The 57,671-nt window shown below is 47.6% G+C and carries 50 protein-coding genes and 1 pseudogene; 39 read left to right on the top strand and 12 right to left on the bottom strand.

The features are described 5' to 3' along the window. Window positions 1–340 precede the first annotated feature (340 nt). The 3 genes from E0698_RS14315 (at window position 341) to crcB (E0698_RS14325) (ending at window position 2,507) form a co-directional block, all read left to right on the top strand. Window positions 341–1,651, top strand: a complete 1,311-nt coding sequence (locus tag E0698_RS14315; protein WP_149093694.1) for a replication-associated recombination protein A — start codon at window positions 341–343, stop codon at window positions 1,649–1,651. A 101-nt stretch (window positions 1,652–1,752) separates the two neighbouring features. Beyond that, complete coding sequence (gene crcB / locus E0698_RS14320) at window positions 1,753–2,154, top strand: fluoride efflux transporter CrcB (RefSeq protein WP_192511986.1); 402 nt, start codon at window positions 1,753–1,755, stop codon at window positions 2,152–2,154. After that, window positions 2,151–2,507, top strand: coding sequence for a fluoride efflux transporter CrcB (gene crcB, locus E0698_RS14325; RefSeq protein ID WP_192511987.1), 357 nt, complete (start codon window positions 2,151–2,153; stop codon window positions 2,505–2,507). Before crcB (E0698_RS14320) ends, crcB (E0698_RS14325) begins: the two co-directional genes overlap by 4 nt. A gap of 116 nt (window positions 2,508–2,623) precedes the next feature. Here crcB (E0698_RS14325) and E0698_RS14330 read toward each other — a convergent pair whose 3' ends face one another. Beyond that, window positions 2,624–3,454, bottom strand: coding sequence for a PPK2 family polyphosphate kinase (locus tag E0698_RS14330; protein WP_192511988.1), 831 nt, complete (start codon window positions 3,452–3,454; stop codon window positions 2,624–2,626). A 1,292-nt stretch (window positions 3,455–4,746) separates the two neighbouring features. Here E0698_RS14330 and E0698_RS14335 point away from each other — a divergent pair. Then, entirely contained in the window at window positions 4,747–5,325 is a 579-nt protein-coding gene (locus E0698_RS14335) for a hypothetical protein (protein ID WP_223264366.1), read from the top strand. Window positions 5,326–5,361: 36 nt separating this feature from the next. Further along, window positions 5,362–5,982, top strand: coding sequence for a hypothetical protein (locus E0698_RS14340; RefSeq protein ID WP_192511989.1), 621 nt, complete (start codon window positions 5,362–5,364; stop codon window positions 5,980–5,982). A gap of 51 nt (window positions 5,983–6,033) precedes the next feature. Here the strand turns inward: E0698_RS14340 and E0698_RS14345 are convergent, their stop codons facing one another. After that, window positions 6,034–6,456, bottom strand: a complete 423-nt coding sequence (locus tag E0698_RS14345; protein ID WP_192511990.1) for a hypothetical protein — start codon at window positions 6,454–6,456, stop codon at window positions 6,034–6,036. Between the two features lie 777 nt (window positions 6,457–7,233). Here E0698_RS14345 and E0698_RS14350 point away from each other — a divergent pair. From E0698_RS14350 to E0698_RS14360, 3 genes and pseudogenes are all read left to right on the top strand, one after another. After that, window positions 7,234–8,652, top strand: coding sequence for a helix-turn-helix domain-containing protein (locus tag E0698_RS14350; protein WP_192511991.1), 1,419 nt, complete (start codon window positions 7,234–7,236; stop codon window positions 8,650–8,652). 517 nt (window positions 8,653–9,169) lie between these two features. Beyond that, window positions 9,170–9,710, top strand: a pseudogene (locus E0698_RS14355) (WXG100 family type VII secretion target); the annotation flags it as partial. Beyond that, the gene (locus E0698_RS14360) at window positions 9,706–9,927 is read left to right on the top strand and encodes a hypothetical protein (RefSeq protein ID WP_044648694.1); all 222 of its coding nucleotides are present in this window, start codon (window positions 9,706–9,708) and stop codon (window positions 9,925–9,927) included. The pseudogene E0698_RS14355 and the gene E0698_RS14360, both read left to right, overlap by 5 nt. A gap of 307 nt (window positions 9,928–10,234) precedes the next feature. Here the strand turns inward: E0698_RS14360 and mnmA are convergent, their stop codons facing one another. Beyond that, window positions 10,235–11,362 carry a tRNA 2-thiouridine(34) synthase MnmA gene (gene mnmA, locus E0698_RS14365; RefSeq protein WP_273042319.1) on the bottom strand — a complete coding sequence of 376 codons (1,128 nt, stop codon included), beginning with the start codon at window positions 11,360–11,362 and terminating at the stop codon, window positions 10,235–10,237. Window positions 11,363–11,660: 298 nt separating this feature from the next. Between mnmA and cymR the strand changes: the two genes are divergently transcribed. The 4 genes from cymR (at window position 11,661) to E0698_RS14385 (ending at window position 14,122) form a co-directional block, all read left to right on the top strand. Beyond that, window positions 11,661–12,080 carry a cysteine metabolism transcriptional regulator CymR gene (gene cymR / locus E0698_RS14370; RefSeq protein WP_014282941.1) on the top strand — a complete coding sequence of 140 codons (420 nt, stop codon included), beginning with the start codon at window positions 11,661–11,663 and terminating at the stop codon, window positions 12,078–12,080. Between the two features lie 11 nt (window positions 12,081–12,091). Further along, a complete protein-coding gene (locus E0698_RS14375; protein ID WP_192511992.1) occupies window positions 12,092–13,243 on the top strand; it encodes a cysteine desulfurase family protein in 1,152 nt (383 codons plus the stop codon). Window positions 13,244–13,377: 134 nt separating this feature from the next. Beyond that, window positions 13,378–13,899: a PRC-barrel domain-containing protein gene (locus tag E0698_RS14380; RefSeq protein WP_192511993.1), complete on the top strand. Its 522-nt coding sequence runs from the start codon at window positions 13,378–13,380 to the stop codon at window positions 13,897–13,899. A gap of 10 nt (window positions 13,900–13,909) precedes the next feature. Continuing rightward, window positions 13,910–14,122, top strand: a complete 213-nt coding sequence (locus E0698_RS14385) for a hypothetical protein (RefSeq protein WP_025682187.1) — start codon at window positions 13,910–13,912, stop codon at window positions 14,120–14,122. 220 nt (window positions 14,123–14,342) lie between these two features. Here E0698_RS14385 and E0698_RS14390 read toward each other — a convergent pair whose 3' ends face one another. After that, on the bottom strand, window positions 14,343–16,316 hold the full coding sequence (locus tag E0698_RS14390; RefSeq protein WP_192511994.1) for a methyl-accepting chemotaxis protein: 1,974 nt from the start codon (window positions 16,314–16,316) through the stop codon (window positions 14,343–14,345). Window positions 16,317–16,525: 209 nt separating this feature from the next. Here E0698_RS14390 and E0698_RS14395 point away from each other — a divergent pair, with 209 nt between their 5' ends. Beyond that, window positions 16,526–17,593 (top strand): AI-2E family transporter, encoded by a 1,068-nt coding sequence (locus tag E0698_RS14395; protein WP_192511995.1) that lies wholly within the window; start codon window positions 16,526–16,528, stop codon window positions 17,591–17,593. Window positions 17,594–17,665: 72 nt separating this feature from the next. Here the strand turns inward: E0698_RS14395 and E0698_RS27330 are convergent, their stop codons facing one another. Further along, a complete protein-coding gene (locus tag E0698_RS27330; protein ID WP_273042326.1) occupies window positions 17,666–17,797 on the bottom strand; it encodes a hypothetical protein in 132 nt (43 codons plus the stop codon). A 139-nt stretch (window positions 17,798–17,936) separates the two neighbouring features. On the opposite strand from E0698_RS27330, the gene alaS reads away from it, so the two are divergent. The 11 genes from alaS (at window position 17,937) to E0698_RS14450 (ending at window position 30,342) form a co-directional block, all read left to right on the top strand. Then, complete coding sequence (alaS, locus tag E0698_RS14400; protein ID WP_192511996.1) at window positions 17,937–20,570, top strand: alanine--tRNA ligase; 2,634 nt, start codon at window positions 17,937–17,939, stop codon at window positions 20,568–20,570. 136 nt (window positions 20,571–20,706) lie between these two features. Further along, entirely contained in the window at window positions 20,707–20,967 is a 261-nt protein-coding gene (locus E0698_RS14405; RefSeq protein ID WP_007431624.1) for an IreB family regulatory phosphoprotein, read from the top strand. A 9-nt stretch (window positions 20,968–20,976) separates the two neighbouring features. Then, a complete protein-coding gene (gene ruvX, locus E0698_RS14410; protein ID WP_014282932.1) occupies window positions 20,977–21,393 on the top strand; it encodes a Holliday junction resolvase RuvX in 417 nt (138 codons plus the stop codon). A 13-nt stretch (window positions 21,394–21,406) separates the two neighbouring features. Then, a complete protein-coding gene (locus E0698_RS14415; protein WP_134913170.1) occupies window positions 21,407–21,709 on the top strand; it encodes a DUF1292 domain-containing protein in 303 nt (100 codons plus the stop codon). Then, window positions 21,706–22,011, top strand: coding sequence for a DUF1292 domain-containing protein (locus tag E0698_RS14420; RefSeq protein ID WP_014282931.1), 306 nt, complete (start codon window positions 21,706–21,708; stop codon window positions 22,009–22,011). Before E0698_RS14415 ends, E0698_RS14420 begins: the two co-directional genes overlap by 4 nt. A gap of 95 nt (window positions 22,012–22,106) precedes the next feature. Next, a complete protein-coding gene (mltG, locus tag E0698_RS14425; RefSeq protein ID WP_192512058.1) occupies window positions 22,107–23,135 on the top strand; it encodes an endolytic transglycosylase MltG in 1,029 nt (342 codons plus the stop codon). Between the two features lie 11 nt (window positions 23,136–23,146). Then, window positions 23,147–24,076 (top strand): peptidase U32 family protein, encoded by a 930-nt coding sequence (locus E0698_RS14430; RefSeq protein WP_044648687.1) that lies wholly within the window; start codon window positions 23,147–23,149, stop codon window positions 24,074–24,076. A 32-nt stretch (window positions 24,077–24,108) separates the two neighbouring features. Continuing rightward, a complete protein-coding gene (locus tag E0698_RS14435; RefSeq protein WP_192511997.1) occupies window positions 24,109–25,440 on the top strand; it encodes a peptidase U32 family protein in 1,332 nt (443 codons plus the stop codon). A gap of 223 nt (window positions 25,441–25,663) precedes the next feature. Next, a complete protein-coding gene (locus E0698_RS14440; RefSeq protein ID WP_192511998.1) occupies window positions 25,664–27,913 on the top strand; it encodes a methyl-accepting chemotaxis protein in 2,250 nt (749 codons plus the stop codon). Window positions 27,914–28,282: 369 nt separating this feature from the next. Then, window positions 28,283–28,384 (top strand): sporulation protein YjcZ, encoded by a 102-nt coding sequence (locus tag E0698_RS14445; protein WP_082067271.1) that lies wholly within the window; start codon window positions 28,283–28,285, stop codon window positions 28,382–28,384. A 149-nt stretch (window positions 28,385–28,533) separates the two neighbouring features. Then, a complete protein-coding gene (locus E0698_RS14450) occupies window positions 28,534–30,342 on the top strand; it encodes a peptidoglycan D,D-transpeptidase FtsI family protein (RefSeq protein WP_192511999.1) in 1,809 nt (602 codons plus the stop codon). On the opposite strand, the gene E0698_RS14455 is transcribed toward E0698_RS14450, so the two are convergent. Then, entirely contained in the window at window positions 30,297–31,451 is a 1,155-nt protein-coding gene (locus E0698_RS14455) for an AI-2E family transporter (RefSeq protein WP_192512000.1), read from the bottom strand. The genes E0698_RS14450 and E0698_RS14455 overlap by 46 nt on opposite strands. A 268-nt stretch (window positions 31,452–31,719) precedes the next feature. On the opposite strand from E0698_RS14455, the gene E0698_RS14460 reads away from it, so the two are divergent. After that, the gene (locus E0698_RS14460) at window positions 31,720–33,168 is read left to right on the top strand and encodes a YkoP family protein (RefSeq protein WP_192512001.1); all 1,449 of its coding nucleotides are present in this window, start codon (window positions 31,720–31,722) and stop codon (window positions 33,166–33,168) included. An 89-nt stretch (window positions 33,169–33,257) separates the two neighbouring features. On the opposite strand, the gene ilvD is transcribed toward E0698_RS14460, so the two are convergent. The 3 genes from ilvD to E0698_RS14475 form a co-directional block, all read right to left on the bottom strand. Continuing rightward, window positions 33,258–34,946, bottom strand: a complete 1,689-nt coding sequence (gene ilvD / locus E0698_RS14465) for a dihydroxy-acid dehydratase (RefSeq protein WP_044648168.1) — start codon at window positions 34,944–34,946, stop codon at window positions 33,258–33,260. A 236-nt stretch (window positions 34,947–35,182) separates the two neighbouring features. Further along, a complete protein-coding gene (locus tag E0698_RS14470; RefSeq protein WP_014282920.1) occupies window positions 35,183–35,431 on the bottom strand; it encodes a KGG domain-containing protein in 249 nt (82 codons plus the stop codon). Between the two features lie 175 nt (window positions 35,432–35,606). Further along, entirely contained in the window at window positions 35,607–36,641 is a 1,035-nt protein-coding gene (locus tag E0698_RS14475) for an acyltransferase family protein (RefSeq protein ID WP_134913175.1), read from the bottom strand. A gap of 316 nt (window positions 36,642–36,957) precedes the next feature. Here E0698_RS14475 and E0698_RS14480 point away from each other — a divergent pair, with 316 nt between their 5' ends. From E0698_RS14480 to mgrA, 4 genes are all read left to right on the top strand, one after another. Beyond that, the gene (locus tag E0698_RS14480; RefSeq protein ID WP_192512059.1) at window positions 36,958–37,764 is read left to right on the top strand and encodes an alpha/beta fold hydrolase; all 807 of its coding nucleotides are present in this window, start codon (window positions 36,958–36,960) and stop codon (window positions 37,762–37,764) included. Window positions 37,765–37,780: 16 nt separating this feature from the next. After that, on the top strand, window positions 37,781–38,560 hold the full coding sequence (locus E0698_RS14485; protein WP_192512002.1) for an HAD family hydrolase: 780 nt from the start codon (window positions 37,781–37,783) through the stop codon (window positions 38,558–38,560). Beyond that, complete coding sequence (locus E0698_RS14490; RefSeq protein ID WP_192512003.1) at window positions 38,548–39,291, top strand: NAD-dependent protein deacylase; 744 nt, start codon at window positions 38,548–38,550, stop codon at window positions 39,289–39,291. The genes E0698_RS14485 and E0698_RS14490 overlap by 13 nt, the downstream gene beginning before the upstream one ends. An 83-nt stretch (window positions 39,292–39,374) precedes the next feature. Further along, the gene (gene mgrA, locus E0698_RS14495; RefSeq protein WP_192512004.1) at window positions 39,375–40,394 is read left to right on the top strand and encodes an L-glyceraldehyde 3-phosphate reductase; all 1,020 of its coding nucleotides are present in this window, start codon (window positions 39,375–39,377) and stop codon (window positions 40,392–40,394) included. Between the two features lie 196 nt (window positions 40,395–40,590). Here the strand turns inward: mgrA and E0698_RS14500 are convergent, their stop codons facing one another. After that, window positions 40,591–41,457 carry an AraC family transcriptional regulator gene (locus E0698_RS14500; RefSeq protein WP_192512005.1) on the bottom strand — a complete coding sequence of 289 codons (867 nt, stop codon included), beginning with the start codon at window positions 41,455–41,457 and terminating at the stop codon, window positions 40,591–40,593. A 219-nt stretch (window positions 41,458–41,676) separates the two neighbouring features. Here E0698_RS14500 and E0698_RS14505 point away from each other — a divergent pair, with 219 nt between their 5' ends. The 10 genes from E0698_RS14505 to ptsP all read left to right on the top strand — a co-directional run bounded on the left by E0698_RS14505 (window position 41,677) and on the right by ptsP (window position 54,593). Continuing rightward, on the top strand, window positions 41,677–42,855 hold the full coding sequence (locus tag E0698_RS14505; RefSeq protein ID WP_192512006.1) for a galactokinase: 1,179 nt from the start codon (window positions 41,677–41,679) through the stop codon (window positions 42,853–42,855). Between the two features lies 1 nt (window position 42,856). Then, window positions 42,857–43,846 (top strand): UDP-glucose 4-epimerase GalE, encoded by a 990-nt coding sequence (gene galE / locus E0698_RS14510; RefSeq protein WP_044648160.1) that lies wholly within the window; start codon window positions 42,857–42,859, stop codon window positions 43,844–43,846. Between the two features lie 18 nt (window positions 43,847–43,864). After that, window positions 43,865–45,508 carry a UDP-glucose--hexose-1-phosphate uridylyltransferase gene (locus E0698_RS14515; protein ID WP_192512007.1) on the top strand — a complete coding sequence of 548 codons (1,644 nt, stop codon included), beginning with the start codon at window positions 43,865–43,867 and terminating at the stop codon, window positions 45,506–45,508. Window positions 45,509–45,693: 185 nt separating this feature from the next. Then, a complete protein-coding gene (locus E0698_RS14520; protein ID WP_134913184.1) occupies window positions 45,694–46,857 on the top strand; it encodes an iron-containing alcohol dehydrogenase in 1,164 nt (387 codons plus the stop codon). 182 nt (window positions 46,858–47,039) lie between these two features. Continuing rightward, window positions 47,040–47,555: an NfeD family protein gene (locus tag E0698_RS14525; RefSeq protein WP_192512008.1), complete on the top strand. Its 516-nt coding sequence runs from the start codon at window positions 47,040–47,042 to the stop codon at window positions 47,553–47,555. 48 nt (window positions 47,556–47,603) lie between these two features. Continuing rightward, window positions 47,604–49,139 carry a flotillin family protein gene (locus E0698_RS14530; RefSeq protein WP_149093950.1) on the top strand — a complete coding sequence of 512 codons (1,536 nt, stop codon included), beginning with the start codon at window positions 47,604–47,606 and terminating at the stop codon, window positions 49,137–49,139. Window positions 49,140–49,332: 193 nt separating this feature from the next. Beyond that, entirely contained in the window at window positions 49,333–50,190 is an 858-nt protein-coding gene (gene glcT, locus E0698_RS14535; protein ID WP_192512009.1) for a glucose PTS transporter transcription antiterminator GlcT, read from the top strand. Between the two features lie 256 nt (window positions 50,191–50,446). Next, window positions 50,447–52,492 (top strand): glucose-specific PTS transporter subunit IIBC, encoded by a 2,046-nt coding sequence (ptsG, locus tag E0698_RS14540; protein WP_192512010.1) that lies wholly within the window; start codon window positions 50,447–50,449, stop codon window positions 52,490–52,492. A 120-nt stretch (window positions 52,493–52,612) separates the two neighbouring features. Next, on the top strand, window positions 52,613–52,888 hold the full coding sequence (locus tag E0698_RS14545) for an HPr family phosphocarrier protein (RefSeq protein WP_025682214.1): 276 nt from the start codon (window positions 52,613–52,615) through the stop codon (window positions 52,886–52,888). Next, window positions 52,881–54,593: a phosphoenolpyruvate--protein phosphotransferase gene (ptsP, locus tag E0698_RS14550; RefSeq protein ID WP_134913186.1), complete on the top strand. Its 1,713-nt coding sequence runs from the start codon at window positions 52,881–52,883 to the stop codon at window positions 54,591–54,593. Before E0698_RS14545 ends, ptsP begins: the two co-directional genes overlap by 8 nt. 117 nt (window positions 54,594–54,710) lie before the next feature. Here the strand turns inward: ptsP and gcvPB are convergent, their stop codons facing one another. Continuing rightward, a complete protein-coding gene (gcvPB, locus tag E0698_RS14555) occupies window positions 54,711–56,237 on the bottom strand; it encodes an aminomethyl-transferring glycine dehydrogenase subunit GcvPB (RefSeq protein ID WP_443146913.1) in 1,527 nt (508 codons plus the stop codon). Then, the gene (gene gcvPA / locus E0698_RS14560; RefSeq protein WP_192512011.1) at window positions 56,234–57,589 is read right to left on the bottom strand and encodes an aminomethyl-transferring glycine dehydrogenase subunit GcvPA; all 1,356 of its coding nucleotides are present in this window, start codon (window positions 57,587–57,589) and stop codon (window positions 56,234–56,236) included. The genes gcvPB and gcvPA overlap by 4 nt, the downstream gene beginning before the upstream one ends. Window positions 57,590–57,671 lie beyond the last annotated feature (82 nt).

Below are 57,671 nucleotides of genomic sequence, written 5' to 3' on the forward strand. Positions count from 1 at the left end.
AACTTGAACACATCATTCATTAGATTATCCTTTTTGCTTAATGGGGTCCACATGTTCCATCCCGTCCTCTTCCTATTTATTACTAGACAGTATGGACACTTTCTCTATTAAACAGACATCTAACATTCACTTTAGCGAAGAAGCTAAATATATAGCTATGCCGTGACCGTGCTATCTGCAACTTGTCTGCGGGTATGGTAGAATAAAAGGCGGTTCATACCGTTTTTAGGATAATAGATCGCTTGAAATTTCAAGGTTTCAACCGCATGAGCGAACACGATGTATATGGACCCCGCAGGGGTAGAGTGTTCCCTCATATCACCATAAGGAAGTGAATGAAATGGACTTATTTTCATATTCCCAAGAGTCGACGCCAAGCAATCGGTTGCTTGCTGACCGGCTGCGTCCGACTTCGCTGGATGAATATATTGGACAGGAGCATGTGGTCGGTCCGGGCAAACTGCTGCGAAGAGCAATAGAGGCAGACCAGGTTTCTTCCATCCTCCTGTACGGGCCGCCGGGATGTGGCAAGACGACGCTGGCGCATATTATTTCACAACACACGCAAGGCGAATTTGTTCGCCTGAATGCAGTGGAAGCGTCAGTGAAGGACGTGAGGGAAGTCATTGACCGCGCACAAACGAATAAATCTATGTATGGCAAAAAAACGATCCTGTTTCTCGATGAGGTACATCGTTTCAACAGTTCGCGTCAGGATGCATTGTTGCCTGCGGTGGAAAAGGGTACGATCGTGTTTATCGGCGCCACAACCGAAAATCCCTTTCACTACGTAAACGGTGCCTTGCTGAGCCGCTCTACGTTATTTCAGCTCGAATCGCTGACGCAGGAGCATTCGCTGGCAGCCATGCGCCGCGCCTTGGGCGATGCGGACAAGGGGCTCGGCTATATGCAGCTTCAGGTGGACGAAGCTGCGCTGGATCACATCGCGTCCATGGCGAACGGCGATATCCGTCGAGCCCTGAACGCGCTGGAACTGGCGGCGCTCACGACGCCTCCGCTGGCAGACGGCACGATTCACGTGACGCTGGAAGTCGCGGAGGAATCCATTCGCCGCCCGATTGTCAAGGCAGACGAGTCCACGCAGTATGACGTGTTGTCCGCCTTTCACAAAAGCATTCGCGGCTCCAGCGACGCAGCTCTGTTCTGGTTTCTCTACGCCGTAGAGAAGCTAGGCATGGACCCGATGACCTTCCTCCGCCGCCTCATCGCGGCGAGCAGCGAGGATATTGGCCTGGCAAATCCGCAGGCGATGGTGCAGGCAGTGAGTGCGCTTGAAGCCTATCGCAATAACGGCTGGCCGGAGGCCAAGCTGAACATCGCGCAGGCTATTTTGTTCGCCGTGGAGAGTCCGAAATCGAATGCCGTATATACGGCAATTTCACGGGCAATGTCGGCTATGGACGACATCAAATCTGCTGAGGTGCCGCTGCATTTGCGAGATGCACATTACAAAGGCTCGGAGAAGCTCGGTCATGTCGGCTATCAATATCCGCACAATTATCCGAACCATTATGTGAAACAGCAATATTTGCCTGATTCGATAGCAGACCGGACCTTTTACCAGGCTACAGAGCAGGGGAATGAATCGAAAATCAGACAAAACCAGCAGTGGCGGGATTCACAGTCGTAAAATATATGTAGCAGACGGATATACGTAGTGTGTAAGATCAGGTTCAGCCGCTGTTATGGTTACACCATGAATACTGCAAGAGTGAAAAAGGGGATATAAAGATGAAAGACGTGCTATTCGTCGGGGCAGGTGGAGCACTCGGAACCTCTGCCCGTTACGGCGTACAAACATTGCTGCCTGCGGCAGGGGCCGATTTTCCACTTGGCGTACTGTTCATTAATTGGATCGGCTGTCTGTTTCTCGGCTGGTTTTTCACCGTAACCTTACGGTCGTGGCGGATCAAGCCTCGCTGGCGACTTGCCATCGGAATAGGCTTTACTGGGGGCTTTACAACCTTTTCCACCTTTGCAGTGGATGCCGTGCGTATGACGGTTCATGATCGTGCGCTTACGGCTGTGTTGTATCTGTTGCTCAGTGTATGTGGAGGTCTGTTTTTGACATGGACAGGTATTCGTCTGGGCACGAAAATGACGCAAGCTGCCCCCAAGGAGGGAAGCTTATGATCTGGTGGGCGGCGACAGGTGGAATGGTCGGTACATTAGCGAGATACGGGCTTGGCATGTGGGTTGGAAAAAGGTTTGGCACCGCATTTCCGTGGGGAACGTGGATCATTAACATCAGTGGTTCATTGCTGCTCGGCTGGCTGTACGGCGAATTTACGCAGCATAATCTGTCTCCTGTACTCTGGATGCTACTGGGAACAGGCTTTTGTGGTGGCTATACCACCTTTTCAACATTCGGGTATGAATCTCTCCAACTGATCGAACGTAGAGAATATCGGCGTACGGCTGTCTATGTGCTTTCTTCGGTGGTGGTAGGGGTTGTAGCTGCGGCTGTTGGGTATGGGGTTAGTTGACGCAATAAAGCCTCCAAAATCCCTACCCTGGCATTTTCAGCCATGAGTAAGGCTTTGAAAGCTTTTTTTATTTGGTATGTTAACAAACACATGATAGAGTACTTGCGCCTGCGAAGCTATTTTTTATCCCGTTCTTTATACAGCTCAGGCAAAAGGGATTCCAGTTCCGGTCTTGGTTCAGGATCGGACAGCTTCATTTCCTCCAGCGTTTGGACGGCAATGCGCAGCACGGTATAATCCCTGTACCAACGGTTATCTGAAGGAACGACATACCACGGAGCCTGCTTGGTTGCGCTTAGCTCCAGCACGTCCTCATAGTATTGAGTATATTGCTTCCAAAATTTACGTTCCTGCAAATCACTCGGATCAAGTTTCCAGTTTTTATGTGGCTTTTCAATCCGGTCGATTAGCTTCTCCAACTGGAATTGTTTTGAAATATGTAAAAAGATTTTGACGACCTTTACACCGCTATCCAGCAGCAGTTGTTCAAAATGTTTGATATGTTTAATATTTCGTTTGGCCTGCTTGTCGGATATCTGACCGTGAACACGTGTAATCAGTACATCCTCATAATAAGAACGGTTGAACGCCGCGATATATCCCCGCCCCGGAGTTACGCTGTGGGCACGCCACAGGAAGTCGTGACTTAATTCTTCGGCTGTAGGCGATTTAAAACTGTGGACAGTCACCCCCGCCGGATTGAGGTTGGAAAATACTTGCTTGATGACGCCATCTTTTCCGCTGCAATCCATACCCTGAAATACAAATAAAACCGCCTGCTTCTTTTCCGTAAATAGTTTGCTTTGTAGTTCCGCGAAACGTTCCTTCAATTGATCTGTTTCCTGCTGAATTTCTTCTTTATTTTTGATATCCTTCGTATCCTTGGGGTTCCATTCTTTTAAAGAAACTTTTTTACCCGGTGTCAGCATTCCTAATGAATCAGACATAGAGGCACGCTCCTTTTCAATTGAAGTATGATATCTTGTCTACATCATATACCCAAATGGGGGTGTTATCAAAATTTCCTTATGTATCAGTGTTTTTTCTTAGTCTAAACGGCTACCTTTTCGACTTTCTGGTCACACTTTTGGTCACAGAATTTTTCTTCAATTTCTAGTGGATCAGATACTTCTTTTTACTCAGTAAATTATTCTATCTTTCTTTTCATCAGCCTTGTAATTGTGTATGGGAAAACTTGCTTTCCAATATTTGTGCAGCAGACTAAATCATTGTCCACATCTTTTTACAACTTTAGGTCTATCTACTTCTTTAACGGGCTTTCCATTCTTTACTTTCTTTTTTATACGATTTATTACTCCTTTTATGTCTGTAGAGGTCAATTCGCCAAGTGTTTTGTCTTTTAGAAAAGGTGAAATATGTGTGGAGTACCAGGCCGATAAGATTTGGCAGTGAGTCTAGTCAAGATGAAGAAAGCTTGATCTACAGAGATTGATACATAAGAAATCGGTTGTAGGCTTTTAACAACTTGTTATAACCCTTGATGTTGCAGAGTTTAACACTACGTTAAACTGTTGGACACAACGTCCAACTTTAGCGTGTCACTTGGTGACATGATTATCTGACATTGAAATTTTAATGGTAGACAAATCTGGCTATGCAAAGCTGCGCCGTAAGAATAAGGAGTTGGATTTACTGATTAGGTGTGCTCAAGTTGAATACACTTGGATATCCCAAAACGGGAAATTAGAAGTAATAAATCGTCAATCTAAATTAGACTCATTGACATTTCAAATGTCGCGTTTCACGATAATCAAAACTCAGTAATTGACGGAGATAAAGATTTGACATGGTAAAGACTTACTCTTGCTGAGATAGGTAGACTGGAGTAACTCTTCTCCATATCATTAATTAGAAGTAAGCGATCTAAACCTGAAATTTTTATGAAGCCTTAAGCTTCAAAAAGCGTATATTGAGCCTGAAGCAGAGCTATAAACTTACATTTCAAGTAGGAATAAAGAATCAAATTGATGTCGGATTATGAAATGTTTTGTTTAAATGGTAGATTGTTGTAAGGGTAAACTGTATATTAATAGTGGAAATGTACAAATAAAAGGGAGGATTGAGTTGAAAACAAAATAAAATCTCAATGACTCTAGTTGTAGTGTCTTTAAAACTGGTGATGCGTTTGGACTTAGTAGTGTAGCAAGTGCTGCCAATGATTTAGTGGTTTTCTGTTGCGTCAGGAATGATAATAAGATTTCCAAATTTCCTAAAAGGGGTGCTAACCTTGAAAAGACTATTAGCTTCCAAGAAAAAACTTTTTTCCATGGTCGGAATATTATCTATTGCCGTGATTTCTATTAGTTCCACTTCTTTTGCAACTAGCTTTACCGGAGGGAGAAGCTCAGCCAATTTTAATGCATATTATGATTCCTCTGTTTCTACGAATGGCTATACCAGTGCCTATGATACCGCACGTTCTGATTGGAGCGCTGCGTCTGGATCAGTAAACATCGGTAAAACTACATCGACGAGTGGGACTCCAGACAAATATTATGTTGGTTCTACAGCTACTTCTGGTTTATTGGGAGTAACGACTCCTTATAACACATCTGGTGGTGTAGCAGGTGTAAGCGATAGATGGGCATTTGCTACTGTGGCAATTTATCATAATCAGATGGAGGCTTACGGTATGAATTCCGCACAAAAAACCTCCAACGCAACCCATGAGATTGGCCATACGTTATCTCAAGCGCATCCATCAACTTCTAGTAGCTCTGTTATGAAACAAGGTATTCAGTCTATCGGTGTTCAAGCATATGACAAGCAATCCTTAATTGCCAAGTGGGGAAACTAATTAGCGTAATAACTAATTTAGGGAAGGGGCACTATTATGACTTTTAATAAAAAAATAAAGTTGGGTATTTCTGTATTAGCGGTAGGGGGACTGATTGCTTCAGGGAGTCTTTTTTTTACATCCACGAATGCTTCTCCAAAATTTTCAGAATTAAATACTCCAAAAATCTCGTTAGAAGCTTCTTATATTGAATACGGAACGGCAGACGAGTTGGACTCCAATGCAGAACTTATTGTGATAGGGACTCCTTTACAGGGTTTTGACGATCGTCAACATATCGTTACGAGCTTTGATGATGGCACTATACAAGACTTTTACACACTTACTAATGTAAAAATTGACAAGGTAATTAAGTCACCCGAAGGTGTAGCACTGAACGCAGAAGAACCTTTGTCTATAGTCGAACCGATTTCTTATATTAAAGATGCTGGGGGCAAGAAAAAAATAGCTTATGAGGATTATACTGAATTGAAGCAAAATGAAAAAAGTATTATTTTTCTCAAGAAAAATACACAAGGACAGTATAGCGTAATCAATATGGATCTCGGAAAGTTTGCTATTGAACCTTCTTCTCAATCCCCTAGTATTTCGGGGGAAAAACAAGATTCAAAAGAAAAATTCCGAAAATCAGTATTGGAAAAATATGATTTGAAATAAAATCAAAAAAAGGTCTGTTCTTTATTTAAACAAAAGAACAGACCTTTTTAGCTAATCTTTAATTCTCTCAAGTAATTTATTTATCGAATTTGTGGAGTTGACTGATATCTTGTACGCAGTATGAGTATCGTCCTTATTCACATACATAGCATTGCTGGTTGGATCGTTATTGTTAATCCATAAATAATAGGAATCTTTTGTTCCATCTTTTTGGAATGTAACTTCGTAATTTGGAGAATCCGTATTAACTGTACCTGATATCTTTTCTGATTCCTTAATTGCATTGATAAATATAATAGTGTCCGAAGTATCATTAAATGTAGCAATTACATCTTTTTTTGTTTGTTGTTGCAGTGTTGCGTCCTTCTGTAGTTTGTAGACTATTATTTTCTCCTGCCCCTTCCCGCTTTGAGAAATAACTATTTTTTCAGCGTTAGAGCTACAAGCTGTTATTAACAACAACACGATAATCAAAAACAATATTCCATTCTTCCGCATAATAGAACAAATCCCCTTTCTGAATTTTACTCTATAGACGATCCGAATTGGTGAAATGTTTCAGTTTGTAGAATAATTTTGTTTTAATGTATAAAAATAGATAATAGTGTGGGAAGAATTTTGACCGACCTCGCTATCAGGTAATGCGGTTAATGATTCGTGAGGGTGATTTTGGATAATGAAACTTTGTTTGATAGTCGCAAATTCAAAACAATGGGTGATTTAGGAAAGCTTCTCGAGGATCAATTCCTAAGTATGCTTGCTTATGTAGCTGCACAGGAAAGGTTGAAAAATAAACAACGACAAAGTTAAGGAATAGAGGTAGCCAAAGCAGCAGGGGTGAAATTTGGTCGTCCTAAGCAGGAAATCACGCCTGATTTTGTTAGGGTGTATGACAAATGGAAATCTGGAGTAATCAAGGCTGTGGAGGCAATGGAAGAATAGCACTTCCACTCCCATACTTAGGTTGTTTTTTGATTCGATACAATACGCAGATTGAAGGAAAGTTGTTGAGCTGTCCTCTGATTTTCCACCATAAACGATACATAAGCAAAATGTGGGTACTCTTAATCAAGAAATCTTTGTAAACAATCCGAAAAGGTATCTAAAGTAAATAACTGAAAGGTATATGATTTTATTCCAAAATACGGTACAATCAATAAGGATACCAAATCTTCATCTTCTAGTTTATTAACCACATGTTAATTAAAGTGGAATCATATGACGAGTTCACGCTGAAAGGGTGGTTTATCCATGGAAATCACACCTACGATACGGGCAGAATTAGACAGATACCTAAAACAAGAGGGTTTGAGCATAGCACAATTCGGGAATCTTTCAGGCATTAATAGGGGGATAGTAAGTGGTATTGTGACAGGAAATAAGTCTATGTCTGTTAACCAGCTTGACCGAATTACTGAGGCCATGGGTTTACCAGAAGGCTACTTTTACGACTTATTTGTAGAAAACTACATCATCGACATTCCCCCGAATATGAGACGAATCGAGCCATTTTTGTATCGCAGTGCGGAGTTGAACAAGCTGGATGCGATCCGTCGAGTGATGGGAGCCATCATGGACAATCTACTCTATTCGCTCAAACTATTTGACATTGCAGAAGCACTATTTGCACAGGGTCGGCATGCTGCTGCGTTGTTACTCTATGAGGGGATTGCAGAAGCGGAAAAGTACCAGCACTCCGAAAGATTGGCAGTCTGTCAATATCGTATATTCACGATTCAGATTGGAGACGATCAAAGCCGAAACCTCAGGGGATCTGCGATATTTGAAGCTTTTGTAGAGCGCCTGGATGAAATAGACCAGCTTGATGCATTAAAGGATTTGGCAAACGTGTACAGGTCCTTGCGTAAATGGGACAAGGTTGACGAAATGGCAAGGAAAATGAGAGGAAAAGCGGAAGTCCAATATTCAATGAAGCATCAGCAAAAGAATCGAAAGAACAGGGAGCATGAAAAGGAAACCAGGGGACCGTTATTTGGATATATTGCTTATGCTGACTTATTGTGTGCCAGTGTTTGTGAAGCCCAAGGCGATTATCAGCAAGCTCTACAATATACATACGCCTACGCAGACTTGGATTGGGTCAAAGAGACTGACGAGGATACAAAACACTGGGTAAATTTATTCAAAGATTGGGCAGAAGGTAATACGTATGTAAATAAGCTCCTGTCTGGAGATACGAGTGTGCTTCCAGAGTACGTTGAATATATATTTGTGACATCAATGGCCAACAATAATGAGAAGCTCTCAAAGCTGTTGAACGTTATGATAGCAGCTAACCGATATGGAATAGATGTGGATGATGTCCTTTTACGTTTTGAAACGGACATTAATTCTTTTTCTCATCTCCCAGCTTCTACAGATATATATACCCAACAAGTGATACCGGACTATTTTGCATGGTTTGGTTACGAAATGGCTCATTACTATTTACATCGAGGTGTGTACAATGATGGTTTTAAATATTTGATGAATGCAATGGTAAAAGCGAATATACTAAATAACGAGACATATTTTATAAATTGTATGGGCTTATTTTTACATTTTCAGGATTATGCGGTTCCTGAAACTAAAGCAGGGTTTTTTAATCTTATTGAAAAGGTGTGGTTAAGTAATGTTAAAAAAAATGGTACTGCTAATCGTTGCGAGTAGCTTTTTGTTTTTTGTAGCCGTACCCGCTCAGACGCACAATCATGATCAGGGTATTCAGACCCTTGTACAGATTGGTGGATTTTAAACGTGTAACAAATTAATAAGAGTTCGTTCAAAAATGCACTCCTAAAATGGGCTGTTGGAGAGAACCAACAGGTTCAGCCAATGAAATTTTGGGGTGCATTTTTTATATATGAGTAATCAATATACAAATGAAAAGGCAACCCCAAATAATTTTGGTTTGGTAAAGACTCAAACTGACATTGCCCAAAAGTTAAATATTAATACCTGAATTACAGAATATGCTTGAAGAACAAGATTTGAAAGCGACGACTGCTATATCCTAACTTAGGCATCATCTAACAGCAATACACACTACTTTAGACATAGTAAATCTGTTTATATCAGTTCATTTGTCACATAATATAAAAGGTAATTTCAGGATATTAGATGAATATCCGTAAACATCTCCTTCTGATAAGATTACTTCCATCTAAATTAAAGTGGGCGTGATCAAATGGGCAGAATATTGGTTCCACCTAACAAGCTGATGCAAGTGGCTGACCAGTTCTTGCAAGGAAAACGGCAAATGGGACATATGTGTGACCAACTGAATCGGCAAATGATGTTCGTCCAAGGTGGATGGGAAAAAGTCGTACTGGATGTGCCGGGAAATGGCACACCTATTAAAAGGCATCCAGCGATGAAGGCTGGCTACATAAAATTTTTGAACAAATTGGAAAATATGAGATAACCAAGGCTGAAGCCCAGATGGAAGCTAGCAAGCTTCAAGGAGAAATTTTATGGGATACTGTTCAAGGAGCAAAAGGGGCCATTCAGGAAGATTTAACCTTGGGGATGCTGCCCGAAAAAGACCGCGACTATGATTATCAGTTGCTGTTTCATCTACAGGAGTTGGTAGTATAATCGGAATACCTGGATTGATTGGCTCAGCGGCTTTAGCGGCACATGGAGGTACAACCGCAGTTAAAAGCGCAAGTGGAATAGGGAAAAGCTCAGCGGAATTGTGGCAGATGGCGAAGGGAGAAGGTTTTGGAATACAATGAATTGGTGGAACGTTTTGAAATGGGGGAAGAGTTTCAGTTCTACTATAAAAACGATAGCTATTGGATTAGCCAGAATGAAGAAGAGTACTTTCTTACTCGTGAAAGAGACAGTTTTTCGCAGTCGTTTGAATCAGCAAGAGAGTTGTTTGCTAATGGGAAGATTGCCGACAAGACTATTTTAGAATTGTGGGATAACATAGTGATTTGAAAAAGTACAATTTCAGCTTGCCCCTTAACAATAAAAGGGGGCGAGCTTTTTTGCATACACCTTATTATGGATACCCTTCAGCTAATGGTGATTCGATATGACTAGATGAAAAGTAGTGAGCGAAAAGCATTGATACAATAAGGTTTTTTGAGGTTTAATGAGACTAGATGAGAAGCTTATTGATATCTTGTCTACATCATATATCCAAATGGAGAAAAGAGCATCTTTTCATAAAAAAGACGTCCCTCCATAATTAGGAGAGACGCTCTTTATTTAGGCATTTATGCCACGTCAAACGTATATAGATTTAAACCGTTTCAGGCTGAAGCTTTTCAACCTTGTCAATGGTTCCGCCGCCCAGACACCGCTCACCATCGTAAAATACGACAGCTTGTCCGGGCGTAATAGCCTTTTGATGTACGTCGAATACGACGTGTACAGTTCCGTCCTCAAGCCATTGTAAAGTCACTTGTTGATCAGGCTGGCGATAACGGAACTTGGCTGCACAGCGGAATTCGCCGGACGGACGCGTATCCGCGCCTTCAATCCAGTTCACGTCGGTTGCAATTAGACTGGTGGAATACAGGCTATGGTGACGGTCACCCTGTACCACATACAAAATGTTCCGCTCCAGATCCTTGTCAGCTACGAACCACGGTTCGCCTGAACCGGAGCCGCCAATACCCAAGCCTTGCCGTTGGCCGAGTGTATAGTACATCAGACCATCATGGCGTCCTTTGACTTCACCTGTAGCGATATCCACCATGTCTCCGCCCTTAGCAGGCAGATACCCGCTCAGAAACTCCTTGAAATTACGCTCGCCGATGAAGCATACGCCTGTACTGTCCTTCTTCTTGGCTGTATACAGTCCCGCAGCTTCCGCGATCTTGCGGACTTCCGGCTTCGGCAAATGCCCGATAGGGAACATCGCCCGAGACAATTGCTTTTGGCTCAATGCATTCAGGAAATAGGTTTGATCCTTGTTGCTGTCCACGCCCCGTTGCAAGTTGAAACGGCCGTCTTCTTTCACAACCCGAGCGTAATGTCCTGTAGCGACATAATCCGCGCCCAAATCCAGCGCTTTATTGAGAAATTCGCCGAATTTAATTTCGCGGTTGCACATGACATCCGGGTTTGGAGTACGTCCAGCCTTATATTCATCAAGAAAATACGAGAATACCTTATCGAAGTATTCTTTTTCAAAATTGACGGTATAGTAAGGAATGTCGATCTGCTCACAGACACGGCGTACATCCTCCGCATCCTCCTCAGCCGTACAACGGCCAAATTCATCCGTGTCATCCCAGTTTTTCATGAAGATGCCGATTACGTCATAGCCCTGCTCCTTCAGCAGCAGCGCGGTAACGGATGAGTCGACGCCCCCGGACATGCCGACGACGACACGGGTTTCATGATTGGCTTTAGCCATGGTCATCACCCAATTCTCTCAATATTGTTGTAGAACCCTCCAATTATAACATAAACGATAATAAGTTACGATGGCTGGACGGTCCAACGACACAGAGAACGATGGGAGAAAGTTCTAAAAAATGGGCCAAAGCCGTTCCAAATGGCCCGAAAACAACTTTTTTTAAGATTGTCACCGTAATGTTTCCCTTTACCTGCCCTAATATGTTAACATAAGCTGAGGGTTAAGATCGGAATAGAGAGGTATATAACACCAGTTATTCCGCGTGTTTAACGGAATTGTTACTATAAGTGAGGTGGCACAATTGAAAATATCAACAAAAGGCCGTTACGGCCTGACGATTATGATGGAACTTGCAGCCAGGTTTGGCGAAGGTCCGACGTCATTGAAAAGTATTGCCGAGAAAAATCAGCTCTCCGAGCATTATCTGGAGCAGCTTATTGCGCCTTTGCGCAATGCAGGTTTGGTAAAAAGTATCCGTGGTGCTTACGGCGGTTATATTCTGGCGGGTGAACCGGCAGGGGTAACGGCTGGAGACATTATCCGTGTATTGGAAGGTCCGATTTCTCCGGTGGATTTCACTGAAGAAGACGATCCGGCGAAGCGTCAGCTATGGCTACGGATTCGTGACAGTATTGCAGAAGTGCTGGATTCCACTACACTCAAGGACTTGATCACATACCAGGAACATGATGAATTGGATAACTACATGTTTTATATTTGAGGTGAATCGACATGAACAGAATTTATCTGGATCATGCCGCATCGACTCCTATGCATCCTGAGGCTGCGCAGACTATGATGGACATCATGACCGGCCAATTCGGCAACGCTTCAAGCGTTCATGCCTTTGGTCGGGATGCCAAGCGCACCGTCAGCGCTGCGCGGGATGCCGTTGCGGCCTCTTTGGGCTGCAAGCCTGAAGAAATCATATTTACAAGCGGAGGGACAGAAAGCGATAATCTGGCCCTGTTCGGGACGGCTACGACAGATGGCCGAACTTCCGGCCATATCATTACGACGGCCATTGAGCATCATGCGGTGCTTCATGCTTGCGCTGAACTCGAAAAAGCAGGTTACGAAGTGACCTATGTGCCAGTCAATAGCTTTGGGCGCGTCAATCCAGCGGATATAGGGGCTGCGATTCGGCCGAATACTTTTTTGATCAGCATGATGTATGCCAACAATGAGGTAGGCGTAATTCAACCGATCCATGAGGTGGGGCAGATTGCCGGAGAACATGGCATTGTATTTCACGTGGATGCGGTTCAAGCTTACGGACATATACAGATAGATTGCCAGAGCCTTCCGGTTGATTTGCTTAGCGTATCCGGTCATAAGATCAACGGCCCGCAAGGCGTTGGAGCTTTGTATATCCGTCAGGGTACACGTATCCAGCCTTTGATGCACGGGGGACTTCAGGAGAAAAAACGCCGTGCAGGGACGGAAAACATTGCCGGAATTGCAGGCTTGGCTAAAGCAGCTTCTCTTGCCAACACCTCTATAGAGGAACGTTGGACGCTCGATATGAATCTTCGCCAAACGCTACTCAAAGCACTGGAAGACACTTTGGGCCGAGACGCTTTTGTAATCAACGGCGACCCTGAGCATTTTTTACCGAATGTTCTGAATCTCAGCTTCCCGGCTATCGGTACGGAGACCATGCTGATGAATCTGGACATGGAAGGAATTGCAGCAGCCAGCGGTTCAGCTTGTACATCCGGGTCCTTGGAACTGTCGCATGTATTGCAGGCGATGGATCTTCCTGAAGATGTTTTGAAATCAGCGATTCGGTTTAGCTTCGGTTTGGGTAATACTACGGAAGAAATGGAATACACGGCCAAGAAAATTGAAACCATATGGAAGCGGCTGCGTACTAGGTACTAGGGATTTCTCCGCACTTTAATAAGAAGGGAGGGGCGGTTTTCCATTTCATTGCATGAACGGAACCAAGGTCTGACACGCATGAAGGAAAAGGACCGCACCTCCGTTCGGATTGCAGAATGAGGAGGCACCCTATTATGAAGCTTCAGGATATGATCGGACTTGCCGTTTTTGATGTTGAGGACGGGAAGCAGATTGGTAAAATACACGATTTTATGGTGACGGCTGATTGGAAAATTACAGGGATCGCGTTGGAGGGCAAGGGCCTTTTTTCATCTCAAGTAAAAATGGTGGCTTGGGATGACATCGTCGCTTATGGCGAAGATGCAATTATGATTCGCAATCAGCAGGCTGTCCGTAAAACGGAGGCCAATGATATACAACATACGTATTTGCTTGGACCCGGTAAGCTGAAGGATTTATCCGTGCTTACAGAGGAAGGACTTATGCTCGGACATATTTCGGATGTTTATTTTGACCAGGAAATGGGCAATAACATAATAGGCTTGGAAATCAGCGATGGTTTTGTATCGGATATTATAGAAGGGCGGAAATGGCTGCCCTGCACCGAAGAAATGTCCATCGGGGAGAATGCTGTTATGGTGCCCCCGTTAAGCGAGCAGCGTTTGGAAAAAGCCATATATTCTGTTAATGGATAGGGTGAGTTTATTGAGATGTCCGAATTGTAATTCCAAAGATATCGGCAAAATCGGCTCCCATCAATTTTATTGTTGGGGATGCTTCATCGAACTTCAAGTGAATGGTGAAAAAATGTCCGTCTACCAAGTGGAAGAGGACGGTACGCTCAGTTCGCTGGACGACCTGTTCTTTGGAGATGACATGGCACAGCAGGACCTGCCGCAAATCCATGCTTCTTCCTAAGTTCACTCTGGAGTAGGGACAGGCAGTCCATCTAATGTGTTGTGGACTATACCGTTCGGCAGATGAACGGATAACAGATTTGACCATACTAGATGAATAACGAAGAGGGTGATTCCCAATGGCTATAATAGCCCGGGAGTCACCCTCTTTTTCTCATGTAGATTCCTGTCTTGGATGTATAGCATGCTGTTTATCTGTTTTTTTAAGCAGCAGAAGTGTTTTATAGCTTAAAGCGTTTGACCTCTTCCAGCAGCAGGTCTGCGTGCGAGTCAAGTTTGGCGGAAAGCTCGGCAATATTGTTCATGGAGTGCCCTTGCTCCTGCACGGAGGAAGCCACTTCCTCGGTGGAAGCTGCGCTTTGCTCAGAAACGGCGACTACGCTGGAAATGACATCGGAAATATGTCCGGCGTTTGTACGGAGATGACCAGCCGCAGCGGATACGTCCTCAATCTGGGTAAGCATATGCTGAGAAGCTCCCCGTATGGACTCGAACGCTTGTCTCGTAGCGGTAGCCGCACGTTCCTGTTCTACTGTTACAGCGAGAGCCTTCTTCATTTCCTCTGCGCTCCGCAGTCCCGCAACCTTGATTTCCTCTAGCTTGTGCATAATGCTGTCACTGGAGCTTCCTGCTTGTTCAGCCAGCTTGCGTACTTCCCCGGCAACGACGGCAAAGCCGCGTCCGTGTTCCCCGGCACGGGCTGCTTCAATGGAAGCATTTAGCGCCAGCAGATTGGTTTGGGCTGCGATATCATGAATGGCCCCCGCCAGCCGTTCAATATCCTGTGTTTTCAACGTGAGCGAGTCTACAGCTTCACCTACAGCGGTTGTGGTTTGTCTGGACTCGGCTGCAAGCTTCGCTTGACGCTCCGCTGTTTCGTACCCGGCCAGCACGGCAGAGTCTGTTTCCAGCACGGCGGTTTGGGTTCGCTTGACACTTTGGCCGATTTGGTCGATGGAGCCCGTCATATGTGATAGCTTTTCAGAGCCGGAATATACAGCCTCGGCCTGATCACTTGCTCCTTGGGCAAGCTCCTGAACGGCACTGGAGATTTGTGATGCAATGGTCCCGGTATCCTTGGCGTGCTGGTGCATGTCATGAGAAGCTGAGCTGACCTCGCCAGCCGTATCTGCCACTTTGCGCAGTAAGTGAGAAAGATTATCCGACATGATATTAAAATCCGTACCCAAGCTGGCAATTTCATCTTTGCCCTTAATATCCACACGTGCTGTCATATCCCCTTCAGCAATCCGCTTGACGTTCGCTTGAAGCCTCCGAATCGGCTTGATAAAGCTGTTCGCCGCCCAGACCGCCAAAAGCATGGCAACAACGAAAATAATAGCTACAGTAATCAACAGTTGGTTACGAGTGGAGTAGTACTCCTGAAAAGCAATATCTTTTGAAATAGACAAGCCTACAATCCAGCCTGTGCTGGGCATTTTCTTAAAATAAATCTGGGAATCACTGCCATTGTAGTTGTAGTCGGATTTTCCCGAAGGGGCACTGAGCAGAGTGGCCGTTGATGAACCCAACTCGGGCGTATCCTTGAGATTTTTACCAGCCAGCTTGCTGTCCGGATGCGCGACCACCACTCCATTCTGGTCAATCAGAAATGCGTAGCCTAATCCGTTCAGGTTTATGTTTTTAATGATTTTTGTCATGTCGTTTAACATAATATCTTCACTGATCACCCCAGTGATAGAGCCATTGGAGTCCTTGAGAGGCTTTGCAATGGAAATGGTGAAGTCCTGGCTTCCTGCATCAATGTACGGTGAGGAATAATACAATTCCCCCTTGGTTTGGGCATCCTTGTACCACGGACGTGTGCGAGGATCGTAGCCCGCATCAGACCAGCCGGAGCCATCCCAGTAGGTTCCATCCTCAAATCCTGCATAAATGTTAGCGATACTTTGATCCTTATAGTTTTGAAAGGCCGCCTTTAGAGAGGCTATTTTGGCATCTGGCGGAATATTGCCGGATTCCAGACCTGCAGCTAATGTCTCGATAATTTTGGCATTGCTGCTTGTCCATCCGTCGAGCTGATTGACGGTTTCGGTGGCTTTACTGTTCATAAGCTCTTGTATGTCACGGTTGGCCTGATTTTTAATGCTTGTCATGCTAATGACGGACAAAGGCCCAGCTGCAACGATAACAATACAGGTGAAAAGGAGAATAAGCTTCATTTTTAAGTTCATGTAACGACCCCCGATGATTCAGAAATGTGAAAGCTCAAATAGTTCTTTGTACTTATATCGTCAGATAGAGTGGCTTTGTTAATCATTTTCAATTGTTTTCATTCTTTCTTCATAATCATTATTTAAGGCGCCTCCACAGTTATGGGAAGGATTAAAGTAAAGGTACAGGCATATACTGAATAGAGGCTAGTCCGGTAAGGGGGCACGGTATGGAGCAATTAACGAAAAGCAGGCTGTTCCGATACGGAATATGGACGCTGCTGGGACTTGTCATTCTATATTTTATCTGGCTGCTGCGGCCTTTGTTTTTGCACCTGTATGATTTTCTAAAAACGATTATTGCGCCATTTGCGGTGGCGATGATTATTTCCTATGTGCTTAATCCTGTGGTCAATATGCTGGGCGGACGCAAGGTACCTCGAAGTGTAGCCGTTCTGCTCATTTATGCCGTATTTTTGGGCAGCCTCGTCGTTATTCTGATGCACCTGATTCCGATGTTTATTGATCAACTGGATGAACTGAATGAGCATCTGCCTGAGCTGACCATGCATGCACAGGGATTAATGACGAATATGGACGGAAGTATTTTACCCCAAGGGGTACGCTCAGGTATGAATCAGTGGTTTTTTCAACTTGAAAACCGGATGGCTACAGGCATTGCCACTTTTATGGACAACATCGGCGGGATGATCAATATGTTGTTCAATGTGTTCATTGTGCCGTTTCTCATTTTTTATATTTTAAAGGATTTCGATGTGTTTGAAAGGGCCATTGTGTCTTATCTCCCGCGATCGCGCCGCAAGGCTATTGTAACGGTGCTCAAGGAAATTGATCAGGCGCTCGGTAACTATGTACGTGGACAACTGCTGGTGTGTGTCATTATCGGGGTGATGGCCTATATCGGATATATGCTGATTGGCATGCCTTATGCGCTGCTACTGGCAGGAGTGGTGGCTGTGTTCAATATCGTGCCGTATTTAGGCCCGTTTTTGGGGGCTGCTCCAGCGGTCGTTATGGCTTCTACGGTTTCTTTTAAAATGGTGCTGCTGGTCGTAGTCGTCAACACCTGTATTCAAGTGCTGGAAAGTAACGTCATTTCTCCCCAGGTGGTTGGACGAACCTTGCATTTGCATCCGATTGCCATCATTTTCGCACTGCTGGTGGGCGGGGAAATAGCGGGAATAACCGGGTTGATTTTGGCGGTTCCGGTGATGGCGGTCTTGAAGGTGGCGCTCCAGCATTTTTTTGCTTATTACGTGAAGCGCAAAACGATCTGATTTCGTTTCATATCCCCGTCTGAAATCGCGTTGACACGGCTAAATGACACGGATATACTGAATTGAGTATGTTTAAATGTGTTTATCCAGTAGGGAAAGCTCATTTCGGAGTGCGGGCTGAACCCGCCGGGATGCTCCCGTTACCAGTGAAAACAAGGCGATCGCTCGTCCGTTAATCAGATGTTGGGTGCGCAGCTTGCGCATGTAGCATTTCTTACAGAGGGGACGACGATAACCAGGGTGGTACCGCGATACAATCGTCCCTGATCCGTTCAGGGGCGTTTTTCTGTTTTTATGGCCTGTGCCAAGTACAAGTGACACTATAATTTAGGAGGCTACTTATATGAAAGCTAGTGAAATCCGCTCCAAATGGCTGGAGTTTTTTGAAAGCAAGGGACATGTGATTGAACCAAGCGCACCGCTTGTTCCACATAAGGATCCTTCCCTGCTGTGGATTAATGCGGGGATGGCACCGCTTAAACCTTATTTTGACGGCCGTGTGAAGCCTGAAAATCCGCGTATCGCCAATTCGCAAAAATGTATTCGCACGAATGACATTGAAAATGTCGGCAAAACGCGCCGTCACCACACCTTTTTCGAGATGCTCGGTAATTTTTCGATTGGCGACTATTTTAAGGAAGAAGTCATTGTGTGGGCATGGGAGTTTCTGACTGATCCGAAGTGGATCGGCTTTGACCCGGAGCGTCTGGCTGTAACCGTGTATCCTGAGGATGAAGAGGCGTACAAGCTGTGGAACGAAAAGGTAGGACTTCCTGCTGAACGTATCATCAAACTGGAAGATAACTTCTGGGATATCGGCGAAGGCCCTTGTGGACCTTGTACGGAAATCTTTTATGATCGCGGCGAAGCTTACGGCAGCGACATGACGGACCCTGAAATGTATCCGGGTGGGGAAAACGAGCGTTATCTGGAAGTATGGAACCTCGTATTTTCACAATTCAACCATAACAAGGATGGCAGCTACACGCCGCTTCCGAACAAAAATATTGATACAGGCGCCGGATTGGAGCGTTTTGCATCCATTTTGCAAAATGTGGATTCCAACTTTGATACGGATATTTTCCAACCGATTATTCAGAAAACAGCTGCTATGGCAGGGGTTAAATATAACGAAAATGTGGACAGCGATGTGGCTCTCAAAGTGATCGCCGACCATGTTCGTACCGTAGCTTTTGCGATTGGTGACGGTGTGCTGCCTTCCAACGAAGGCCGTGGTTATGTTATCCGTCGTTTGCTGCGCCGTGCTGTACGTTACGGAAAAATGCTGGGCATGAACCGTCCATTTATGTTTGAACTGGTGGAAACGGTGGGAGATGTCATGGGCGTGTACTACCCTGAGGTAGTGGACAAGCGTGATTTTATCATCAAGGTAATCAAAACGGAAGAGGAACGCTTCCACGAAACGCTAACGGACGGATTAGCTATTTTGGCTGATATCAGTGCTCAGGCAAAAGCGGAAGGTCGCGATGTCATCAGTGGAGCGGACGCTTTTAAACTGTATGATACGTATGGTTTCCCATTCGATCTCACCGAGGATTATGCGGACGAGCAAGGCTTAAAAGTAGACCGTGAAGGTTTTGATGAAGCGATGCAGGAGCAACGGCAACGTGCGCGTGACGCTCATCAGGACAATGCCAGCATGAAGATTCAAGGTGGAGCCTTGTCTGACCTGGCGGTTAAAAGCGACTTTGTTGGATATAATGACCTCATAACCGAGTCTAAAATTGTGGCTATTGTATATGAAGATGTGCTGGTGGATAGTGTTAGTGAAGGACAGACTTGTCAGGTTGTGCTGGACGTGACTCCTTTTTATGCTGAAAGCGGAGGACAGGTCAGTGACCATGGCTTGCTGCGCGGGGGTACGGTAACGGCGAAGGTCGAAGGGCTGTTCAAGGCACCGCAAGGCCAGCATGTACATCAGGTCGTCGTGGAAGCCGGTGAACTTAACATTGGCGATACGTTGAAAGCGGAAGTGGACCAAGTATCTCGCGGTGAAATCGAAAAAAATCACACGGCTACGCATTTGCTTCACAAAGCACTTAAGGAAGTACTGGGTGACCATGTCAATCAGGCAGGTTCACTGGTGGAGCCTGGGCGTCTACGTTTTGACTTCTCCCATTTTGGAAGCATTACGCCGGAAGAACTGGCGGATATTGAGCTGCGTGTAAATCGCGCCATTTGGAGCCAGCTCGATGTAAATATTGAACTGAAACCGATTGATGAAGCCAAGGCTCTTGGAGCGATGGCGCTGTTCGGTGAAAAATATGGAGATATCGTACGTGTCGTCAAGGTAGGCGATTACAGCATTGAGCTGTGCGGCGGCTGTCATGTGAGCAACACCTCACAAATCGGACTGTTCAAGCTTGTCAGCGAGAGCGGCATCGGATCGGGTGTTCGCCGGATTGAAGCGGTGACCGGACGCTTTGGCTTTGAATATATGGAGGGCCAGTTGGAGTTGCTAAAAGTATCGGCAGGTCTGGTGAAGTCCAAGCTGTCCGAGGTGCCAAAACGCATCGAATCCTTGCAGCAGCAAATTAAAGACCTCAGTCGTGAAAATGAATCGCTGCAAAGCAAGCTGAGTGTTATTGAAGCGGGCCAGTTGACCGATCAGGTCGTACAAGCTGGCGGAGTACAACTGTTGGCTGCACGTGTACAGGCTTCCAGTATGGATGCGCTGCGTGCAATTGCCGATGAACTGAAAGGCAAGCTTCCGACTGCTGTGCTGGTGCTAGGGGCTGCGATGGACGACAAAGTTAATTTTGTCGTAGCTGTACCGGCAGAGCACACCAAGACCGGGCTTCATGCAGGCAAGCTTGTGAAGGAAATTGCTGCGGTATGCGGCGGTGGTGGTGGCGGCCGTCCGGATATGGCGCAAGCCGGAGGCAAGGATGCCAGCAAGCTGGACGAAGCGCTCGTGCGCGCCCGTGAATTGGTAGTGGCGGCTTCTCAAGGATAAAGTTCGATAATTTTTGCGGAATTTTGGAAAAAACCGGACTTAGACATTTCCTTGAAGGGCTCTGCTTATGGTATGATGTATAAGAATAAGCTGGCATAAACATGTACACATGTTTTGTGGAAGCGAGGTGTCAACAGTGGATTCCATGGACAAAACGGTCAAATTTAATGTCAAGGCGGATGAGAAGGAAGCTTCTGCTCAGGAGATTTTGTTGACCGTATATGATGCTTTGGTAGAAAAAGAATACAATCCGATCAATCAGATTGTCGGGTATTTGTTGTCAGGTGATCCGGCTTATGTGCCACGGCATAATAATGCCAGAAGCCTGGTACGCAAAAAAGAACGCGATGAATTGATTGAAGAGCTGGTTCGTTTCTATCTGGCCAAGCACCGTTAGGAGACAGGCATGAAAGTAATGGGATTGGATTACGGGGACCGCCGAATCGGGGTCGCCGTAAGTGATGCCTTCGGCTGGACCGCCCAAGGATTGGAAGTCATAGAACGACGCGGTGACGACAGCGAGTTCGGTAAGATTGCAAATCTGGTCCGTGACAATGAGGTCGGCGAGGTTGTAGTAGGCTTGCCGAAAAACATGAACGGTACCGTGGGTCCACGCGGTGAGATTTGCATTGAGTTTGCGAACCGACTCAAGGAGTTACTGGGTTTACCCGTTCACCTTTGGGATGAACGGCTGACGACGCGTTCGGCAGAGCGCACGCTCTTGGAGGCCGACGTCAGCCGAAAAAAACGCAAGCAGGTGGTAGACAAACTGGCCGCAAGCCTGATCTTGCAAAACTATTTGGACGCACACAGTACAAGGTGAGGGGGATTTCGTAATGACTGAAAATCAAGTGGGTATGGAAGAAGAGCCGGAAATTATTTACATTGCCGATGACGAGGGCAACGAGGAAGAGTTCGAGGTCATTATGAAGTTTGAGGTAGACGGTTCCGAAGCGAAGTACATGATGGTTGCGCCAGTGGACCCTGAAGCCGACGAGTCCGATGTGTACGCCTTCCGTTACGAGGAAGAAGGCGATGATATTAAATTGTTTGTGATCCAAGACGATGCCGAATGGGAAATCGTTGAAGAGACCTTTAATACATTTGTGGAAGAAGAGGACGAGGAAGACGGGAAATGACGAACTATTCACGTGAAGACCTGAGCTGGACCTCTGATTTGAAGGAAGCGTTCGGCGGCGATGTAGAGCTACAGGATGAACAGGGCCGTGCGGTACGCATGGAACTGGAAGCGGAGTTCAAGGTAGGAGAGCAACGGTACGCCGTATTGCGCAAACCCGGAGCTGCTGAAGGCGAGCATGAGCTGTATCATGTGAGCCCATCCCCGGAAGGCGATATTTCCATCACCACGATTGAGGATGACGATGAGTGGGAAGATATTTCCGAGCTGTATGATGAATGCACACTGCCGGAAGAGCTGTAAGGTCTGGATAACGAGGAGATCAAACCTGAAAGGGCGGACCAGTCCGCCCTTTTTGGCTGTGAAGGAGTTGGGTGGAATTGAAGCGAAGGACGACATTGGTTACGTTGCTTCTATTGTTTGTGATCATAGCAGGCGGAGCAACTCTCTATATTTGGAATGCCATGCAGCCTGTCCAAACGAAGACGCAGCCGGTTGCATTTACAGTAGTGAAGGGAACGGGTACATCCGCTATAGCAGATACACTGGAGCAAAAGGGACTCATACGTAATGCGCTCGTGTTTAAGGCTTATCTTAAATTCAAACAGCAAGGCAGCACATTTAAGGCCGGAAAATATGAGGCTCAGCCCGGTGCTACCTTCGATCAGTTGATTGCCAAACTATCGGCAGGGGACGTTGTGAAAGAGGAAATGATCCGTTTTACGATACCGGAAGGATTTACGATCAGACAGATGGCTGATAAGCTGCAAAAGGAAGGACTGGCGGACCAGAAGCAATTTTTGCAGCTGGCCAACGATCCGTCCGCTTTTGACGTCGCGCTGGTGCGGGACATTCCAAAGCAGGCGGGGCTTCGCTATGCGCTGGAAGGCTATCTTTTCCCGGAAACCTATGAGCTTAAAAAGGGCAGTACGACCAAAGATATTATACAGGCGATGCTGGATCAGACGCAAAAACGTCTGGAGACCGTTCCCGATTTGGACGCCAAGCTGAAACAGCGGGGGGAAACACTGCATCAACTGCTGACCGTTGCTTCTCTGGTGGAGCGCGAGGTCGTTGTGGATAGTGAACGGCCTGTCGTGGCTGGCGTTATTTATAACCGGCTCAAGCAGGATAAGAAGCTGGAAATTGACGCTACCGTTCAATATATGCTGGACAAGCAAAAGGAACGGCTTTATTACAAGGATCTGGCTGTAGAAAGCCCATATAATACGTATTTGCATCAGGGGCTTCCACCGGGGCCGATTGCAAGCCCCAGTCTGAAATCAGTGGTAGCGGCTTTACAGCCGAACGCTACGGATTATTTATTTTATGTGACCAAAAAAGATGGAACGCACGGACATTTGTTTGCCAAGACATATAAAGAACATTTGCATAATATTCAGGTGAGTAACCGTAAGACAAATTAGGAGGTGAGCCTATGGCTTACAAACCCGAACTATTGGTAACTGCCAGCTCTCCGGAGGATGCCCGTCAAATGCTGGAGGCTGGAGCCAGCGCATTACTTATTGGAGATGACCGTTTCGGAATGCGGTTACCGGGACATTTTACACCGGACCAAATCCGTGAGGTTGTAGAAGAAGCTCGAAAGCATACGGCCCAGGTATATGTATCCATGACCAACTTGATGACGAACGAGCTATTGCCGTTCCTTCCCGAATACGTGCAGACGCTTGCCGGATGCGGTGTAGATGCCATTGAGTTTAATGATCCGGCAGTATTGATGGCGGTAAAGGAATATGCCCCTCATGTGAAGTTGTTCTGGAACGGTGAAATGATTTCCACCAACTTCGCAACCGCCAACTATTGGGGAGAGAAGGGCACTTCGCGCGTCATTTTGGCCCGTGAGCTGAGTATGGACGAAATTACGGAAATGGTGCCAAAGTTGAACATGGAGGCGCAGGTTCAGGTGCATGGCATGACTAATATTTATCATTCCAAGCGCAAGCTTGTACAAAGCTATATGCTGCATCAGGGACGCCCGGTGGAAGGTGATCTGGGCAGAGAGCGTGGCTTATTTTTGATCGAAGCAGAGCGGCAGGAAGAGAAGTTTCCGATTTATGAGGATATCAACGGAACGCATATTATGAGTTCGGATGATTTTTGTATTATGGAGGACCTGCATATTCTGATGGAGGCAGGCGTGCATAGCTTTAAGATTGAGGGCTTGTTGAAGCCTGCGGCTTATAACGCGGCGGTCGTTCGTGCTTATCGCAAGGCGATGGATACTTTTACAGCCGATCCGGACGCTTATGCTTATGATGAAAGCTGGCTGGATGAGGTTCGCCGTCTTCAAGATCCTGAACGGGAACTGTCCTTCGGATTTTTCTATAAAGAACAGGTTTATTAATTTGAAAATGAGTACACAGAGGGGGGAACGTCATGGGAACGATGACCAAAACGAGAAAGTATATGGGCAAGCGGAATCGTCTGGATAAGCCGGAGCTGCTGGCTCCTGCCGGAAATCTGGAAAAGCTGAAGTTCGCTATTCACTATGGCGCGGATGCCGTGTACATTGGTGGACAAAAATACGGTCTGCGCTCCAATGCCGATAATTTCAGCTTTGAGGAAATGCGGGAAGGCGTAGAGTTCGCGAAAAAATATGGTGCCAAAGTTATTGTTGCTACCAACATTTATGCGCACAATGAGGATATTGCGGGGATTGAAGAATACCTGCGTAATTTGTACAATGCGGGTATTCATGCTGTCATCGTCGCTGATCCTGCGATTGTATCTGTGGCATTGCGTACGGTGCCGGAGCTGGAAGTGCATTTGAGCACTCAGCAATCGACGCTGAACTGGCAGGCGGTAAAGTTCTGGAAGAATGAAGGACTGCCGCGTGTGGTACTGGGCCGTGAGACCAGCCTGGAGGAAATTGAAGAAATTAAAAAGCATGTGGACATCGAAATCGAAGCTTTTGTCCATGGTGCGATGTGCTCTTCATTTTCCGGCCGTTGCGTGCTGTCCAATCACTTTACGGACCGAGATTCCAATCGTGGGGGCTGCTGTCAGTCCTGCCGCTGGAAGTACGATCTGTTTGAGGATGCCCGTCAAGACGAGGTGTGGATATCTGAGGAAGAGGCGCAGGATAGTAATGTGCTGAAGCAATTCCAGCTTGGTGTTAATCAACTTCCACTGTTTGAGGAAAATGATAATGCTTTTTCCATGGGCTCTAAGGACCTTTGCATGATTGAAAATGTCCCTGATCTGATTGACGTCGGTGTAGATAGCTTCAAAGTAGAGGGACGTATGAAGTCCATTCACTATGTGGCTACGGTTGTAAATGTCTATCGTCAAGCGATTGACTCCTATATGGCTGATCCTGAAAATTATGTGCTCAAGCCGGAATGGATTGATGAAATTAACAAGGCGGCCAATCGTCCGCTGAATACCGGCTTTTTCTACGATACACCGGATCATGAGGATCATATTTATGAACCGGAAGAAAAGGCTGCACCTTATGATTTTGCCGGACTGGTTATGGACTACGATGCTGAGAGTGGTATAGCCACCATTCAACAGCGTAACCATTTTAAACCGGGACATGAAATTGAATTTTTTGGTCCGAACGGTACGTTTTTTAAACAAACGGTCGGAACGATCTGGGATGAAGAAGGTAACGAACTGGATGCTGCCCGCCACCCGCTTCAACGGATCAAAATGAAGGTAGATCAGCCTGTATCTTATTTTGACATGATGCGTAAAAAGAAGTAATTAAGTCTTAAGTCTTAGATAAAAAGATTCAAAAGCCTCTCCTATCGGTTGGAGGGGCTTTTTTTTGAATACTTTTCTAGGAAAAAAGTTTCACAAAATTTAGTGGGAGTTGAAAGGAAAGCTACATTCCTTGTCGAATAGTTCCGATAGATATGATATAGATAATAGATACATAACGGATACGTGGATCAGGAAACTAATTATAGGGTGGTAGGTGAGAGAGATGGTTTTTTTGAAAAAAGAGGGGAATACAACGAAGAAGCAAGCAAAAAAAACGGCTATCATTAAAGGTATCAAGGGCAGCAAGGCGACAACGGCTAAAGGAGACAAAGCAGCGGAGACGTCTTCGAAGGTTGTTCCCTGGTTGGCTAAGGCTACTCGTGGAGGCGCATACAATTTAAAGCGCTTACTCAAGCCGGAAAAGTACAGTAAGGATTTTATGCATTTGGTCAAAAACTATAATCCGGTTCGTTCGGTAGGTATGAAGCTGTTTTTGATCTTTTTTACAGCGATTATGTTGTTTGTGATCAGTCTGGGAATGATTTCATATTTTAAAGCCAAAAACACAATTGAACAAAATGCGGCTACCGCATACCAGCAAACGGTTCAACAAACGGCAGAGAAGTTGGATATCATTTTGGAGCGCTTTCAAGATACCTCGACGCAGGTGTTTTTTGATACTGAATTAAGTGATCAGCTACAAAAGGCGGCAAAGCAGGAGAAAAATTCGTTTGATTCATTTGTCGCTATGGGTGAAGTAAACAAGAAGTTAACGAATATTGCATTTACAAATAAGGAAATTGATTCGCTTTATCTGTATCCTGAACAGACGGATCTGGCTGCTATGGGCACAGGAACACAAAAGGATGTACGACAGGAAGCATGGTTCAAGGATATTTTAAAAAATAAAGGGATCGTCTGGTTGCCTACACAGGTAAATGAAAACGGCAGCAAGACGTTTCGTCTGGCTCGTTCCATGAACAGCATGTCGGGCTTGGGCGGGACTTACGTCTTGGTCATGGATTTGAAGTCCAGTGCCGTGGATGATCAGTTGAAGAGTATTGATTTGGGCGCGGGCAGTATGATTAGCCTTATTACACAGGATGGCGTTTTTATAGGCTCCAACATTGATGCTCTGGAAGGAGGGAAACAAAAGTTGGATTACGTTTCACAGCTCCAGGGTGTTGAAGGAAATCAAATTTTGGAGCAGTCCGCAGATGGGAAAGTGCAAAATGTGCTGGCCGTGCATAATACACTGGGCACCTCCAAATGGATTCTCCTGGGTGTCGTACCTGTATCTGTGCTGGTTAAAGATGCCGAAGGGATTTTAACGGCGACCTGGATTTTTGCTGCGGTGGCGGCACTGATCGCGTTGTTCATCGGTTTGTGGATAGTGCGCCTTGTGGCTCTCCCTTTAACGCATTTAAAGGATCTGATGCTGGAAGGAGCCAAAGGCAATCTGCAAGTTCGTACCAACTACAATGCGCAGGATGAAATCGGGCAGTTGTCTGTAAGCTTTGATACGATGATGGAGCAGATTACTTTGCTGGTAGATCAGACGAATGTTTCAGCTCAAGAAGTGCTGGATACAGCGACGGAACTCAGTAATGCCTCGAAGAAAACGGCCATCTCAGCTAAGGAAATTGCAGCGGCTACTGAGGAGATTGCTCACGGATCTGCCAGTTTGGCGACAGAGGCTGAACGTGGCAGCGGACTGACAGGAAACATATCACAGCAAATGGATACGGTTATAGCTTCCAACCATGAAATGAGCAAGGTTGCACATGAGGTCGAGCAATCCAGTGAACAAGGAACGGTTCAACTGAAACACCTCCTGAGTAAGACCCAGGTCACCGAAGAAACGACGCATGCGCTTGTGAGCAAAGTAGACAAGTTGAAGGAGACGACTTCCGATGTCTTCAAGGTGCTGGACGTGCTACAAGATATTGCGAAGCAAACAAATATTTTATCGTTGAATGCTACGATTGAAGCGGCAAGGGCTGGAACGGCAGGGCGTGGATTTATGGTGGTGGCCAATGAGGTTCGGCAGCTGGCTGAACAATCACGTCAAGCCATTCGCACGGCGACGGGAATTATTAATAACATCGTCGGTGAGATGAATGAGACGGTTCAGGCGTTATCGGAGGTGTACCCACTGTTCCGACAGCAGATGGGAGCGGTACAGGAGACGACGGACATTTTCCAATCGGTACAGCAGCAAATGGGAGAGTTTGCGCTTCGATTGGGTACGGTTACCTCATCCATTCAGGAGCTGAGTGAATCGCAGGCGATCTTGTCGGAGGCGATGACCAGTGTGAGTGCGGTAGCGGAACAATCCTCCGCCACTTCGCAGGAAGTCGCTTCTCTCAGCACCGAGCAGGCGAATATCGGGAATCAGCTGGTAGGATTGTCTGATAAGCTGGAAGGGGTATCTGTCAATTTGAAGGAGCAGCTTTCACGGTTTACCGTGTAAAGCATGGGTCTTCATAAATTGTAGGAGCTTGCTCTCGTTTACAGGATTATCTTGTTATATGAATTTATTGTTTACCCAGAAGCCCTTTCCTTAGCCAAGACCTTGCATAGCCTATACAGTACGTTAAAACAAAGGAGGCGTTCTTGTGGAGGAAATGGAAAGAGGCTTCGGAGGAGTGTGGACATCAATAGCTGCTATCCTGACACTGTTTATTTTGTTAGTGATCATCTTGAAAACATTTCTCTTATAACATTGTGGGCTCTACTGCGTTGTACTGGTAGAGCCTTATTTGTTTGCCTGAATGCCCTGCCATTGAGTAATCTCCTACATATGCTGAAGTGTACTATACATCAAAGGAGGGATCGAGCCATGGGTGGATTTGAAGGTGGTTACGGCGGTTGGACTTCTACTGGTGCAATTTTGGTACTCTTTATTCTGTTGGTTATCATCACTAAAGCAATTTGGATTTAGTTCGTAAATAATCGTGAAGGCAATGTTTAATAACCACTCGGCTTCCCAAGCTGGGTGGTTTTGCTTTTCAACAAAACGACATGCCATATAGCATACAGATTGGAAAAAACAATTACAGGACATACTACTGGAAAAAAGATGAAAGAAGGATGCGTGTGCCGAGGCGTGGCAGCAGTTTCATTCGAAAACGTCGAATTGCATATATGGCTGTAGGCATTACGGCATTGCTACTCCTTTTGCTATTACGGCTGGCCTGGATACAGGGGACGGCAGGTATCCACATGTCCGCTTACGGAGGGCATTCGCTCAAGGAAATGTCTGTACGACAGCGACAGGAGGGAATTGCAATCGACTCGGGGCGGGGGCAATTTACGGATCGGTACGGACGCCCGTTAACTGGGAGCGTGGCATGGACACCAGTGCTTTTTCCTGATGTGGATGGTAAAACAGCCCTGCACGGAGAACAACTTGCCAAGCTGCTGCGGACAAACAGGAAAGAACTGCTGGCTCGATGGAAGGGGCTGCAATCCCCGCTGTTATGGCGAGATGGGCGTGGAGAACCCCTGCATATCAAGCCTGATGAAGCGGACCAACTGCTTAGCCTCGCACCTTCTCTGGTAGAGCTTGTCCCGTATTCGACACGCTACAACAATGTACCCAATGGCAAGCAGTGGCTTGGATTTCTGTATGAACGACCAGACCGACCGGGTCAACTGCCGACCGGGGCAGCCGGGCTGGAAAGAACGCTGGAGCCGCTGCTGAGCGGTGTCGGTGAAACGTTTGTTTCCCGATTTGTGGATGCGCAGCGCCGTCCGCTGGCTCATGCGCCGTTACGGGTCAGTGCGCCATCCAATGATCACTATCCTCTACAGGTCCAGACGACCATTGATCTTCCATTACAGCAGCAGCTTGAAAAGCTGACGGAAACCAATCATCTGGCAGAAGGGGCGGTGGTTGTGCTGGATGCAGGGAACGCTGATGTACTGGCGATGGTGTCTCGTCCCTTTTATAACCCTGGTCGCGTCGATCCGCAGCAGACAACAGGCTGGTCTAATCGCGCCCTCAAGGCGGTGACGCCCGGCTCCATTTTCAAGCTTGTTACGGCGGCGGCTGCGCTTGAATCGGGGGTAGTCCAACCGAAGGAGCAATTCCATTGTCATGGGACCTATGGGAAGTATGGTTTGGCATGCTGGAAAAAAGAAGGACACGGCGCTCTGAACCTGGAGGAAGGGCTCGCCGTATCCTGTAATATCGTGTTCGCTCATCTGGGTGAACGGCTGAGCCCTGCCCAAATTCAGGCCACAGCCTCTGCGCTCGGATTGAACCGGACCGTCGGCTGGCAGGAGCGGAATCTTGCAGGCATGTCGCAGTTCAGTCCGTTGGATCACGAAGAAAAGGGAGCCGTATTCGGCTCCCATACGTATGCGACTGATCCGGGTGTACGTGTCCAGACAGCTATCGGCCAGCGAGACGTGCTGGTCACGCCCCTCCAAGCCGCCAATCTTATCGTGACATTGCTGCATGATGGTCAGGTGCATGCTCCACGGCTGGTGAAGCACGTCGGCTACGCAGACGGAGGTACGTTGCTGGATCTGCCAGCTCACGCTTCCCCATCACCCGAAGGAAGCCATCCGATTCACGCTTCCACAGCTCGTACGCTTCGCGAAGCGATGGAGAAGGTCGTAGCCCACGGCACAGGTGCATCCTTGCGTGGCAAGCCTTGGCATCTGGCTGGAAAATCGGGCACAGCCCAGGCTCTAAAGGACGGTCAACCCGTGAATCACCAATGGTTTATCGGCTATGGCCCGGTGGAGCGTCCTCGTTATGCCGTTGCCGTTCTGGTACAAAATGCGCGACAGCATTCTGCAAATCAGGCAACAGCACTGTTCGGTCAAGTGATGGACCTGTTAGCTCAATTTTCCTCGGTCCCACGAGAAGCTACACGCTCTTCCTCCTGAATTTTGACGATAAAGGGAGGCTCCTCGAATTCCTCTGTCGGAAATCGAATCCATTGCTGCAAATAGCCTTGCTGCCATAATTCCTTCAGTAAAATGATCAGGATTGGAGACAGGATCAACCCGGCCAATCCGAAGATCGACAACGAGATGATGGCAAAGGAAAGCATCAGATAAGCGGATGAAATGCCGATGGAATTACCGGTGATTTTAGGCTCTGCGAGCTGGCGGACGATTACCGTAACAGCCATGACAATGAGCAGCCCTACAGCCAGGCCGGTGTTGCCCGTGATGAACAAATAGACTGCCCACGGAATAAAAATAACAGGTACACCCAGCAGTGGCAAAATATCGAACAAAGCCGCCACAAGAGCCAACGACAGGGCATTATCCACCTGCAAAATGAGTAAACCTATAAATACGAGAACAAAGGTAATTCCCACCAGCATGGCTTGTGCCTTCAGAAAGGCTGAAATCGCTTTGAGTACATGATTTTTCAGAAAAAGATAAGCGGTTTTAAGCGTCTTGGGTGTTTTACTGCGAGCAATGCCCTTCCAGAGATTGATCTCCATACTTAAAAAGAAAGCTAAAATAATGGCAACTGCAAAGTTGCCCATAAAGACAGTGAAGGAGCTGAGAAACTGTATGAAAAAGGATAGCCCCAGCTGTGCCCATTTGGTGGCAATGGCGGTCGCAGTTTCAAAATAATCGTTAACACGTTCGGTAATCCCCGGCGGTAAAGCGGCAATTTTATCTTGGGAAAGATGAAGATACCGTGTGAATTCCGTTTGTATAATCTGGGTATACTGTGGGAGATTTTGCGCCACTTTCGTAAATTGCGTAACCAGAATCAGACCCAGTCCAAAAAAAATAGCGAGTAAAAGGATGATAAACAGCAAAACGGAGAGCGCGGAAGCGAAGGGCTTCTTCATACCTTTGCGGTTGAAATAACGGGCCACAGGTTCAATGCACCAAAACACAACGAACGACAGGAACACAGGGGCCGCGAGCTGATACAGCTTACTGGATACGAACATAATTAAATACACGGTTAATACAATCAGGCCGATATCAAAAACGGTCCGCCAATATTTTTTGTACAATGGTAACATATGTATACAACGACTCCTTTAAGATTTTTACCTATTGTACACTAAATTGGATCTCTATGCTGCTTGTATAGGTACTCAAAGTAGAGAATCCAGATCAGCAGTATAACCGCCTTGAGCAGCATTGGGTTAGACCCGTAGTTGATTATTATGCTCAAGAAAGAATGCAGCAAAATCTCGGCACGCTTACGACTTTGTGATAACATATAAGTAAGTGAGTTTTCCTCAGAAGCCTGCTTGGTAGTCAGAAATAGAAAAGTGGGGATAAAACGTGCAGACTTTGCTGTTATGGATGTTTTACATTTCAACTTTTTATGCTTTTATTCCGGCGCTGGTCAGTCGAATGTTTGGATTCCGGGTGTTCCGGCGGGGCAAAAGTGAGCAAGAGTATGCGCTCACCTTCGATGATGGTCCTGATCAGGTGTATACCCCGCAGTTGCTTGATTTGCTGAAGCGTTTTGATGCCAAGGCTACTTTTTTTGTCGTAGGCATACATGCGGAAAAACACCCGGAGCTTTTGAAACGCATGCATGACGAAGGTCACTTGATCGGTATTCATAATTATGTGCACAAATCGAATTGGCTTATGCGGCCCGTCACGGTCAGAAGACAAATTGCCCGGACAGAGGCTGTTATTCGCCGGGTAACCGGGGAAGGAACGACCTTTTACCGCCCACCATGGGGAATTGTGAATTTCTTTGATATTTCCAACTCGAATGGTCGCCGAATCGTATTATGGTCCTCCATGTTTGGGGATTGGAAGGCAAGCATCGGAGCAAAACAGTTGGCTGAGCGGATGCTCAAAAAGCTGAGGGGTGGCGAGGTGATGCTGCTCCATGACTGCGGTACAACACTGGGGGCAGACGCAGGCGCTCCGCAAAACATGCTGATTGCGCTGGAGAAGCTGTTGGTGGTTGCCCAAGAACGGAAGCTGCGCAGCGTACGTGTCGATACCTTATTTTGTCGTGAGTCCGCCAGCAGACCTGCTACTACCGAAAGATCCAATACGAGTTGGTTTAAAAGAACGTTAGTATTCGGATGGTTGCTGTATGAGCGGATATTTCACGTTCTGTTCCGTCTACGTCCGGTGCGTAAGGAGGACACGATCTTTTACTACCGTCGGTGTATCTATCATGGGCCAAATGTGAACATGGAGAACGGCAGGTGGCTGGAAAAAGGGGACGCCATCGTCGAGCTGCATTTTGATAATAAAATGCTGTTTCAATTAGGCACAACCGCCAAGTCTATGGTACATTTGGCTATTCAACTGATTCGGATTGTGAAACGACAGCTTCCTGATCTAGCCTACCGGATTGCAGATGACCCCAAAATGAACGGTATTAAGGCCGTTTATGCAGTGAGTATGATTAACCGGGGCCCAGAGAAACTGGGTTTTCAGATACGAGATCTTCCCAAGGGACTGTTCAGGATAGTATCAACCATATATTTAAAGCTGTTATTTAGTGTTATCCATCCTTCCGGCTCAAAGCAGTTGTATGAAAAAAGGGACGTAATGGTGCCAAAGATGATTGTGATGCCGATTGATACTCTGTTTGACCGTTTTTGGACAGGAGATTCATACCATACGGGTCAAGGCCACAGCACAACCGACTCACGGGACGCTGCTCCTGTTCTCCACAGCGGAGTGACCCAGGATACTAACGCTATTCAGGAAACAGTCAGAGCCTCACAAGCAGCGGATACAAGATCAAGTAGTTGAAATTAATGCAAAAAAGCCTCCCAACCCCTGTGATCAGGGTGTTCGGGAGGCTTTTGTTTATTCGTTTTTAAAACATATCATGATAAAGATTAGATTTTCATAATACCGCCGTTGCTTGCATTGGTCACCAGCTTGGAGTAACGTGCCAGGTAACCTGTTTTAACCTTCGGCTCGAAGCCTTTCCAGTTTGCGCGACGACGTTCAAATTCTTCGTCACTAATTTGCAGCTCAATCGTACGATTGTTCAGATCCAGCTCGATAATATCGCCGTCCTCAACAAAAGCGATAGGGCCGCCTTCTGCTGCTTCGGGGGAAATGTGACCGATGGAGATACCACGGGATGCGCCTGAGAAGCGTCCGTCTGTAATCAGGCCGACCTTGGCACCAAGTCCCATACCGACGATTTGCGAAGTTGGAGCGAGCATTTCAGGCATACCTGGTCCACCTTTAGGACCTTCATAACGGATAACAACAACATGGCCTTCTGCGATTTTACCGTTTGCGATGCCAGCCAGCGCATCTTCCTGTGAATCAAAGCAGATGGCAGGGCCTTTGTGATAACCACCAACAGACGGATCAACTGCACCGACTTTAATGATGGAGCCTTGCGGTGCCAGGTTACCAAACAATACTGCCAAACCGCCGCGTTCGGAATAAGGGTTGTCCAGCTTGTGGATAACATTGGTATCCAGGATTTCCTGACCCTCTACGTTTTCACGGATTGTTTTTCCGGTTACAGTAATACAATCACCATGCAGCGCGCCCGGCTTCTTCAACAGTTCATTCAGCACTGCGCTGACGCCGCCTGCATTATGAACATCCTCGATATGGTAGTCGGAAGCAGGTGCCAATTTGGACAAATGAGGTACGCGGTTCGCCACTTCATTAATCCGTTCGATAGGGTAGTCTACTTCAGCTTCATGAGCCAGTGCCAATGTGTGCAATACTGTATTGGTAGAGCCACCCATTGCCATGTCCAGCGCAAATGCGTTATCAATAGCTTCTTTAGTCACGATATCACGTGGTTTCAGGTCCAGCTTGATCAATTCCATCAATTGACGTGCAGATTGTTTGACGAATTCTTTACGTTCTTCCGCTACTGCGAGAATGGTGCCGTTACCGGGCATAGCCAGACCCATCGCTTCTGCGAGACAGTTCATGGAGTTCGCTGTGAACATACCTGAGCAAGAGCCGCAAGTTGGACAGCCGTATTGTTCTAATTCCAGCAGGCTTTGATCGTCGATTTTACCAGCCTGATATGCACCTACACCTTCGAAGACGGAGGTCAGGGAGATCGAGCGTCCATTTTTGTCTTTACCAGCTTTCATGGGGCCGCCGCTGACGAAAATAGTCGGGATGTTCACGCGCAATGCGCCCATCATCATGCCGGGTGTGATTTTATCACAGTTTGGAATGCAGACCATGCCGTCAAACCAGTGAGCGGAAACAACAGTTTCCAGGGAGTCGGCAATAATTTCGCGGCTTGGCAGAGAATAACGCATACCAATGTGTCCCATGGCAATGCCGTCATCTACACCAATGGTGTTAAACTCAAAAGGTACGCCGCCTGCCTCACGAATGGCTTGCTTGACAATTTTGCCGAATTCCTGCAAATGGACGTGGCCCGGTACGATGTCGATATACGAGTTACATACTGCGATAAACGGTTTGTCAAAGTCTTCTTCTTTAACGCCCGCTGCGCGCAGCAAGCTGCGGTGAGGAGCGCGGTCAAAGCCTTTTTTAATCATATCGGAACGCATTTTCGTCTTAGCTGTCATGATGCTGGTTTCCCCCCAAAGTTCAAAAATGGTATGGCGTTCGAAAACGCCGAAATAGCGCAGATGTTTTCTAAAGAGTCTATCATACATGTGCGCATATTTCTACATATATAGAAAGTAATCGATTGGATTTTTGTGATGTCGGCCAAATATGAAAAAGCCCACTCCGCAATAAAGCGGGATGGGCTTGAGCTTGCTTTTATAGTGATGAAGGGTGTTTTATGTGGTACTGCACATTAATTTCTGCCGCCTTTGCGTCCAATGTCCCTGTAAAAATCTTTGTCATGGGACTCAGCCGTAGCATCGCCGCCACGTTTACCAATTTCCTGATAAAATTCTTTATCATGGGAGTTAGCGGTGGCTTGCCCGCCTTTTTTACCAATCTCCTGATAAAATTCCTTATTGTGCTTCTTGGATGTAGCTTCTCCCCCCATACGACCTGCCTCTTCGCGACTCATTTTACCCTGATCCTGATTACGTGCCATGACAAATCACTCCTTTATGAAAAGTTGTTTTTTGTTGCGCGCATCCATTACTTACCACATCACGCCTTGATGAAACAGGCCCTTTGCTAAGTAAAGAGGGTCAGGGTCCGCCTGATTTTTCGTCTGATAGCGAATTGTCGCGTGCAGATACTTGAATCAGAATGGACATAAAAAATTATGCGGATCGTTTAAAAAGGTAAGGAGACGGTTTAAGCATCCAGTCGACCCGTGGCTCGATTAAAGGATGTGTTGCATTCCGCACCCAAGGCAGAGTCAGCAGACAGCACAGACCCGCAGCACACGCTACAATCAGCATCACTTCTACCGGAGTGTCTATATAATCGTAAATTCCCTTGGCAACAGTGGTGCGGACAATCAGACCATGAAGTAAAAAGACGTATAATGTCCGCCGCCCCATTTCAGTTATACGTCCAGTGACGGCTGGAACAAAGCTCAGAAACGCGATAGCCGCTATGAATTGCACTCCGTAAATGCCAATGCGGTAAATCCCCGCATACCATTCGGTATGGCCCAGCTCACCATAAGTCATGCTGCCATACAGCCAGCCTGCCGGAATGCCGTAGTACGACGTTCCCGCCAGTACCATAAGCAGAAGGGATACAACGCCTGCGATCACACGAACTGGAGTCGTGAAGAAGCGGCGAACATCGGCATAATGCAGATGATACCCTGCTACGAAAAAGGGCAAATAAACAAAGGTTCTGCTTATGCTGAGCCAGATGCCATCCACTGGTAGATACCCGACAAGGATACCCAGCAGCACGGAGATACCTATTTGGACAACAGGCGGCATTCCCTGGAAAGCAAGCATCAGCAGTCTCCAGCAAATATGACTGGCAAGGAACCAGAGCAGCAAATAAGGTGCAAAAAAAGAATGATGAATATGAGGGACATGGAAAAGCGCAGCATCCAATATCGAATAGAGGGTTTGGAAAATAAGATATTGCATACCGATCTGAAGCAAGACTTTCCGGCCTGCGTGCCCAGCTAACGATGTTTTGGCAAAGTACCCTGTAACGAGCACGAACAACGGCATATGAAACATGAATATCCAGCTAAACCATTGTTGGGCGATGTGAAGCGAGCCGACCAATGGCTCCAGAGCATTGCCTGCAAATACGCATATGATCAGCATAAAGCGCAAATTGAGAAAGAAGCTTTCTCCTTGTATGTCATGGCTTGTCGTCATGTAATTCCCTCCGAACGGCACTCAGCCGAGTAAACTCTGTATAAAATAATCCTTACAAGGAACAAGGTACGATACTCTGAGCCTTATCATTGTGATTTTATTCACAATAGTAAGCGCTATCATGTCCTTATTATGTGGCGGAAGCTTGAACAGGGGGAAAAGACTGGGCTAATGTCTGGAAATGTCTTCTTATTTGACCCTGTGTGCGCAACGATGGTACCCTAACAAGGCTATAGATAAGCTGATTTGCGCAGCAAAAAAATTTCATACACAAGTCATGAATCATGAGGTGCGAAATACGAAAGGAACATTTAAAATGAGAAGAAGAACGAGAAGATCATACAGCTCATATGGGACACGCGGTCCCCGGAAAATATGGAAAATTCTTTTGGGTATCCTGATTGTCATTGTGCTTATCGCAGGCTGGGGAGCATGGAAGGTATTTACGCCCTATCAGCCTGACAACACGGCCACTGCCGCATTAGCAGAAGTAGCCGATGCTGTGAAGGTGAACGAACAGGAGCATTGGGTTGGTTTCGAGCCTGCAAAAAGAAATGGTATCGGAGTTATTTTGTACCCGGGTGCTTTGGTGAAGCCTGAAAGTTACGCTCCTTTGGCCCACCGTCTGGCGCAAAAGGGTCATCATGTGATCATTGCAAAAATGCCGCTGAATCTTGCTTTGATTTCCCCGGATTTGGCGGGTGAGGTACTGAAGGCATATCCGAAAGAAACTTTTGTGATTGGAGGCCATTCGTTAGGTGGTGTCATAGCTGCCCGCTATGCGGCTGCACATCCCGATCAGGTCAAGGGCGTATTTTTCCTTGCTTCCTACCCAGATAATAAGGGTAATTTGAAGGATAAAAATCTGCCGGTCATTTCCCTGCTTGGAAGTGATGATGGAGTTATTAAAATGGATAGTGTTCAGAGTGGAAGAGCTTATCTACCAGCCAATACGCTGTATTTTACAGTTGAGGGCGGCAATCATGCCCAATTCGGTAGCTACGGAGCCCAAAAGGGGGATAACCCAGCGAAAATTAGCCCAGCCGAGCAATGGAATCAGACGGTTTCAGCTTTGCAGGACTGGATGAAAGAGAGTGTAGATTCAGCTCCAAAAAACCAGTAATGAGGAGGCGGGCTGCATGTCTGAGTTAGTCGTTCAGGGACAGCGGTTTCCATGCCGTGGCATTTTATTGGACAAGGATGGCACGCTGCTGGATTTTATTCAGTTGTGGGGTCCCTGGGCCCGTTCTATACTGGATATGCTGGAACAGCATCTTGCCGTGGCAGGTACAGATTTTACGGTGGAAAAAGGCAACATTCTGGGTACGATCCACGACCCTGAGGGGTGCGTGATCGGCTATGATCCTTCCGGCCCGCTGGCGATGGGGACAGTGGATGAAAGTACGGGCGTACTGGCTTGGCAGCTTTATACTGCCGGTGTACCATGGAATGAAGCAGTGAGGCTGGTTCGGGATTTTAACAAAGCGGCGATGGCTGATGTGCGGCGACATCGGGCAGCGAAGGTGTTTCCGGGCTTACGGACGCTACTGGAGCAAAGCCACCGTGCCGGATTGAAGCTGGCGGTCGTGACCTCTGACAGTACAGAGGCTGCGCAGGAGCACCTGGAGTGGATGGGTCTGACGTCATATTTTGACGAGGTCATCGGACACGACAGGGTTACATACGGTAAGCCGGACCCGGAAATGGCTGAAAAAGCTTGCTCCTTGCTGGGACTGTCACCAGCGGATGTAGTTGTCATCGGAGACAGCAACGGGGATATGCAGATGGGCAAGCGTGCCGGGGTGCGGCGGGCCATCGGATTTGCGCCAGAGCCGGAACGTTCCGGTCATTTGCTGGATGCGGACATCATCGTCCGCGGATATGAAGAGCTGGAGGTGCGTGAAACATGGACAACATAAAAACGTTGGCTGATTGGATACAGCAATCACAAAACATTGTTTTTTTCGGCGGGGCGGGTACGTCGACGGAGAGCGGTATCCCGGATTTTCGTTCGGCGGCTGGTCTGTATCAGAGTGAGGAAAAATTGCCTTATCCCCCAGAGGTTATGCTTAGCCGTTCCTTTTTTGTGAAGCATCCTGAAGTGTTCTTCGGCTTCTACCGTAGCAAAATGCTGCATCCGGATGCAGAGCCGAACGGCTGCCATCGTTTCCTTGCGTCACTGGAACAGCAAGGCCGCCTCAAAGCAGTCGTGACGCAAAACATTGACGGCTTGCATCAGGCCGCAGGCAGTATGAATGTGCTGGAACTTCACGGCTCGGTGCACCGCAATCATTGTATGGAATGCGGGCGCTTTTACAGTTTGAACGAAATGATGGACAGCTCCGAGGTAGTGCCCAAATGTCCGGTAGACGGGGGAATTATCAAACCGGATGTCGTTTTATACGAGGAAGAGCTGGATCAAGATACGCTTGTCCGGTCCATTCAAGCCATTTCGCAGGCCGATCTGCTATTCATCGGCGGAACCTCGCTGACGGTGCATCCTGCGGCGGGTTTAATTACTTATTTTCACGGTAAACATACCGTGCTGCTTAATACAGACCCTACCTCGTATGATCACAAGGCGGATCTCCTGATGACCGATCCCATCGGCAAGGTTATGGCAGAACTCGGCAATCAATTAGGTTTGTAATCGTTTTCTTGTCAACGGACGAATAAAAGCGCTATGATGTTGTTGAATGGACATAACAATGTTTCGAGAGAGGCTGGGATAGCATGGTTTATTTGGCTGGCGATGATCGTTATGAAAGTATGAAATATAACCGCACAGGGAGATCGGGCCTTAAGCTTCCTGCCATTTCACTGGGCTTGTGGCACAATTTTGGCGGGATTAACAATGCGGAGAACGGCCGTAACATGGTTACCCGCTCCTTTGATCTGGGGATTACGCATTTTGATCTGGCGAATAACTATGGTCCTCCTGCCGGTTCGGCAGAAGAATTTTTTGGACAAGTGTTGGCTAGTGATTTGAAGCCGTACCGGGATGAGATGGTCATTTCGACCAAGGCGGGTTACTATATGTGGCCGGGGCCTTATGGTGAATGGGGCTCACGCAAGTATGTGATATCCAGTCTGGATCAGAGCTTGAAGCGGTTGGGGCTGGATTATGTCGATATATTCTACTCCCACCGTTTTGATCCTGATACGCCGCTGGAGGAAACAATGCAGGCACTGGATCATATCGTACGTTCCGGCAAGGCGTTGTACGTGGGCGTGTCTAATTATAGTGCGGAGCAAACGGCAGAAGCGGCTCGAATTCTAAAGGAGCTGGGAACACCGCTGCTGATTCATCAGCCAAAATATTCTCTGCTCGACCGTTGGATTGAAAACGGATTGCAGGATGTACTGGACGAAAATGGGATCGGCAGTATTGCCTTTTGCCCACTGGCTCAGGGATTGCTGACCAATAAATATTTGAACGGAATTCCTGAGGATTCGCGTGCAGCGAGTACATCTGTCTTCTTGAATGAAAACAATGTGACACCCGAAACACTTCGTAAGGTGCGGGCGCTCAATCAAATGGCAGCTGCGCGCGGACAAAGCTTGGCTCAATTCTCGTTGGCCTGGGCTCTGCGTGGTGAGCGTCTGACCTCCGTCCTGATTGGGGCCAGCCGTGTGAGTCAAATCGAAGAAAACGTTGCTGCCTTGTCCAATCTGGACTTTTCACAGGAAGAGCTGGATCGGATTGATTCGATTTTGAATGCCGGGAACTTACAGGACGGCGGCACAGCATAAAGCCCAAAAGCTATTCTATCATCATCGGTATAACGTGCAATTTCTCATACCCAATATATACGCGACAGCCCACATTGTTGAAGGATGCGGGCTGTTTTCCATGTTCCGAACCATACCAGCTTGGTCGTTGCTCATGCTGCAACGGAGGATCAATCCCCGAACGGGGCAGGTCAGAATAAATGAACGATCAAGTCTGCTAAGGTTGCGGATATTGCTGAACCTTGCTTCGATACTGAGTTGGCGACTGGCCGCAGAAGCGCTTGAATTGACGTGAGAAATACAAAGCGTCGGTCAATCCCACCGAAGCGGCCACCTGCTCCACCGAAAGCTCGGGACGCTCGCGCAGCAGTTGGCGAGACTTGTCAATTCGCAGCTTGAGCAGATAGGTAACAGGGGAGACGCCTGTTTCCTTCTTGAATATGCGTGACAAATACGCACGGTTATAACCAAGTCCTTCGGACATTTGTTCGATAGAAACGGGATGCGCATATTGAGTGGACATATATTGGACCATCTGCTTGACCGTCCGCCGAATTTGCGAATCCGCCCCGGTCGGGTCAGACCAGTCGCTTAAATGATTACCCGCTTCCCCCATGATCAGATACAGATAGCCAAGGGCTGCAAGATGTGAGCTGGATTTTCGGCTGTAAAAGGCTAACTGCATCTGCTCCAAATAGCCGGGGATCAGGCTCTCACTGGAAGCGTGGAAGACAGGCTGATGCACGTGTAGCCCTGCTTCCTGCACCATCTGTTCGGTATGCTGTCCCGTAAATGCAGACCAGCGATACCGCCACGGTTCCTCTTCATCGGAGGTGTAGCTTACAAGCTGACCGGGATGGATCAGGAAAAAATCGTTTTTTTCAAGCTGATATGCGTGCTGCTCTGTTCGGAAGATACCTTTTCCCGATTCCACGAAATGGAGTAGATAGTAATCATAGAGCTTCGGCCCAACAGCATGACCGGATTTGGTTTGGCTCTCCCCGGCAAAAAGCACGTGCAGTGGACTATTTTCATAAAAGACCGGATTGGAGGCCACAGCATAACTATATGAATGCGTTTGCAAATATGGTCATCCTTCCTAGATTTGTGAATGGTTTAATAGATACGGTATACTTACATTGTACATATCCAAGTCACATTTATCCATAGCTTTAACACATGGATGCATTACATTATTTAACGCTTTCATTTATACTGAAATCATAAGAAGTGTCAACCTGATTAAGTTTGTTACAGGGAAGTCAGGGGAGCCTTTACTAACGGTGATGAGGTGGATGCGGATATGAACACTACTGAAATAAAGAAACGTTTTATCGACAAATATGGTGAAAGCAGCCATGAGCTGCGGATATTTCATGCTCCCGGGCGTGTCAATTTGATTGGGGAGCATATCGACTACAACGGTGGTTATGTACTCCCGGCTGCACTGGAATTCGGTACAACGCTGATTCTCCGTGCACGAAATGATGATGAAATTCATTTTGCTTCGACAAACCTGTCATATGAAGTGTCCATACCGCGTGGAGAAATAGGTAACAACAAAACGGACGAATGGGTGGACTATCCAGTGGGTGTGATGGTGGAGCTGGCTAAAAAGGAAGTTTATCCGTCTAGCGGATACGACTTGCTCTATCATGGAGCAATACCGAATGGTGCCGGATTGTCATCATCTGCTTCCATTGAGGTCGTAACAGGTTACGCGCTGCTCACTGCCGAAAAGCAGGCAACAGACACGGTTGAAATTGCGCTGTTGTCCCAGCGGGCAGAAAACAATTATGTAGGCGTCAATTGCGGCATTATGGATCAGTTCGCCGTAGCCAACGGTGCGGCTGACCATGCGATTCTGCTGATGTGCGATACGCTGGAGTACCGCAAGGTGCCTTTTCGTACGGGCGTTTATAAGCTGGTCATCGGCAATACGAACAAACGTCGTGGGCTGGTAGACTCAGCCTATAACGAGCGTCGTAGCCAATGCGCCGAGGCGTTGTCGATATTGCAGCAGCAGGAGCCGTCGCTGGAATATCTCGCTCAGCTGGATGAAGCCCGCTTCGGTAAGCTCCAGCATTATATTGCGGATGAAACAGTACGCCGTCGGGCACAGCATGTGGTGGAGGAAAACGCTCGTGTGCTGGCTTCTGTCGATGCCCTTGCGGCGAATGATCTTGCAGCCTTTGGACAGTTGATGAACGCTTCACATGATTCGCTACGCGATCTGTATGAGGTCAGCTGTACGGAGCTGGATGTAATGGTGGAAGAAGCAAGACGTATTCCCGGCACGCTGGGCTCGCGTATGACGGGAGCCGGATTTGGGGGCTGTACGGTTTCACTGGTTCATGAGGACGATGTGGAACGGTTTGTGAAGGAAGTCGGCGAAGCTTATCAGACCCGGACAGGGCTGGAAGCCAGCTTTTATGTATGTAAGGCGGGAGACGGAGTTAAAGAACAGAAGGAGGACGAATAACATGGCCATTTTAGTAACAGGCGGAGCCGGATATATCGGTTCACATACCGTAGCAGAACTGTTGGATCGGGGAGAAGAGGTTGTGGTGCTGGACAATTTGCAGACCGGGCACAAGGCAGCACTGCTCGGAGGCAAGCTGTATGAAGGTGATCTGAGAGATAAAGAATTGCTGTCCAGACTGTTTTCCGAAAATAGTATCGACGCGGTTATCCATTTTGCAGCCAACTCGCTGGTTGGGGAAAGTATGCAAAATCCGGGTAAATATTATGACAACAACGTATTCGGCGCGTTGAGCTTGCTGGAGGCCATGAAGGATGCTGGTGTGCGCAGGATCGTATTTTCCTCCACTGCGGCTACCTACGGCGAACCGGAAAAGGTGCCGATTGAAGAGGGAGACCGTACAGAGCCAACGAATGTATATGGTGAAACGAAGCTGATGATGGAGCGCATGATGTCATGGTTTGATAAAGTATTGGGCATCAAATATGTGTCCTTGCGGTACTTTAATGCGGCTGGTGCGCATGAGAGCGGCAAAATCGGTGAGGATCATCGTCCGGAAAGTCATCTGATTCCGCTGGTACTTCAGACAGCACTGAAACAGCGCCCGCACATCGCAGTGTTTGGTGAGGACTATGCTACACCTGACGGAACGTGCATCCGGGATTACATTCATGTGAGCGATCTGGCAGATGCCCATGTGCGTGCGGTGAATTATTTGCGCGAAGGCCATGACAGCAACGTGTTTAATCTGGGTAACGGACAGGGCTTCTCGGTGAAGGAAGTTATCGAGACGGCACGCAAGGTCACTGGACTCGACATTCCGGTCGTTACAGAGCCACGGCGCTCGGGTGATCCGGCAGTATTGGTTGCCTCTTCTGAAAAGGCACGCTCGGTGCTGGGCTGGAGTCCGGCGCGTACCCAACTGGAGGACATTATCAGCGGAGCTTGGGGCTGGCATCAGTCGCACCCTCAGGGCTACGGCGACGAATAGACGGGAGACGATGACATAATGAGCGAGAGTCAATCCGCAGCTAGAGGCCAAGACCGGGACCATTCCCGGCCTGTGGCCCATGACATCGACGAAACTGTACAGCAATCCGCTCTGTATGCGATTGAGCAGCTGGTTGCATTCGCACAAAACCGGGGATTGATCGGTCCGCAAGACACAGATTACAGTCGTAATCTGCTGCTGGAGCAGTTCGGGTTTTCGGAGCCTTACTCCGGCGGGGAGGCAGGGGGCATCACAGCCCCCGAAGTTCTCCAGCCTGTGCTTAATGTATTGATTGATTATGGCTATACGATTGGACTCATATCGGAAAACACAGCTACGTACCGTGATTTGCTGGATTCCAAAATTATGGGTCTCCTGATGGCAAGACCGTCTGAAGTCATCCGTGACTTTCGCCAAACGGAGGCTGAACGCGGCATAGAGGCGGCGACAAATGCTTTTTATCAACTGTCCATCGACTCGAATTACATCCGAATGGACCGCATTGCCAGCAATGTGTTCTGGAATCAGCAGACACCGTACGGAGATATGGAAATCACGATTAATCTGTCCAAGCCGGAGAAAAGTCCAAAGGAAATCGCAATGGCGAAGCTTCTTCCGCCGCCCGTTTATCCAAAATGTCAATTATGCCGTGAAAACGTTGGATATGCCGGAAGGGTGAATCATCCGTCCCGTCAAAATTTGCGTATCATTCCGCTGGAATTGAACGGGGAACCGTGGTTCTTCCAATATTCGCCCTATGTGTACTACAACGAGCATTGCATCGTATTCCATCACGATCATGTGCCGATGAAGCTTACGAAGGATACACTGCGGCGGTTGCTGGCATTTACGAAAGCGTTTCCGCACTATTTTATCGGTTCCAATGCCGATCTGCCGATTGTCGGGGGCTCTATTCTGACTCACGATCATTTTCAAGGTGGACGTCATACGTTCCCCATTGAAAAAGCGGAGGTGGACGTTGTGTACCGCAATGAAGCCTTCCCACAAGTCACAGCAGGTATTGTGAACTGGCCGATGTCAGTGATCCGCTTTACTTCAACGGATGTCGAAGCGTTGCTGGAGGCGGGAAATGCCGCTTTTGAAGCCTGGAAGACATACAGCGATCGCGCAGTGGATGTCCTCTCTCATACGGAGCAAGACGGAGAAGCGGTGCCGCATAATACGGTGACACCGATTGTACGTCGGGATGCGGAAGGAAAGTACCAGATGGATCTGGTGCTGCGCAACAACCGGACGAGTGATGAGTACCCGGAAGGTATTTTTCACCCTCATCGGGAGATGCATCATATCAAGAAGGAAAATATCGGCCTAATCGAGGTTATGGGGCTTGCGATTTTGCCGGGGCGGCTTAAGGATGAACTGGATGAAATTGCAGATATTTTGTGTGGGAACGACGAGCTGGCTGTAGCTATGCAGCAGGAAGGGCATCCGCTATTCAAGCATGCGGACTGGATTTACCAGTTGAACACCCGATTCGGTCGCCTGCCTGACAAGGAGACGGCTGTTCGTACCGTACAAAATGAGGTCGGACTGAAATTCAGTGAAATATTGGAGCATGCAGGGGTGTACAAGCGCAATTCGGAAGGTCAGCAAGCGTTTGGACGATTTATACAGCAACTGGGTTATACTACAGGGGAATAAAATAAATGCAGGCAGCGCATAATACAGTGCGAGAACCCTCCCAAGATATGACATGGAACCATGCTCCTCAGGAGCGTGGTTTTTTTTTGAAAAAGAAGCAAATTTGTTTCCTGTAACTGAAAAGGTTATAATAGAGGAGTTTCTTAGCATTAAACTTTAGAAAATATTGGAGGCGAACGTTTGCGATGAAAGCATTCGAATTTTATAATCCTACTCAATTGATCTTCGGTAAAGGGCAATTAGAGGCTCTCAAGCGTGAAGTTCCTAAATACGGTAAACGTGTACTGCTTGTATATGGCGGCGGCAGCATTAAGCGCAGCGGCTTGTATGATAATGTAATAAGTCTGCTTAAAGAGATTGGCGCAGAGGTAACGGAACTGGCTGGTGTAGAACCAAATCCTCGCTTGTCTACAGTACATAAAGGCGTGGAATTGTGTAAAACACATCAAATCGACCTCGTACTGGCTGTTGGCGGCGGTAGTGTGCTGGATTGCTCCAAAGCGATTGCTGTCGGGGCGAAATATGATGGCGACATGTGGGATTTTGCAGAGCGTAAAGCGGCTCCGCAGGCAGCATTGCCTTTAGGTACAGTTCTGACGATGGCAGCTACCGGTTCCGAAATGAACGCAGGTTCTGTCATTACGAACGAAGAAACACAGGAAAAACTGGGATGGGGCAGTGTATTTGCGTTCCCTGCGTTTTCCATTCTTGATCCGGTGAACACGTATTCTCTGCCACAAAATCAAACGGTGTACGGAATCGTGGATATGATGTCACATACGCTGGAGCATTACTTCCATTTGGAATCTAACACTCCGGTTCAGCTTGGCTGGTGTGAAACGATTTTGCGTACAGTTATTGATGCGGCTCCTGGCCTGGTCAACGATCTGGAAAACTACGAGCTGCGTGAAACGATGATGTACTGTGGTACGATGGCGCTGAACGGCTTCCTGAACATGGGGCTGACAGGTGACTGGGCAACTCATAATATCGAGCATGCAGTGTCTGCTGTTTATGATATTCCACATGGCGGAGGACTGGCGATTTTGTTCCCGAACTGGATGAAGCACAATCTGCATGTGAAGCCTGAACGCTTCAAGCAACTGGCTGTGAATGTGTTCCATGTGAACCCGGAAGGCAAGAGTGATGAAGAAGTAGCGCTGGAAGGTATTCAGGCGTTGCGTGATTTCTGGAACTCGATTGGTGCGCCAAGCCGTCTGGCTGATTACGATATTGATGATTCCAAAATCGACGTTATGGCTGATAAAGCTGTGAAATTCGGTTCTTTTGGTGGCTTTAACAAGCTGAATCGCGAAGATGTAGTGGAAATTTACAAAGCATCCCTGTAATCCAGTCATTTAGTCATTGGATAATTGCAAGCACGTTTGTGCGTCATTAGACGTATGGACGTGCTTTTTTGGGTTTGATTTGGAATTTAAGAGGAAAATTTTGAAACTTTTTAAGGTTGAATACGTAAACATAGTTATAGGCTGGAAACCAGACTGAAAAGGTACATGGAAGGAGGAGCCGCATGGAAACCATATTTTGGTGGTTATTGGCAGGGGGCGCTATCTTTACTGTGGTCAGTGTATTGATCGGGGATGTACTTGGTGGCTGGCTGGATGGATTGGAGCTGCCGGGCCTCGATTGGTTCAGACCCGTCGTTTTACTTGGAGCGATGACCGCTTTTGGCGGGGCTGGTGTGTTGCTGACGAAATATACCGGGCTGAGCATGGGCTGGGTCGTTGTGTTTGCCTTTGCGATTGCATTTGTGATCGGAGTGCTTGTGTTTTTTTCGTTTATCAAGCCCATGGCGAACTCGGAGGTGTCCAGCGGCTTCTCGATGCGTGAGCTGACCGGAAGGATCGGTGAGGTCACCGTTCCGGTACCTGAGGTTGGTTACGGGGAGGTTATGATCCGCTTGGGTGCAGGCAACACCATACATACAGCATCGAGCTTTGATCACAAACCGCTGGCTGCGGGAACCCGTATCGTCGTGGTTGAGGTCGCAGAGGGTGTCGTCCGCGTAGCGTATCTGGACACGTAGACGGCGCATTCGCTTAACTTGAAGGGAGCGTGAACGGGAGTGTCAAGTTTGCAGGATATTGTGTTGGTCCCGGGGATTGTCGTCATCGTTATCGTCATATTAGGGATTGCCTTTTGGGCCCGTTACAAAACGGTAGGACCGGATGAAGGAATGATCGTTACGGGTTCATTTTTGGGAAATAAAAATATTTCCGAGGATGATTCCGGTCGTAAAATCAAAATTGTGCGCGGCGGGGGTGCCTTTATATGGCCTATTTTTCAGCAGTCCGAATTTATTTCTCTATTGTCCCACAAACTGGATGTAACAACACCGGAAGTGTATACGGAGCAAGGAGTTCCCGTGATTGCGGACGGTGTGGCGATCATCAAGGTCGGCAGCTCCATTGAGGATATAGCAACAGCAGCGGAGCAGTTCATCGGGAAGCCGCTGGAGGCCCTCAGGGGAGAAGCTCAGGAAGTGCTGGAGGGCCATTTGCGTGCGATCCTCGGCTCGATGACAGTGGAGGAAGTATATCGTAATCGAGATCGGTTTGCGCAGGAAGTACAGGGCGTGGCTGCTCGCGATCTGAAAAAGATGGGTCTGCAAATTGTCTCGTTCACGATTAAAGATGTGCGTGATAAGCACGGATATCTGGATGCGCTTGGTAAGCCGAGAATTGCCGCTGTGAAACGGGACGCAGAAATTGCCGAAGCCGAGGCGGTACGGGATGCCCGGATACAAAAGGCGCGTGCCGAACAGGAAGGGCAGAAGGCTGAACTGTTGCGTGATACAAACATTGCCGAGGCAGCCAAGGAGAAGGAACTGAAAGTGGCTTCGTTTAAAAAGGAGCAGGATACAGCCAAGGCGGAAGCCGATCAGGCTTATCACATTCAGGAGGCCCGTGCCAAGCAGACTGCCGTCGAGGAGCAGATGAAGGTCGAGCTGGTGCGCAAGGAGCGCGAAATTGATCTTCAAACCAAGGAAATTCAGGTACGTGAAAAGCAATATGATGCGGAAGTGAAGAAGAAGGCGGAAGCGGATCGGTATGCGGTAGAGCAAGCCGCGGAGGCGGATAAATCACGTAAAATGCGTGAGGCGGAATCGCTGCAATACTCGATTGAGACACAGGCTAAAGCGTCTGCTGAACAAAAACGACTGAATGGGCAAGCGGAAGCGGATGCGGAACGCGCCAAAGGTACGGCGGATGCTGACGTCATCCGTTTGCGTGGTCTGGCGGAAGCCGAGGCCAAGGAAAAGCTGGCGGAGGCGTTCCAGAAGTTTGGTGAGGCAGCCGTACTCGATATTATCGTGAAAATGCTGCCTGAGCTGGCCGGCCGGATTGCTGAGCCAATTGCGTCCATTGATAAATTAACGGTTGTGGATACAGGCAAGGGAGAAGGAGCAGCGCGTGTCAGCAATTATGTCACAGAGCTAATGGCTACGGCTCCAGAGATGCTCAAGAGTGTGTCCGGTATTGATGTAGAGCAGTTAATTAAGGGGCTGACCACGGGGAAAAAGGGCCTTCATTCCGTATCGTCCTCCGGTGAAACGGATAAGCTGCACATTCATGCCCCGGTTGAGGTTGCGCCGCGGGATAAAGAATAGCCGCAGGGTGTACAGGAGCAGATACCCCTTAACAGAAAGAACGCTTTTCATCACAGCTTTTCCCGGTTATTGTGATGAAAAGCGTTTTCTTTTTATTGACCTTTAGCGGAATATTTGGTACTTTAACGTGGATTCCTCTGAGCTTCATGCTCTAATTCTTAGGATCAAGGTTCAGATAAAAAGAGGTGCGGATGTGAGCAGCCTACAAGTGGCGAAAGCGCTGAATAACAATGTGATTATCGGGATGCATCCCGAGCATGATGAGGTTGTTGTGATTGGAAAAGGAATCGGTTTCAATCGCAAAAACGGCGATCTTATACCGTTGGATTCAGTTGAAAAATTATTTATATTAAAAAGCCATGAGGAGCAGGAGCAATACAAGCGATTGCTTCCCGAGCTGGATGAAAAGCTCATTGAGGTCATTGGTGAGATGCTTCACCATGTTCAGCTTCAAGCGAAGAAGCCTCTGAATGAGCACATATTGATTGCTTTAACCGATCACATCGCCTTTTCCATTAATCGTCAGAAACAGGGCATTACGATCCATAATCCGTTTTTGTATGAAACGAGAGAAATTTACCCTCAGGAATACAAGATGGCTGAACAGGCAGTCTCTTTGATCAAGGACAAGATGGGTGTGGATCTGGGAGAAGATGAAATCGGATTCGTGGCCTTGCATATTTACAGTGCCATGACGAACCAGCATATTTCCGAGGTCAGGAAGGATTCTCGATTGATTGCTGATATGGTACAGGTAGTAGAGACTACGCTGGATTATCGCATTCCTCTCCAATCCCTGGATTACTCACGTCTGCTGACTCATCTGAGGTTTGCGATTGAACGTGTACGTCGAGGAGAGATTGTGCAGGAGATTTACCGATTGGACAAGCTTTTGAATGAAGAGTATCCGGAAATGTATATGTTAGCCTGGAAGCTCACGAAGATTATGGAGAAAAGGCTTCGCAAACCCGTATATCCGGCTGAGGTTAGCTATTTGACGATGCATTTACAGCGGTTGTCCCAACGCAAAGAGCAGGGAGATCAACGTTAGAACAGCTAGAATCGAAAAAAGTATTGCCTCACTTTTGGCAGAATGCTATAATGAATTTCGTAATGAGCAAGACAACAATTGAATATCTAACGTGTTACTGATTCGATCAGGCATGAGTTGTTTTAAATTATGATTGTTTACAGCCTACCGGGGTAAGCTATATCCCAAGGTTGTGTTCAAACATACTTAAATCGGCTCATGCCTTTTTTGTTGTTTTGCCTCTCTATTCTAATTTTCAGAGAAGGAAGTGGAACGTATGTTTAAAAAGCTTTTCGGTGTTTTACAGCGTGTCGGCAAAGCTTTAATGCTTCCTGTAGCCATTTTACCGGCAGCGGGACTTTTATTGGGAATCGGCAACATGTTGGTCAATCCCGATTTTCTCCAGTACATTCCAGCATTAAATGCGGGCTGGGTTCAATCGGTAGCGACGATCATGATGAATGCCGGACAAATTGTTTTTGATAATCTGGCACTGTTGTTTGCAGTCGGCGTAGCCGTCGGTCTGGCAGGCGGTGAAGGTGTAGCAGGTTTGGCTGCGATCATCGGTTACCTCGTCATGAACATTACATTGGGTACAGCTGTGGGTGTTACACCGGGTCTGATCGCTCAAAAAATACCGGGCTATGCGAACGTGCTGGGGATTCCAACGCTGCAAACCGGGGTGTTCGGCGGGATTATCATCGGTATACTGGCCGCGGCCATGTACAATCGCTTTTTCAAAATTGAGCTTCCTTCGTATCTGGGCTTTTTCGCAGGTAAGCGCTTCGTTCCGATTGCAACAGCAGTATCTTCGTTGTTGATTGGACTATTGCTGGTCATTGTATGGCCTCCCGTACAATCTGGACTGAACGTCGTGTCTCACTTCATGGTTGATTCCAACCCGACACTGGCCGCTTTCATTTTTGGGGTCATTGAACGCTCACTTATTCCTTTCGGATTGCATCACATTTGGTATTCACCGTTCTGGTTTGAGTTCGGCGAGTACGTGAACAAGGCAGGTCAAACGATTCATGGTGACCAGCAAATCTTCTTTAACCAGCTTCGTGATGGAGTTACATTGACAGCAAGTACGTTCCAAGTGGGTAAATTCCCGTTCATGATGTTCGGTTTGCCAGCCGCAGCGCTTGCAATGTATCATGAAGCAAGACCGGAACACAAAAAATATGTAGCAGGTATTATGGGTTCAGCAGCTTTGACCTCGTTCTTGACAGGGATTACGGAGCCACTGGAATTTTCCTTCCTGTTCGTAGCTCCATTGCTGTTCGCGGTGCATGCTGTGTTTGCAGGGCTGTCGTTTATGACCATGCAAATTTTGAATGTTAAAATCGGTATGACCTTCTCTGGTGGATTTATCGACTTCCTGATTTTCGGGATTATTCCGAATCGTACGTCTTGGTGGTACGTCATCATCGTCGGTCTGATTTTGGCGGTTATTTACTACTTCGGATTCCGATTCATCATACGGAAGTTTAACCTGAAAACACCAGGGCGTGAAGAAGCTACAGAAAATGTTGAAGGAGCCGCAGTCGGTACCACAGACGAGCTTCCAGGCAATATTTTGGCAGCTTTCGGCGGGGCGTCCAATATCAAGCATTTGGATGCTTGTATCACACGTCTTCGTATTGAAGTTAACGAGAAGTCCAACGTTGACAAGGCTCGTCTCAAACAGCTTGGCGCAGCGGGTGTACTCGAAGTCGGCAACAACGTACAAGCCATTTTCGGTACACGTTCCGACACGATTAAAACGCAAATGGCTGATATTATGGCGGGACGCACACCTGCTCCGGCTTCGTCTCAACCTGCTCCGCAAGAAGAGAAGGAAGCTGGTGAAGAAAAACAGACCATCATCGTTGAAGATATCGTGATGCCTGTTAACGGAGAATTGGTTGATATTTCGACTGTTCCTGATCCGGTATTTGCAGAACGTATGACAGGAGACGGTTTTGCTGTCGTGCCAAATGATGGAACGATTGTGTCACCTGTATATGGTAAAGTATTCAATGTATTCCCAAGCAAGCATGCCATTGGTATCCAATCTGACGGTGGTAAGGAAGTGCTTGTTCATATCGGGGTGAACACAGTAAAGCTTAAAGGCCAAGGATTTGACGTTTTGGTGAACGAAGGCGATCTTGTGTCAGCCGGTCAACCGATTATGAAAGTAGACCTGGAATACGTGAAGGCAAACGCAAAATCCATCATCTCACCAGTCATTTTTACCAACCTTCCCGAAGGTTCTTCGGTAACTTTAAACAAAACTGGAGTATTGAAGGCTGGCGAAGATGGTATAATTACGATAAAATAAACTCTATGTGTTTCGGATTAGTAATCAGGCGGCTTAGGTCGCCTGATTATCGACCCGGTTTCACTACACGTATACTGCGTGTAAACAAATATTATCCATAGGAAAGTGGGAGGAACAATTATGCAAACAACTTTTAGAATTACTGATGAAGACGGTATCCATGCACGTCCTGCAACTGCGCTGGTAAATACAGCTAATAAATTCAGCGGTGCTGAATCTTTTGCCGAAGCTAACGGTAAAAAAGTAACTTTGAAATCCATTCTGGGTGTATTGTCTCTCGGTCTGGAACAAGGCGATATCATCAACATCATCTGTGAAGGCGCTGAAGCTGCTGACGCTCTGAAAGCTCTTGAAAATGTAATCGTTAACGAAGGGCTGGGCGAAGTTCATGCTTAAAATTTCCGGGATTGCCGCTTCGGCAGGCATCGCTATTGCCCGGGCGTTTATCTTGGAGCATCCGAATTACGCTGTAGAGAGACGCGCGGTTGGTGATGCTGAAGCTGAAATTGCAAGATTGGATGCGGCTTTAGTAAAATCTCAAACCGAATTGGAAGCGATTAAGGAGAAAACTTTACAGGAACTGGGCGAGAAAAAAGCAGAGATTTTTGCTTCTCACCTGTTGATCCTGAATGATCCTGAACTGATCGATCCGGTTAAAGCTAAGATCAGAGACGAGCAGCTTAATGCTGACTATGCTCTGAACGAAGTAGCTACACAGTTTATTTCCATGTTCGAAAACATGAAAAGTGCTTATTTGCAAGAACGCGCATCGGACATGCGTGATGTAACCAAGCGGATCCTGAATCACCTGCTTGGTGTTCATTTTGTCAGTCCTGCAGAAATTGCCGAAGAAACGATTGTACTTGCAGAAGATTTGACACCTTCCGACACAGCTCAGCTGAATCGCGAATTTGTTAAAGGTTTTGCAACCAACATCGGCGGACGTACTTCGCACTCGGCTATTATGGCTCGTTCACTTGAAATTCCTGCGGTTGTAGGAACGAAAAATATATTGTCCCAAGCTAAAAGCGGCGATTTGATTATCGTCGATGGTCTGGATGGTCACGTATTTGTGAACCCTTCCGAAGAGATCGTTGCGGAATACCAAGCTAAACAGGTGGCATACGACAAGCAACGCGAAGAGTGGCGCAAGCTGCGCGGCGAAGCTACAGTTTCCGTCGATGGTGTGCATGTCGAACTGGCAGCCAATATCGGTACGCCTAACGATGTAGCTGGCGTTCTGGATAACGGTGGCGAAGGCGTTGGCCTGTATCGTACTGAATTCTTGTATATGGGACGCGATAAGCTTCCATCCGAAGAAGTACAGTACACAGCATACAAAACCGTTCTGGAAAGAATGGAAGGCAAACCGGTTGTAGTCCGCACGTTGGACATCGGTGGCGACAAAGAGCTTCCTTATCTGGATCTGCCGAAGGAAATGAATCCATTCCTCGGATTCCGTGCTATTCGTCTGTGTCTGGATCGTCAGGATATTTTCCGTACTCAATTGCGTGCTTTGCTGCGGGCAAGTGTACACGGTAACCTGCGGATCATGTTCCCAATGATTGCTACACTAAACGAATTCCGTGAATCCAAAGCTGTGTTGTTGGAGGAAAAGGAAAAGTTGGTAGCCGAGGGTGTAGCCGTATCTGAAGAAATTCAGTTGGGCATCATGGTAGAAATTCCTTCTACAGCGGTATTGGCTGACCAATTCGCAAAAGAAGTTGATTTCTTCAGTATCGGTACGAACGATCTGATTCAGTACACAATGGCAGCGGATCGTATGAACGAGCGGGTTTCTTACCTGTATCAACCATATAACCCATCCATTCTGCGTCTGGTGAAAATGGTTATTGATGCCGCTCACCGTGAAGGACGTTGGGTTGGTATGTGCGGCGAAATGGCAGGGGATACAACAGCAATTCCATTGCTGCTGGGTCTGGGACTCGATGAGTTCAGCATGAGTGCTACTTCCATTCTGCCAGCACGCAGTCAAATTTCGAAATTGTCCCGCGCGGACATGGAGAAACTGGCTGCAAAAGCTTTGGATATGCAAACAGCCGAGCAGGTTGTTGAATTGGTTCAAAGCATTGAAGGCTAAGGAAGGGTATCACATTTTCAAGGTATATCTTTTTCCAACAAAAATTGCTGTTTACATACAGCGGCCGGTATCTAACAGATACCGGCCTTTTTGTATGCCCCAAATTGGAGTTTGCTTTTAGCTGCATGAGCAATTCAATATAGGCTTGCGAGCTGCAGTTGCTTCGTCCAGTCGCGTGACTGGAGTGGTATATGGAGCATTCAGCACCAATTCAGGCGTTTCCTCCGCTTCCCGCGCAATTTGGATCATGGTGTCAATGAAGGCATCAAGCGTCTCCTTGCTTTCCGTTTCTGTCGGCTCGATCATGATACATTCCTCTACATTCAGCGGGAAATAAATCGTAGGCGGATGGTAGCCGAAATCGAGCAATCGCTTGGCAACATCAAGTGTACGCACTCCGAATTTCTTTAAGCCGCGCCCAGACATCACAAATTCGTGTTTGCAATAGCCTGGATAAGGGATATCAAAATGCGGAGCCAGCCGATGCATCATATAATTGGCATTCAGTACGGCACATTCGGATACCCGCTTCAAGCCGTCAGGGCCATAGCTGCGGATATAGGCATAGGCACGGACGAGAATGCCGAAGTTGCCGTAAAAGGCTTTGACCCGTCCGATGGAATCTCCCTGCTCTCGATCCCAGTGGTACGTGCCCTTGGGATCACGCACGACAAGCGGCTTGGGCATATACGGAATGAGCCGTTGCTTTACCCCGACAGGTCCTGCGCCGGGGCCGCCTCCGCCATGTGGGGTACTCATCGTTTTGTGCAAATTGAGATGCACCACGTCAAAGCCCATATCCCCGGGGCGGGTGATCCCCATAATGGCGTTGGAGTTCGCGCCGTCATAGTAGAGCAGGCCACCTGCTTCATGCACAATTGCGGCAATGTCAGCGATTTGCTTCTCGAACAGCCCGAGCGTGTTCGGGTTGGTCAGCATAAGCGCAGCGGTGTCGTTGCCTACGGCTTGACGCAGCGCGTCCAGATCCACCAGCCCCTGCGGTGTGGAGGGGAGGGTGATCGTTTCGAAGCCTGCCACAGCGGCGCTGGCGGGGTTCGTTCCGTGCGAGGAATCCGGCACGAGCACTTTGGTACGCCGCTCACCACGCGCTTCGTGGTAGGAGCGGATCATCATCAGCCCGGTCCATTCGCCATGGGCGCCCGCGGCGGGCTGAAGGGTGACGGCATCCATGCCGGTTAACGCGGCCAGATCGCTTTGAAGCGTATGGAGCAGTGCCATGGCTCCCTGGATGCTGCCCTCTGGCTGGTACGGATGGATTTTGGCGAAGCCTGCATAACGGGCGACATCCTCGTTTACCTTGGGGTTATATTTCATCGTACAGGAGCCGAGCGGATAAAATCCGTTGTCCACGCCAAAATTGCGCCGTGACAGGGCGGTATAATGTCGAATTACGTCTACTTCGTATACCTCGGGCAATGCCGCAGGCTCGCTACGCTGCGCATAATCCGGCAAAAGCTCTGCCACCGGACGGCGGGGAACATCGCATTCGGGCAGGGAATAGGCGATACGGCCTGATCTGCTCAATTCAAAAATGAGCGCCTGATCATGCTCTTTCATCTGATTTCGACTGGATTCGACTTCTGGATTCGGTATACCCTGATCTTGTCCGGTGGTGTGTGTCATAGCAATCCCCCCAAGATGTGTACGAATTGATCGATCTCTTCCTTTGTTCGTTGCTCTGTCACGGCAATCAGCATGTGACCTGCATATTCCTCATAATCCCGCCCTAACTCGTAGCCGCCGATAAATCCGGCAGCAAGCAATCCGGCTTGCAATTTATTCATATCGGTACCCTCAGGTAACCGCAGGGCAAACTCGTTAAAGGTGGGTGCAGTAAAGGAGGCTGTCACACCCTTCAAGCCGAGTAGTTGCTCCAATGCGTAACGGCTTTTGTGCAAGTTTAGCTCGGCTACTTCCGCGATGCCCTGTCTACCCATGACGGACAAATACACAGAGGCGGATAAGGCGAGTAACGCCTGATTGGAGCATATGTTAGAGGTGGCCTTTTCCCGGCGGATATGCTGTTCCCGTGCCTGTAAGGTCAGCACGAAGCCGCGTTTACCGTTGCGATCTGTGGTCTGGCCCACTATACGTCCGGGGATACGGCGCATATGCGCCTGAGAAACGGCAAAGTAACCACAGGTTGGGCCACCGAGGGAGGAGGAGATGCCGAGCGGCTGCGCGTCTCCTACGACAATATCCGCGCCCTGCTTACCGGGTGCTTCCAGCAAGCCCAGCGCCAGCGGATTGGCGCTGACAACCATAAGACCCTTGTGGGCATGAATCAGGTCAGCCATCGGCTTCAGATTTTCCACGGCCCCGAAAAAATTAGGGCTTTGGACCAAAACTGCCGCCGTCTGCTCCGATATGGCCGCCGTTAATGCCTTCACGTCAGTTACACCATCTGCACAGTCGATCTCTACGATATCCAAATCCAGCCCGCGCGCATAGGCAGCCAACACCTGACGTGCCTCCGGATGGACGGTCCGCGATACGATAAGCTGCTTGCGGCGGGTGGCAGCGGCAGCCAATGAGCCTGCTTCTGCCAGCGCAGTCGCTCCATCATACATGCTGGCATTGGCTACAGCCATGCCTGTTAATTCGCATATATACGATTGAAATTCGAAGATGGCTTGCAGCTCGCCCTGGCTTACCTCCGGCTGATAAGGAGTGTAGGCTGTATAAAATTCCGAGCGCGAAGTGATATGCTGGATGACGGACGGAATATGATGATCGTAAATCCCTGCGCCGAGAAAGCTGGCGTGCGTGTCTGTATTGGCATTTTGCCCGGCCAGTCCTGATAAGTGGCGGGTTAAGGCTCTTTCGTCTAACCGAGAAGACAGGGGCAGCTCCCCTTTATACCGGATCGCCTCAGGAATATCGCTGAATAAATCGTCGATGGACGATGCGCCGACCACGCGCAGCATTTCAGCTTGATCCTGCTCGGTCATAGGAAGATAACGATGCTGTTTCATTGGGTCTGGCTCCTTTCAACCAACAAGATCGTAAAAAACGTAAAACGATTAACAAATGATTAATAAATGATTGCCAACTGGG

It is taken from the genome of Paenibacillus sp. 23TSA30-6 (assembly GCF_014858585.1).
Classification (GTDB): domain Bacteria; phylum Bacillota; class Bacilli; order Paenibacillales; family Paenibacillaceae; genus Paenibacillus.

Bases quoted from the DNA above. Each gene is read 5' to 3' on its own strand.
- gcvPA (WP_192512011.1), bottom strand. From the start codon at position 57,589: ATGAAACAGCATCGTTATCTTCCTATGACCGAGCAGGATCAAGCTGAA.
- E0698_RS14375 (WP_192511992.1), top strand. From the start codon at position 12,092: ATGAACAGAATTTATCTGGATCATGCCGCATCGACTCCTATGCATCCT.
- E0698_RS14505 (WP_192512006.1), top strand. From the start codon at position 41,677: ATGAACACTACTGAAATAAAGAAACGTTTTATCGACAAATATGGTGAA.
- crcB (WP_192511986.1), top strand. From the start codon at position 1,753: ATGAAAGACGTGCTATTCGTCGGGGCAGGTGGAGCACTCGGAACCTCT.
- ilvD (WP_044648168.1), bottom strand. From the start codon at position 34,946: ATGACAGCTAAGACGAAAATGCGTTCCGATATGATTAAAAAAGGCTTT.
- E0698_RS14450 (WP_192511999.1), top strand. From the start codon at position 28,534: ATGCGTGTGCCGAGGCGTGGCAGCAGTTTCATTCGAAAACGTCGAATT.
- mgrA (WP_192512004.1), top strand. From the start codon at position 39,375: ATGGTTTATTTGGCTGGCGATGATCGTTATGAAAGTATGAAATATAAC.
- E0698_RS14395 (WP_192511995.1), top strand. From the start codon at position 16,526: ATGGAGCAATTAACGAAAAGCAGGCTGTTCCGATACGGAATATGGACG.
- gcvPB (WP_443146913.1), bottom strand. From the start codon at position 56,237: ATGACACACACCACCGGACAAGATCAGGGTATACCGAATCCAGAAGTC.
- ptsP (WP_134913186.1), top strand. From the start codon at position 52,881: ATGCTTAAAATTTCCGGGATTGCCGCTTCGGCAGGCATCGCTATTGCC.
- E0698_RS14440 (WP_192511998.1), top strand. From the start codon at position 25,664: ATGGTTTTTTTGAAAAAAGAGGGGAATACAACGAAGAAGCAAGCAAAA.
- E0698_RS14545 (WP_025682214.1), top strand. From the start codon at position 52,613: ATGCAAACAACTTTTAGAATTACTGATGAAGACGGTATCCATGCACGT.
- E0698_RS14415 (WP_134913170.1), top strand. From the start codon at position 21,407: ATGACTGAAAATCAAGTGGGTATGGAAGAAGAGCCGGAAATTATTTAC.
- E0698_RS27330 (WP_273042326.1), bottom strand. From the start codon at position 17,797: ATGCGCAAGCTGCGCACCCAACATCTGATTAACGGACGAGCGATCGCC.
- E0698_RS14455 (WP_192512000.1), bottom strand. From the start codon at position 31,451: ATGTTACCATTGTACAAAAAATATTGGCGGACCGTTTTTGATATCGGC.
- E0698_RS14475 (WP_134913175.1), bottom strand. From the start codon at position 36,641: ATGACGACAAGCCATGACATACAAGGAGAAAGCTTCTTTCTCAATTTG.
- crcB (WP_192511987.1), top strand. From the start codon at position 2,151: ATGATCTGGTGGGCGGCGACAGGTGGAATGGTCGGTACATTAGCGAGA.
- E0698_RS14340 (WP_192511989.1), top strand. From the start codon at position 5,362: ATGACTTTTAATAAAAAAATAAAGTTGGGTATTTCTGTATTAGCGGTA.
- E0698_RS14430 (WP_044648687.1), top strand. From the start codon at position 23,147: ATGGCTTACAAACCCGAACTATTGGTAACTGCCAGCTCTCCGGAGGAT.
- E0698_RS14380 (WP_192511993.1), top strand. From the start codon at position 13,378: ATGAAGCTTCAGGATATGATCGGACTTGCCGTTTTTGATGTTGAGGAC.
- ptsG (WP_192512010.1), top strand. From the start codon at position 50,447: ATGTTTAAAAAGCTTTTCGGTGTTTTACAGCGTGTCGGCAAAGCTTTA.
- E0698_RS14485 (WP_192512002.1), top strand. From the start codon at position 37,781: ATGTCTGAGTTAGTCGTTCAGGGACAGCGGTTTCCATGCCGTGGCATT.
- E0698_RS14330 (WP_192511988.1), bottom strand. From the start codon at position 3,454: ATGTCTGATTCATTAGGAATGCTGACACCGGGTAAAAAAGTTTCTTTA.
- alaS (WP_192511996.1), top strand. From the start codon at position 17,937: ATGAAAGCTAGTGAAATCCGCTCCAAATGGCTGGAGTTTTTTGAAAGC.
- ruvX (WP_014282932.1), top strand. From the start codon at position 20,977: ATGAAAGTAATGGGATTGGATTACGGGGACCGCCGAATCGGGGTCGCC.
- E0698_RS14520 (WP_134913184.1), top strand. From the start codon at position 45,694: ATGAAAGCATTCGAATTTTATAATCCTACTCAATTGATCTTCGGTAAA.
- E0698_RS14435 (WP_192511997.1), top strand. From the start codon at position 24,109: ATGGGAACGATGACCAAAACGAGAAAGTATATGGGCAAGCGGAATCGT.
- E0698_RS14490 (WP_192512003.1), top strand. From the start codon at position 38,548: ATGGACAACATAAAAACGTTGGCTGATTGGATACAGCAATCACAAAAC.
- E0698_RS14350 (WP_192511991.1), top strand. From the start codon at position 7,234: ATGGAAATCACACCTACGATACGGGCAGAATTAGACAGATACCTAAAA.
- E0698_RS14470 (WP_014282920.1), bottom strand. From the start codon at position 35,431: ATGGCACGTAATCAGGATCAGGGTAAAATGAGTCGCGAAGAGGCAGGT.
- mnmA (WP_273042319.1), bottom strand. From the start codon at position 11,362: ATGACCATGGCTAAAGCCAATCATGAAACCCGTGTCGTCGTCGGCATG.
- E0698_RS14420 (WP_014282931.1), top strand. From the start codon at position 21,706: ATGACGAACTATTCACGTGAAGACCTGAGCTGGACCTCTGATTTGAAG.
- E0698_RS14515 (WP_192512007.1), top strand. From the start codon at position 43,865: ATGAGCGAGAGTCAATCCGCAGCTAGAGGCCAAGACCGGGACCATTCC.
- galE (WP_044648160.1), top strand. From the start codon at position 42,857: ATGGCCATTTTAGTAACAGGCGGAGCCGGATATATCGGTTCACATACC.
- E0698_RS14525 (WP_192512008.1), top strand. From the start codon at position 47,040: ATGGAAACCATATTTTGGTGGTTATTGGCAGGGGGCGCTATCTTTACT.
- E0698_RS14445 (WP_082067271.1), top strand. From the start codon at position 28,283: ATGGGTGGATTTGAAGGTGGTTACGGCGGTTGGACTTCTACTGGTGCA.
- E0698_RS14390 (WP_192511994.1), bottom strand. From the start codon at position 16,316: ATGAACTTAAAAATGAAGCTTATTCTCCTTTTCACCTGTATTGTTATC.
- E0698_RS14480 (WP_192512059.1), top strand. From the start codon at position 36,958: ATGAGAAGAAGAACGAGAAGATCATACAGCTCATATGGGACACGCGGT.
- E0698_RS14315 (WP_149093694.1), top strand. From the start codon at position 341: ATGGACTTATTTTCATATTCCCAAGAGTCGACGCCAAGCAATCGGTTG.